Origin of the sequence: Mesorhizobium sp. M7A.F.Ce.TU.012.03.2.1 (assembly GCF_004006095.1) — a bacterium.
GTDB lineage: Bacteria > Pseudomonadota > Alphaproteobacteria > Rhizobiales > Rhizobiaceae > Mesorhizobium.
Window position 1 is genome coordinate 376,597 of sequence record NZ_CP034779.1, and the last position, 57,671, is coordinate 434,267.

Annotated in this window: 48 protein-coding genes, 1 tRNA gene and 1 pseudogene (2 of these 50 only partly in view); 26 read left to right on the top strand and 24 right to left on the bottom strand. The window is 63.3% G+C overall.

Annotated features, from left to right (window positions below):
* On the bottom strand, positions 1–900 hold the beginning of the coding sequence (locus tag EJ079_RS01840) for an ABC transporter substrate-binding protein (RefSeq protein WP_127807905.1). 1,185 nt of this gene lie to the left of the window's left edge; the window shows 900 of its 2,085 coding nt (coding positions 1–900); the start codon lies at positions 898–900; its stop codon lies off the left edge, out of view.
* 159 nt (positions 901–1,059) lie between these two features.
* The gene (locus tag EJ079_RS01845) at positions 1,060–2,526 is read right to left on the bottom strand and encodes an alpha-glucosidase/alpha-galactosidase (protein WP_127807906.1); all 1,467 of its coding nucleotides are present in this window, start codon (positions 2,524–2,526) and stop codon (positions 1,060–1,062) included.
* Between the two features lie 247 nt (positions 2,527–2,773).
* Here EJ079_RS01845 and EJ079_RS01850 point away from each other — a divergent pair, with 247 nt between their 5' ends.
* Entirely contained in the window at positions 2,774–3,649 is an 876-nt protein-coding gene (locus tag EJ079_RS01850) for an AraC family transcriptional regulator (RefSeq protein ID WP_127397671.1), read from the top strand.
* A gap of 27 nt (positions 3,650–3,676) precedes the next feature.
* Here EJ079_RS01850 and EJ079_RS01855 read toward each other — a convergent pair whose 3' ends face one another.
* From EJ079_RS01855 to EJ079_RS01875, 5 genes are all read right to left on the bottom strand, one after another.
* Positions 3,677–5,704 (bottom strand): aldo/keto reductase, encoded by a 2,028-nt coding sequence (locus tag EJ079_RS01855; RefSeq protein ID WP_127397670.1) that lies wholly within the window; start codon positions 5,702–5,704, stop codon positions 3,677–3,679.
* Positions 5,705–5,739: 35 nt separating this feature from the next.
* The gene (gene ugpC, locus EJ079_RS01860) at positions 5,740–6,834 is read right to left on the bottom strand and encodes a sn-glycerol-3-phosphate ABC transporter ATP-binding protein UgpC (protein WP_127807907.1); all 1,095 of its coding nucleotides are present in this window, start codon (positions 6,832–6,834) and stop codon (positions 5,740–5,742) included.
* 8 nt (positions 6,835–6,842) lie between these two features.
* Entirely contained in the window at positions 6,843–7,679 is an 837-nt protein-coding gene (locus EJ079_RS01865) for a carbohydrate ABC transporter permease (RefSeq protein WP_127256867.1), read from the bottom strand.
* Positions 7,676–8,536 carry a sugar ABC transporter permease gene (locus EJ079_RS01870; protein WP_013530184.1) on the bottom strand — a complete coding sequence of 287 codons (861 nt, stop codon included), beginning with the start codon at positions 8,534–8,536 and terminating at the stop codon, positions 7,676–7,678. The genes EJ079_RS01865 and EJ079_RS01870 overlap by 4 nt, the downstream gene beginning before the upstream one ends.
* A gap of 205 nt (positions 8,537–8,741) precedes the next feature.
* Complete coding sequence (locus tag EJ079_RS01875; protein ID WP_127396935.1) at positions 8,742–10,013, bottom strand: extracellular solute-binding protein; 1,272 nt, start codon at positions 10,011–10,013, stop codon at positions 8,742–8,744.
* An 85-nt stretch (positions 10,014–10,098) separates the two neighbouring features.
* Here EJ079_RS01875 and EJ079_RS01880 point away from each other — a divergent pair, with 85 nt between their 5' ends.
* The 4 genes from EJ079_RS01880 (at position 10,099) to EJ079_RS01895 (ending at position 13,265) form a co-directional block, all read left to right on the top strand.
* Entirely contained in the window at positions 10,099–10,992 is an 894-nt protein-coding gene (locus EJ079_RS01880) for a helix-turn-helix domain-containing protein (protein WP_024504770.1), read from the top strand.
* A 319-nt stretch (positions 10,993–11,311) separates the two neighbouring features.
* Positions 11,312–11,387: transfer RNA gene (locus EJ079_RS01885), tRNA-Phe, on the top strand.
* Positions 11,388–11,542: 155 nt separating this feature from the next.
* Positions 11,543–11,980, top strand: coding sequence for a hypothetical protein (locus EJ079_RS01890; RefSeq protein WP_127396933.1), 438 nt, complete (start codon positions 11,543–11,545; stop codon positions 11,978–11,980).
* Between the two features lie 175 nt (positions 11,981–12,155).
* Positions 12,156–13,265: a DUF4432 family protein gene (locus EJ079_RS01895; protein ID WP_127807908.1), complete on the top strand. Its 1,110-nt coding sequence runs from the start codon at positions 12,156–12,158 to the stop codon at positions 13,263–13,265.
* Here EJ079_RS01895 and EJ079_RS01900 read toward each other — a convergent pair.
* From EJ079_RS01900 to EJ079_RS01910, 3 genes and pseudogenes are all read right to left on the bottom strand, one after another.
* Positions 13,262–14,137: an alpha/beta hydrolase-fold protein gene (locus EJ079_RS01900; RefSeq protein WP_127807909.1), complete on the bottom strand. Its 876-nt coding sequence runs from the start codon at positions 14,135–14,137 to the stop codon at positions 13,262–13,264. The genes EJ079_RS01895 and EJ079_RS01900 overlap by 4 nt on opposite strands.
* Before the next feature lie 25 nt (positions 14,138–14,162).
* Positions 14,163–16,213: pseudogene (gene fhuB / locus EJ079_RS01905) on the bottom strand (Fe(3+)-hydroxamate ABC transporter permease FhuB).
* Positions 16,206–17,003: an ABC transporter substrate-binding protein gene (locus tag EJ079_RS01910; RefSeq protein ID WP_245481803.1), complete on the bottom strand. Its 798-nt coding sequence runs from the start codon at positions 17,001–17,003 to the stop codon at positions 16,206–16,208. Before EJ079_RS01910 ends, fhuB begins: the two are co-directional and overlap by 8 nt.
* A gap of 434 nt (positions 17,004–17,437) precedes the next feature.
* Between EJ079_RS01910 and EJ079_RS33705 the strand changes: the two genes are divergently transcribed.
* From EJ079_RS33705 to EJ079_RS01925, 3 genes are all read left to right on the top strand, one after another.
* A complete protein-coding gene (locus EJ079_RS33705; protein WP_164873708.1) occupies positions 17,438–18,115 on the top strand; it encodes a TonB-dependent receptor plug domain-containing protein in 678 nt (225 codons plus the stop codon).
* 5 nt (positions 18,116–18,120) lie between these two features.
* A complete protein-coding gene (locus tag EJ079_RS01920; RefSeq protein WP_245481880.1) occupies positions 18,121–19,500 on the top strand; it encodes a TonB-dependent siderophore receptor in 1,380 nt (459 codons plus the stop codon).
* Positions 19,501–19,936: 436 nt separating this feature from the next.
* Complete coding sequence (locus tag EJ079_RS01925) at positions 19,937–20,284, top strand: hypothetical protein (protein WP_032808338.1); 348 nt, start codon at positions 19,937–19,939, stop codon at positions 20,282–20,284.
* An 86-nt stretch (positions 20,285–20,370) separates the two neighbouring features.
* Here the strand turns inward: EJ079_RS01925 and ggt are convergent, their stop codons facing one another.
* The 3 genes from ggt to EJ079_RS01940 all read right to left on the bottom strand — a co-directional run bounded on the left by ggt (position 20,371) and on the right by EJ079_RS01940 (position 25,910).
* On the bottom strand, positions 20,371–22,110 hold the full coding sequence (gene ggt / locus EJ079_RS01930; RefSeq protein WP_127807912.1) for a gamma-glutamyltransferase: 1,740 nt from the start codon (positions 22,108–22,110) through the stop codon (positions 20,371–20,373).
* 308 nt (positions 22,111–22,418) lie between these two features.
* Positions 22,419–23,711 carry an L-rhamnose catabolism isomerase gene (gene rhaI, locus EJ079_RS01935; protein WP_127807913.1) on the bottom strand — a complete coding sequence of 431 codons (1,293 nt, stop codon included), beginning with the start codon at positions 23,709–23,711 and terminating at the stop codon, positions 22,419–22,421.
* Between the two features lie 96 nt (positions 23,712–23,807).
* Positions 23,808–25,910 (bottom strand): bifunctional rhamnulose-1-phosphate aldolase/short-chain dehydrogenase, encoded by a 2,103-nt coding sequence (locus EJ079_RS01940; protein WP_127807914.1) that lies wholly within the window; start codon positions 25,908–25,910, stop codon positions 23,808–23,810.
* A gap of 184 nt (positions 25,911–26,094) precedes the next feature.
* On the opposite strand from EJ079_RS01940, the gene EJ079_RS01945 reads away from it, so the two are divergent.
* The 7 genes from EJ079_RS01945 (at position 26,095) to EJ079_RS01975 (ending at position 33,234) form a co-directional block, all read left to right on the top strand.
* Complete coding sequence (locus EJ079_RS01945; RefSeq protein ID WP_127397397.1) at positions 26,095–26,904, top strand: DeoR/GlpR family DNA-binding transcription regulator; 810 nt, start codon at positions 26,095–26,097, stop codon at positions 26,902–26,904.
* 55 nt (positions 26,905–26,959) lie between these two features.
* The gene (gene rhaS, locus EJ079_RS01950) at positions 26,960–27,955 is read left to right on the top strand and encodes a rhamnose ABC transporter substrate-binding protein (protein WP_013533599.1); all 996 of its coding nucleotides are present in this window, start codon (positions 26,960–26,962) and stop codon (positions 27,953–27,955) included.
* An 84-nt stretch (positions 27,956–28,039) separates the two neighbouring features.
* A complete protein-coding gene (locus EJ079_RS01955; RefSeq protein WP_127807915.1) occupies positions 28,040–29,581 on the top strand; it encodes a sugar ABC transporter ATP-binding protein in 1,542 nt (513 codons plus the stop codon).
* Positions 29,578–30,552: an ABC transporter permease gene (locus EJ079_RS01960; protein WP_127807916.1), complete on the top strand. Its 975-nt coding sequence runs from the start codon at positions 29,578–29,580 to the stop codon at positions 30,550–30,552. The genes EJ079_RS01955 and EJ079_RS01960 overlap by 4 nt, the downstream gene beginning before the upstream one ends.
* The gene (locus EJ079_RS01965) at positions 30,549–31,544 is read left to right on the top strand and encodes an ABC transporter permease (protein ID WP_127396711.1); all 996 of its coding nucleotides are present in this window, start codon (positions 30,549–30,551) and stop codon (positions 31,542–31,544) included. Before EJ079_RS01960 ends, EJ079_RS01965 begins: the two co-directional genes overlap by 4 nt.
* Entirely contained in the window at positions 31,544–31,861 is a 318-nt protein-coding gene (rhaM, locus tag EJ079_RS01970) for an L-rhamnose mutarotase (protein ID WP_127330852.1), read from the top strand. The genes EJ079_RS01965 and rhaM overlap by 1 nt, the downstream gene beginning before the upstream one ends.
* Entirely contained in the window at positions 31,858–33,234 is a 1,377-nt protein-coding gene (locus EJ079_RS01975) for an FGGY-family carbohydrate kinase (RefSeq protein ID WP_127807917.1), read from the top strand. Before rhaM ends, EJ079_RS01975 begins: the two co-directional genes overlap by 4 nt.
* Here the strand turns inward: EJ079_RS01975 and EJ079_RS01980 are convergent, their stop codons facing one another.
* The 3 genes from EJ079_RS01980 to galE all read right to left on the bottom strand — a co-directional run bounded on the left by EJ079_RS01980 (position 33,235) and on the right by galE (position 37,415).
* Positions 33,235–35,061 carry an alanine racemase gene (locus EJ079_RS01980; RefSeq protein WP_127271726.1) on the bottom strand — a complete coding sequence of 609 codons (1,827 nt, stop codon included), beginning with the start codon at positions 35,059–35,061 and terminating at the stop codon, positions 33,235–33,237. It abuts the gene before it with no gap.
* A gap of 2 nt (positions 35,062–35,063) precedes the next feature.
* Complete coding sequence (locus tag EJ079_RS01985) at positions 35,064–36,314, bottom strand: D-amino acid dehydrogenase (protein ID WP_127807918.1); 1,251 nt, start codon at positions 36,312–36,314, stop codon at positions 35,064–35,066.
* Positions 36,315–36,419: 105 nt separating this feature from the next.
* Positions 36,420–37,415 (bottom strand): UDP-glucose 4-epimerase GalE, encoded by a 996-nt coding sequence (gene galE / locus EJ079_RS01990; protein ID WP_127320762.1) that lies wholly within the window; start codon positions 37,413–37,415, stop codon positions 36,420–36,422.
* A gap of 267 nt (positions 37,416–37,682) precedes the next feature.
* On the opposite strand from galE, the gene hemA reads away from it, so the two are divergent.
* Positions 37,683–38,960 (top strand): 5-aminolevulinate synthase, encoded by a 1,278-nt coding sequence (gene hemA / locus EJ079_RS01995; protein WP_127270796.1) that lies wholly within the window; start codon positions 37,683–37,685, stop codon positions 38,958–38,960.
* 73 nt (positions 38,961–39,033) lie between these two features.
* Here the strand turns inward: hemA and EJ079_RS02000 are convergent, their stop codons facing one another.
* On the bottom strand, positions 39,034–40,200 hold the full coding sequence (locus EJ079_RS02000; RefSeq protein ID WP_127399275.1) for a pyridoxal phosphate-dependent aminotransferase: 1,167 nt from the start codon (positions 40,198–40,200) through the stop codon (positions 39,034–39,036).
* A 112-nt stretch (positions 40,201–40,312) separates the two neighbouring features.
* The gene (gene mscL, locus EJ079_RS02005) at positions 40,313–40,735 is read right to left on the bottom strand and encodes a large conductance mechanosensitive channel protein MscL (protein ID WP_027038576.1); all 423 of its coding nucleotides are present in this window, start codon (positions 40,733–40,735) and stop codon (positions 40,313–40,315) included.
* A 250-nt stretch (positions 40,736–40,985) separates the two neighbouring features.
* Between mscL and EJ079_RS02010 the strand changes: the two genes are divergently transcribed.
* Positions 40,986–44,495, top strand: coding sequence for a PAS domain-containing hybrid sensor histidine kinase/response regulator (locus EJ079_RS02010; RefSeq protein ID WP_127807919.1), 3,510 nt, complete (start codon positions 40,986–40,988; stop codon positions 44,493–44,495).
* 147 nt (positions 44,496–44,642) lie between these two features.
* Here EJ079_RS02010 and EJ079_RS02015 read toward each other — a convergent pair whose 3' ends face one another.
* A complete protein-coding gene (locus EJ079_RS02015; RefSeq protein ID WP_164873709.1) occupies positions 44,643–45,551 on the bottom strand; it encodes a LysR substrate-binding domain-containing protein in 909 nt (302 codons plus the stop codon).
* Between the two features lie 139 nt (positions 45,552–45,690).
* On the opposite strand from EJ079_RS02015, the gene EJ079_RS02020 reads away from it, so the two are divergent.
* Entirely contained in the window at positions 45,691–47,202 is a 1,512-nt protein-coding gene (locus tag EJ079_RS02020) for an MFS transporter (RefSeq protein WP_127807920.1), read from the top strand.
* A gap of 32 nt (positions 47,203–47,234) precedes the next feature.
* On the opposite strand, the gene EJ079_RS02025 is transcribed toward EJ079_RS02020, so the two are convergent.
* A complete protein-coding gene (locus EJ079_RS02025) occupies positions 47,235–47,894 on the bottom strand; it encodes a response regulator transcription factor (protein WP_023813893.1) in 660 nt (219 codons plus the stop codon).
* Positions 47,895–48,014: 120 nt separating this feature from the next.
* On the bottom strand, positions 48,015–48,431 hold the full coding sequence (locus EJ079_RS02030; protein ID WP_127266720.1) for a hypothetical protein: 417 nt from the start codon (positions 48,429–48,431) through the stop codon (positions 48,015–48,017).
* 107 nt (positions 48,432–48,538) lie between these two features.
* Here EJ079_RS02030 and EJ079_RS02035 point away from each other — a divergent pair, with 107 nt between their 5' ends.
* Positions 48,539–48,889: a DUF952 domain-containing protein gene (locus EJ079_RS02035; RefSeq protein WP_164873710.1), complete on the top strand. Its 351-nt coding sequence runs from the start codon at positions 48,539–48,541 to the stop codon at positions 48,887–48,889.
* On the top strand, positions 48,886–49,962 hold the full coding sequence (locus EJ079_RS02040) for a quinone-dependent dihydroorotate dehydrogenase (RefSeq protein ID WP_127807922.1): 1,077 nt from the start codon (positions 48,886–48,888) through the stop codon (positions 49,960–49,962). Before EJ079_RS02035 ends, EJ079_RS02040 begins: the two co-directional genes overlap by 4 nt.
* 8 nt (positions 49,963–49,970) lie before the next feature.
* Here the strand turns inward: EJ079_RS02040 and EJ079_RS33165 are convergent, their stop codons facing one another.
* Together EJ079_RS33165 and EJ079_RS02045 are read right to left on the bottom strand one after the other, a co-directional pair.
* Positions 49,971–50,144: a hypothetical protein gene (locus EJ079_RS33165; protein WP_164748943.1), complete on the bottom strand. Its 174-nt coding sequence runs from the start codon at positions 50,142–50,144 to the stop codon at positions 49,971–49,973.
* Positions 50,145–50,442: 298 nt separating this feature from the next.
* Positions 50,443–51,798: an MATE family efflux transporter gene (locus EJ079_RS02045; RefSeq protein ID WP_127807923.1), complete on the bottom strand. Its 1,356-nt coding sequence runs from the start codon at positions 51,796–51,798 to the stop codon at positions 50,443–50,445.
* A gap of 131 nt (positions 51,799–51,929) precedes the next feature.
* Here EJ079_RS02045 and EJ079_RS02050 point away from each other — a divergent pair, with 131 nt between their 5' ends.
* Positions 51,930–52,835 carry a histone deacetylase gene (locus EJ079_RS02050; protein WP_127807924.1) on the top strand — a complete coding sequence of 302 codons (906 nt, stop codon included), beginning with the start codon at positions 51,930–51,932 and terminating at the stop codon, positions 52,833–52,835.
* A gap of 66 nt (positions 52,836–52,901) precedes the next feature.
* On the opposite strand, the gene EJ079_RS02055 is transcribed toward EJ079_RS02050, so the two are convergent.
* Complete coding sequence (locus EJ079_RS02055) at positions 52,902–53,165, bottom strand: DUF6460 domain-containing protein (RefSeq protein ID WP_013533620.1); 264 nt, start codon at positions 53,163–53,165, stop codon at positions 52,902–52,904.
* 273 nt (positions 53,166–53,438) lie between these two features.
* Between EJ079_RS02055 and EJ079_RS02060 the strand changes: the two genes are divergently transcribed.
* The 5 genes from EJ079_RS02060 to EJ079_RS02080 all read left to right on the top strand — a co-directional run.
* Positions 53,439–54,428 (top strand): glycosyltransferase family 2 protein, encoded by a 990-nt coding sequence (locus tag EJ079_RS02060; protein ID WP_174800334.1) that lies wholly within the window; start codon positions 53,439–53,441, stop codon positions 54,426–54,428.
* The gene (locus EJ079_RS02065) at positions 54,421–55,122 is read left to right on the top strand and encodes a class I SAM-dependent methyltransferase (RefSeq protein ID WP_127807925.1); all 702 of its coding nucleotides are present in this window, start codon (positions 54,421–54,423) and stop codon (positions 55,120–55,122) included. The genes EJ079_RS02060 and EJ079_RS02065 overlap by 8 nt, the downstream gene beginning before the upstream one ends.
* Before the next feature lie 10 nt (positions 55,123–55,132).
* Positions 55,133–55,567 (top strand): GtrA family protein, encoded by a 435-nt coding sequence (locus tag EJ079_RS02070; protein ID WP_281035562.1) that lies wholly within the window; start codon positions 55,133–55,135, stop codon positions 55,565–55,567.
* Between the two features lie 38 nt (positions 55,568–55,605).
* On the top strand, positions 55,606–57,087 hold the full coding sequence (locus tag EJ079_RS02075) for a hypothetical protein (protein WP_127807926.1): 1,482 nt from the start codon (positions 55,606–55,608) through the stop codon (positions 57,085–57,087).
* Positions 57,088–57,283: 196 nt separating this feature from the next.
* Positions 57,284–57,671: the 5' portion of an acyltransferase family protein gene (locus EJ079_RS02080; RefSeq protein ID WP_127807927.1), read on the top strand. The gene runs 1,526 nt beyond the window's last position; only the first 388 of its 1,914 coding nucleotides appear in the window; its start codon is at positions 57,284–57,286; its stop codon lies beyond the right edge, outside the window.

Here is a 57,671-nt window from a genome sequence, read left to right on the forward strand (position 1 = left end):
GTCCGGCCGGTATTCGACCGGGACCCAGCCACCCATCACCGGCATGTTCATGAATTCCGGCGGGAAGGCATTCTTGAACTGATCGTAGGTGTTCTTCGAGTATTTCGGATGCTGCGGCTTCAGGATGTGCGCGGGGCCAGGACAGAAAGTGCCGTAGGCCATGGCGTACAGGTACTGCTTCGGGAAGGCATCCTTGAAGGTCCATTCGACGGTGTAGTCGTCGATCTTCTTCAGCGTCGTGCCGACGCCGAAGCTTTCCGGCGTGGCGCCGTTCAGCGGCGAGACGTTGGGATCGACCACCTCGTCGTCCCAGTAGAACATGACGTCGTCGGCATTGAACGGCACGCCGTCCGACCACTTCGCTCCTTCGATGAGGTGCATGGTCAGCTTGTGGCCATCGCTCGACCAATCCCAGCTCCTGGCCAGGTTCGGCAGCGGCTCGGTGTCCTTGGCCTCGACCTGGAACAGCGGGGCGGTGCGCGTCAGGCATTCGGAGAGGCCGATGTCGATGCCGCCCCAGCCTTGCGTCTGACCGGCGCCGTAGTTCCAGCCTTCCGGCCGCCCGCCGATGACGTGGCGCATCGTATCGCCATAGACGCCGATGCCGTCCTGCATGTTGCCCTTCTTGAAGACCAGCGGCTCCTTCGGCAGCCTGTCCTTCACCGGCGGCAGCTTGCCGGTCTTGACGTATTTCTCGGTGACCCAGTCGGGCTCGTGATATTCGGGGAGCGCCTTGAACTCCAGGATCGAGTCTCGCGCGACATAGTTGATCTTGCCTTCGGCGGGAAACGGTGTCGGCGCCGGCGGAACCGTCGGTTCGGAAGCGTAAGCACCGAGTGCCGAGACCGAGACGCTCAGCGTCAGTCCGGCAGCAAGGCCGATATTGCGGAAATTCCTCACGGTCTCTCTCCCTCTTGTTTGTCCGGAGCGTTTGCACCCGCTCCGCCTCTCCTCGAATTCAAACGGCTTCGTGGCAGTGGATCCGCCTCCCATGGATCCACCATCACCGCATGAATTCCAGCCGGCCCGTCTCAGCCGGCCCGTCTCAGCCGGCTCGTCTCAGCCGGCTTGCTTCAGCGCGGCTTTTTCGGCGCGTAATTCCTCGATCGAGCGAACGCTGCGCCGTGCGGCGCCCGCCCACTCGCGGGTCTTCACCTGGGATGTCGACAGCCGCTCCCTGGCCGCCGGAACCGCATGGGCATATTGCGGCAGCCAGGCCGCCTGGGCGACGACCATTTCGTCGACCATTTGCCAGACCTCTTCCGGCGTCGAAACCGCGCCGACCAGCGGGTCATGCAGCACGGCGAGCTTCAGAAGATCGATGTCGCCTGATATCGCGGTATGCACCGACATGCGCTGGACATTGATCGAGGCGATGCAGGTGGCGGCGCAGGCCTCCGGCAACGTGATGCCGGCGGCCATGTTGATGCCAAAACGGTCGACGAAGCCGGGCGACTCGATGATGGCATCCTGCGGCAGGTTGGTGATCACGCCATTGTTCTTGACGTTGAAGTGGCCGCGATAGACCCGGTTGGTCTCCAGCGCCTCCAATATGTGGCTGGCATGCTCGTTGGAGCGCTTCGCCCGGTCGATCGGCTTTGACGCCGCTTCGAGGAACTGCGGATATTCCGTCTCGAACCAGTTGCGGGTTTCGGTGGAGTAGCGGAGATAGCCGCCTGTCTCGCCGTGAATCCAGTCGGACATATCGATCCAGCGCGTGATCTCGTCGGGACGTTTGCGGTACCAGGGCAGATATTCGGAAAGATGGCCGTTGCTCTCGGTCGAATAGATGCCGAAGCGCTTCAGAACGTCGATGCGCAGCTTCTCCTGCCTGGAATAGACCGGATGCGCCTCGAAAGCGGCCACCAGTTCGTCCTTGCCGATGGGACGGCCGTTCAGGCGCAGGTCGATAAACCAGGTCTGGTGGTTGATGCCGGAACAGACATAGTCGAGTTCCTGCGTGGACTTGGCGCCCAGCACCTCGGCGATCTGTTCGGCGCCGTGCTGGACGCCGTGGCAGAGCCCGACAGTGTCGACCTTGCCGTATTCGATCGCCGCCCAGGTGTTCATCGCCATCGGGTTGGCGTAGTTCAGGAATTTGACGTTCGTCTCGGCGACCTCGCGCATGTCCTTGCAGAAATCCAGGATCACCGGGATGTTGCGCTGTCCATAGAGAATGCCGCCGGCGCAGATCGTATCGCCGACGCATTGGTCGATGCCGTATTTCAGGGGAATGCGGATATCGTCGGCATAGGCTTCGAGACCGCCGACCCTCACGCAACTGATGACGTAGCGTGCGCCTTCGAGCGCCTTGCGGCGGTCGGTCGTCGCCGTCACCCTGGTCGGCAACCTGTTTGCCTCGACGATCCTGTCGAGGATCGCCTTGATCATCTGAAGGTTGTGCTCGCTTACATCGGTGAGCGCAAATTCGATGTCCTTGAATTCGGGCACGCACAGGATGTCGGTGAACAATTTCTTGGTGAAGCCGACGCTGCCGGCACCGATGATAGCGATTTTGAAACTCACCAGCCGCACCTCATTCCATTTCGAATTGCAGGCAAGGAATGACAATGGGAAGCTGTTGCCACATGCCGTGGCATGTGTGCAGGACAAGCCGGAAACCGGCTCGCCAACCTCCCTGTCCGCTCCTCGACTGCGGATCTCTCTCGCTTTTCGACGGCGATTATGCGCTTATTCGCGAGCGCGACCAGAGAAGGATTATGCTTTCAAGGGTAATTTTGTGCTGCAGGATTTGATAAACAACGGACAGTCCATGCGCACGATCTCGCTGCCGCGCGGCCGCCAGCGCCTGCACGCCATGCCGACGAGCACGGGCTATGAAGTGCGCGAGGACGAGATCTACGACTGGGATGGGCGCAGGCGCGGCCAGACGCCGTTCACCGTGCTCCAGCACACGATCAGCGGAACCGGCCGGCTGCGCTACGAGAACCGCAATTACCGCCTGCAGAAGAACGACACATTGCTGGTGCTGGTGCCGCACAACCACCGCTACTGGCTGGCCGGGGATGAGCGCTGGGAATATTTCTGGATTTCGATGAACGGCGAGGAGGCGCTGCGCATCCACAAGTCGATCCTCAGCGTCTCGGGTCCGGTATTTCGGCTGCAGCAGGCGACGATCGATCATCTTGCCGATTGCAGCTTGCGCCTGATCAAAGGCGCCGCTTCGCCGGGTGCTGCTTCGGCGGTCGCCTATGAGGCTGCGATGGCGCTCTATGACGATGTCTTCGGCTCCCATGCCTTTGCCGAAAAACAGAGCGCCATGCAGCCGGTCATCGATCACATCAATGCCAATCTCGACAGGCCGCTGCCGGTGGCGGACCTGGTCCAGATCAGCGGCCTCAGCCGGGCCCATTTCTCACGCTGTTTCGCCGAGAGCGAAGGCTTGCCGCCGGCCGAGTTCGTGCTGCAGCAGCGTCTGCAACGCGCGGCGAAGCTGCTGACCAAGGCGGATTTTCTGCCGGTGAAGGAGGTCGCCATCCTGTGCGGCTTCGAGGACGCGAACTATTTTTCAAAAGTCTTCCGCCGCTGCTACGGCATCACGCCGAGCCAATTCCGCACCACCGGCATGTATGCCAATTTGCGGACACCGGCCAGGCGTGGCGTCAGGGCGCCTGATGACGAGACCTGACGCCGCGACGGTTAAAAAGGCAGCCAGCTAGGCAGCGCGCCGACTGCCGCCATCCAGCCATTCGAGATCGGCTTGCGACAGCGTGATGTCGAGAGCGCGCAGGCTGTCGTCCAACTCGTCCAGCGTGCGTGGCCCGATCAGCGGGATGGATGGGAATGGCTGAGCGAGCACATAGGCCAGCGCAATATGAATCGGGCTCTTGCCCAGTCTCGCGGCAAGTTCGACCGCCCGGTCGCGGCGGCCGAAATTCCGCTCGGAGTACCAGACCCGCACCAGTTCCTCATTGTCTTGCTTGTCCCGACCTGCGCGATCGGTGAAGAAGCCGCGCCCCTGACTCGACCAGGCGAAATTCGGCATCTGCCTGGATGTCAGCCAGGCCTTCCATGGATCCGTGGAGGACGTGACGCAGCCTGCCCAGATCGGCTCCAGCATTTCAGCCAGCGAGAAATTGTTGGACAGCGCGCCAGGCTTTTGCTTGCCGGTACGTTCGGCATAGGCGATCGCCTCATCCATGCGTTCCATTGTCCAGTTCGAGCCGCCGAACGGGCCGCGGATGCGGCCGGCCTTGACCTCACGATCCATCGCATCGACGAATTCGCCGACCGGCACATCGGGATTGTCGCGGTGCATGAAGTAGACATCGACGTGATCGGTCTGCAGGCGTTCGAGCGACTGGTCGAGCTGCTTGCCGATCACATCGGGATAGCACAGCGGCGAGTGCGCGCCCTTGGCGATGACCACCGATTGCGCGCGCACGTCACGGTTTTTCAACCACTCGCCAAGCAGCTTCTCGGTATAGCCGCCGCCATAGACATAGCCGGTATCGAAGAGATTGCCGCCGGCCTCGAAATAGGCATCGAGCAGGATCGAGCCTGAGGAAAAGGTACGGAAATCCTCGAAGCCGAGCGCCACCACCGATGCCGGCTTCGACAGGCCGGGAATGGTGCGCTTGGCGATCGCCGTGCCGCCGGACCGCAAAGGCCGGCCGGAGATGGTGTTGGTGCGCTGCGCGGCTTTCTCGATCGCGTATTCCAGGCCGGCTGCCGCCCGCCATTTATCCAGCACGCGCAAGGTGCCGAGGCTTTCCGCCCATGCCATGCCCGGCCAGGCGAATTCTTGGCCGCCGGCTCGGATCGCCTCACCGGCTGCGTCGACCTCGAAGGAATAGACATGGCGCTTCTCGTCGACGCTGATGGTCTGGCGCGCGCCGGTGAATGCGATGATGTCGATCCGGCCGAGGCCGACGTCGCGGTTGCCGCCGGCGAACCAGAAGTCCGGCACTTCGATACGGCCCTTTGTGCCCAGGACGCGCAGCACATTGTCCTGGTTGAGCGAAATGCTGCAGGAGACTTCGGCGACAATGCCGCCTGGGAAATGCAGCAGCGCGGACGCCCATTCGTCGACGCCGGACTGGCCCAGATGGGCGGTGCCGACCACCTTGTCCGGCTCAGCGAAAGGTTGTCCTAGCGCCGCGCCGGCAATCAGCCGAACCATCGAGACGGGATAGCCGCCAACGTCGAGAATGCCGCCGCCGGCGAGATCGTTGGCATAGAGCCGGTGCTGCGGCATGAAGCCCGGCATGGCGAAGCCGAAGCTCGATTTGATCATCCTGATGTCGCCGATGACACCGGACCTGATCAGTTCGACCAGCTTCTTGGTCTGCGGGTGCAGCCGGTACATGAAGGCTTCGCCGAGGAATGTGCCGGCCTTGCGTGCGGCGTGCATCATGGCGTCGGCTTCGAAGGCGGTCAGCGCAAGCGGCTTTTCGCACAGCACATGCTTTCCGGCCTCGGCCGCCTTGATCGCCCATTGCGCATGACCGGGATGCGGTATCGAAATGTAGATGGCATCGATGTCGGGATCGGCGAGCAGCGCGTCGTAGCCGTCGAGAATGCGGGCGCCAGGAAAACTCTCGGCGAGGCCGGGCTTGGCGGGATTTCGCGCGCCGATGGCGACCAGCTTTCCGGTGCGCGAAGCGGCCACGCCACCGGCAAAGGACTGGGCGATGCTGCCCGGGCCGAGGATGCCCCAGCGAATGGGCGTGGTTGCAGTCATTGTCATTCTCCTTGAAGGCTGGAAAGGGCCGGCGGTCAGCGCAGCCGCAGTCCTTTTTCGTCGAACAGGTAGGATTTGCGGATGGAAACGGTGATCTCTGATGTGTCGGGAACCTTCGTCGCGTCGCGCTGGATCACCACGTCGTCACCGTTGGCCGTTCTGGCGTAGAGGAAACTTGTGCCGCCCAGGTGCTCGACCACGTCGATGGCAACCACGAGGTCGGCGTCGCCCTCTCCGGCATTGCCGAAATGTTCGGGCCGAACGCCGACAATGACCTTGCTGCCGATTTTTGGGCTGCCCATTTCAGGTGCAGCGCCGGTCAGCGGTTGCGTGATGCAGGTCTTCTCCTGACCCGCCAGCTCGACCACGACACCACGCGCATCGTGCCCGACGACCCGGCCTTTGATGAAGTTCATCTTCGGCGAGCCGACAAAGCCCGCGACGAACTGATTGTCGGGGTTGTCGTAGAGATCGAGCGGCCGGCCGATCTGCTCGATATGGCCGGCGCGCATCACGACGATCCTGTCGGCGAGCGTCATCGCCTCGGTCTGGTCGTGCGTGACATAGATCATTGTCGTGCCGAGCTCCTTGTGCAGCCGGGAGATCTCGACGCGCATCTGGACGCGCAATTCGGCGTCGAGGTTGGAGAGCGGCTCGTCGAACAGGAACACCTGCGGTTCGCGCACGATGGCGCGGCCGATGGCGACGCGCTGGCGCTGTCCGCCGGAGAGTTTTTTCGGGCGCCTGTCCATCAATTCGCTGATGCGCAGGATCTCGGCCGCCCGCTTCACCCGCCGTTCGGTGTCGGCCTTTGGATTGCCGGTCATGCGCAAGCCGAAAGAGAGGTTCTGTTCGACGCTCATGTGCGGATAGAGCGCGTAGGACTGGAACACCATGGCGATGCCGCGGTCGGCCGGCTCGACATCGTTGACCACCTTGCCGCCGATGGCGATCTCGCCGCCGCTGATGTCCTCGAGCCCGGCAATCATCCTGAGCAGCGTCGATTTTCCGCAGCCGGAGGGCCCGACGAAGACGACGAACTCGCCGTCCTTGATGTCGATGCTGGCGCCATGGACGACCTCGAAGACACCGAAGCGCTTGACGACATTGTTGAGCGTGACCGTTGCCATGCTGCCCCTTACTTGACGGCGCCGGCGGCGATGCCCGCGATGAAATGGCGCTGCAGCAGCACGAAGACGACGAGCATCGGCACCGTCAGCATCACCGCGCCCGCCATGATGCCGCCCCATGACACCTTGGTGAGGCCGATCAGCGTGCCGAGCGCCACCGGCGCCGTCATCGAACCCGGCTGGCTGTTGATCAAAAGCGGCCACAGATAATTGTTCCAGGAGGCGAGGAACAGGATGATGGCGAGTGCGGCCAGCATCGGCCGCGCCAAAGGCAGCGCGACGAAGAGGAAGATGCGCCATTCCTTGACGCCCTCGACGCGCGCCGCATCGAAGAGGTCGTCCGGCATCATCGAAAAACTCTGCCGCATGAACAGCACGCCGAGCGAATTGAACAGCGGCGGCACGATCAGCGCCACCCAGGTGTTGGCGAGCTTGAAGTCGCGCGCCACCATGATGAATTGCGGGATCAGCACGACCGCATAGGGCAGCGTGATGGTGCCGAGGATGATGGCGACAACCACGCCCTTGCCGAAGAACTGGTAGCGGGCCAGCGCCCAGCCGGCCATCGACGTCAGCAGCACCGACAGGATGGTGTAGGTCACCGCCACCGAGACCGAAATGCCGATGGCGCCGACGAAGTTCGTGTCACGCTGCAGATTGTTGAAATTGTCGATGAAATTGCCGTGCGGCAAAAGCTCGATGCCGGGGCTGAAGATGCCGTTGTCCGGCATGGTCGAGAACACCACCATCATCCACAGCGGAAACAGCCAGATCAGCGCCAGCGGCGTCAGGAACAGATGCAGAGCGATGCTGCGTCCCAGTCTGGCGGAGGAGCGCGAACTCATTTCGGTTCCCTCGTCAGCCACAGCTGCGCCAGCGTGATGGCGATCGCCAGCCCGGCCATGGTGTAGGCGACGGCCGACGCATAGCCGAAATTGAGCGACCGAAAACCCTGGCGATAGAGCAGCAGGCCAAGCGTCTCCGTACCGCCGCCAGGTCCGCCGCGTTCGGTGATCAGGAACGGCTCGGTGAACAGCTGCATGGTGCCGATGATCGACAGCACGAGGCAGAATACGATGACCGGCTTCAAGAGCGGCAGGGTGATGTAGAAGAACTGCTTGAGCTTGCTGACGCGGTCGAGCGTCGCCGCCTCGTAGACATCTTCGGGAATGGACTGCATGCCGGCGAGCAGAATGATGGCGTTGTAGCCGGCCCAGCGCCAGGTCACCGCGATCATGATCAGCGCCATCGCCGGCGTGACGTTGGAAAACCAGTCGATCTTGGGCAGGCCGACGCTGTTCAAAAGCTTGTTGATGATGCCGAAATCGAGGTTGAACATCAGCCGGAACACCGCCGAATAGGCGACCTCGCCGACCACCACCGGGGCGAAGAAGGCAAAGCGGTAGAGGCCGCGCGCCTTCAAGAGCGGCGAGTTCAACAGCACCGCCATGACAAGCGCCAGCGAGATCATCACCGGCACCTGGATGACAAGGATGAGCAGCGTGTTCTTCAGGGCGTTGAAGAAGGCCGGATCGCCGATCAACCGGCCCCAGTTGAAGCTCGGCGCGAACCGCCACGGCACGGTACGCGTCGCCTGGAAGGAGATCATGAAGGAGCTGATGATCGGCCACACCCAGAAGATCGCGAAGATCAGCAGATAGGGCGTGAGGAAGCGATAGGCCGTGGCGTTGCGGTTGCGCATCCTCATCCTCCTTCTATCGATTGTTGTTTCACGCCATCGCCTGGGTCTTCCCTTCTCCCTTGTGGGAGAAGGTGTCGCCGAAGGCGACGGATGAGGCGTGTTCCAGGGAATGCCAACGTCTCACTCCGCTGGAGCACCCCTCATCCGTCTCGGCGCTATCGTGCCGATCCACCTTCTCCCACAAGGGGAGAAGGAGAAGCGGTGGTTATGATTTGACGGGCAGTCCGGTCGCCGCCGCGATCTGGCTTGCGGCATCGTCGAGTGCCGTCTTGGCGTCGGGATAGCCGCCGGCCAGATACTTGGTCTGCACGGCGCGGACGATGATTTCGGCGTCGCTCTGGAACTGCGTGCCGCGGCTCGGAACAACCTTCGGCAAGGTGCCGAGAATATCCTTCCACACCGCCTGGCCGCCCCAATAGGGCAGACCTTCCGAGACGTAGGGGTCATTGAGCGCCGAGATCAGGGACGGCACCAGGCCGAACTCCTTCAGCATCGTGATCTGGCCTTCATTGGTTCCGAGCGTGTATTTCAGATAGGCGTAGGCTGCCTCCTTGTTCTTCGACGCCGAGGTGATAGCCAGCGAGGAACCGCCGAGATTGGCGGCGCGCGGCCCGTCGGCGGTGAGGCTCGGCATCAGATAGACGCCCCATTTGCCGTTTTCACCGGCAGATTCGGTGCGAATGGTGCCCTCATACCAGCCGCCATAGATCTGGGTGGCGACGGTGCCGGCGGTGTTGTTGGTGATCTTGGTGCCCCAGTCGGCCGACGAGATGATGCCGGCGTCCTTCATCTCCTTGACCTTGGTCATGGCATCGACGCATTTGGGCTGGTTGACCGTGATCGATTGTCCGTCCTCGGAGAAATAGGCGCAGCCCTGTTCGTTGGAGATCATGCGGAAGAATTCCGAGTCACCGTTGAAATCGGCATTGGTCATCGAGACGCCAGGATTGGCGGACTGGATCTTCTTGCCCGCGGCGATGAAATCGTCCCAGGTCTTGATCGAAGCCGGATCGACGCCGGCCTTTTCGTAGAAATCGCGGCGATAGAACGCGGCAACCGGGCCGGAATCCCACGGCATCGCGTAGGCCTTGTCGCCCACTTCCAGCTCGGTGCGCTTGAAATCGGGGAACTTTTTCTGGTCGTCGGCTGTGTAGCCGAGCGTATGCAGGTCGACGAAGCAGTCGGGGAACTGGCTCCAGTAATTCTCGGCCTCACCGTTCTCGACGGTGACGATGTCGGGCAGCCCGACGCCGCCGGCGGCGCAGCCGGCGATCGACTTGTCATAGGTCGGCTGGTTGCCGAGATCCTGGACGGTGACCTTGACCTCGGGAAATTGCTTGTTGAAGCCGGCAATGGTCGCCTTCAGCGATGAAGCCGCGACATTCCAGCTCCAGATGGTGATTTCGCCGGATTGCGCGAAGGCCGGGGCTGAGCCCAGGGCAAGCGCGAGCGCGGCGCAGGTCATTGTGATGCGCATTGAAATCCTCCCATTTCATTTGCTCTCTCACTGTGAGCGTGGCTAGACTATGCAGTGGGCAAGGCCTGTCGCCGTCAAAAGGAATATGAAATTGGCGGAAAGTAAGATGCCTGAACGGCCGTTCTACCAGCCTGGGGCCAGCAGCGTGGAAGGCCTGCCGCTGCTCCTGCAGATGTTTCACACCAATCCGTTGGTGATGCTCAAGCCGCACTGGCACGCCCAGGTCGAGGTTAATTTCATCGTGCGCGGCAGCGTGCATTACCGCATGAACGACCACGAGATTTCGCTTTCGGCCGGCGAGATGTGCCTGTTCTGGGGTGGCCTGCCGCACCAGATGGACGATTTGTCCGACGACGCCATCTATGCCGGGGCGCATCTGCCGCTGGTGCATTTCTTCCGGCTGCACCTGCCCACGGATATAAGGCACCGGCTGATGACCGGCGCGACACTGGTGACATCAGCCACCGACCAGTCCGACAACCATAATTTCGAGCGCTGGAACCGCTACGCCCGGTCCGGCGACCAGGCCAAGGCCGAACATGCCGTCAACGAATTGCTGCTGCGGCTGGAGCGGGTGCGGTTCGAGCCCTACCGGCTGGTATCCGCAACTCCGACCGACCAGGAAACAGGCAGCCCCTTCGACCAGCAATCGTCGCGCAATGTCGGTCGCATGTGCGATTTCATCGCCGAAAACTTCCTCTACGACATCGATTGCGTGAACATCGCGGCGGCCGCCGACATCCATCCCAAATATGCCATGAGCCTGTTCAAGAAATCCACCGGCATGACGCTCAACGAGTATGTGAACCTGTTGCGGCTGAGCTATGCGCAGGCGCTTTTGATGCATCAGGACGCCAATGTGCTGCGCGTCGCCATGGATTCGGGCTTCGGCTCGCTCAGCGCCTTCAACAAGTCGTTCCGCAAGCTCGCCGGCATGTCGCCCTCCGATTTTCGTAGAGGCGTGACCGGCGCCAGATAGGTAGCGGCGACCAATGCGGGTCTGAGCCGCGAAGCATTGTGCGCCTCGATCGCCGGCTAAAGGCAGTGCCACGGCATGTCAGCCGGCAACAGCGGCACGGACAGGGATGGCGAAGGCCGGATCGTGCCATGCCGTGCCCGATTCCGGCCCGCAAGCGGCATGGAAACCGGGGCACCGCACGGCGTCGCTTTTCCTGCCTGAAATCGCCCACTAGGCGCTGGACAGGCCGAATTCCCGTGCTATAACCCACGCGCTTTCAAGGGGCGCCCCACGGCGCCTCGATGAATTCCGGTCTGCGAGTTTTCGTTTGCCGGAACAGGCCCAGATAGCTCAGTTGGTAGAGCAGCGGACTGAAAATCCGCGTGTCGGTGGTTCGAATCCGCCTCTGGGCACCATTTTCCCAAGGTCCGTTCTGGACACACCCCATCGCGTCGCCGCCTGCATCGCCAAGTGGAATCACTTTGCGCACATTAGCCCGCAGACGGATTTAATTTGCTTGGCCACCCCTCAACCCTAGGGCAAACTGCCTGCCGGGGCTGCAGGAGGTGAAATGAGAGCACGCGCAGCAACGCTTGGGGATCTGGAGGATGTCTTTCGCGGTCTGTCCAAGCGGATGTCGGACGAATACGCGGCGGCCGGCAAGGACAGCAAGATCGCCTACGACAATCTGATGATGAATTTGAAGGAGGGCCGCGCGCACGCGCTTGTCGAGGGCGACAAGGCCGTGGCAATTATCGCCTGGCATGAGAACAGCGACGCCGCCGACACGCTGTTCGCCGCACGGGAAGACTTCTTCCGTGCCGCGACCGTTCGCTTCTGCAAGCGGCATATCAAGCACATCCAGGCGCTCGCCGGCAACCTCGCCATCCACTCGCGCAGCTGGCTCCAGGGGCCGGATGTCGCAAGATGGTTCGGCGTTATCGGCTATGTCGAGCGCGGCCGGGAGAACGGCGCCACTTTGTTCGAGCTGCCGCCGGCTCGCGGATAGGCAATCGCGGGATATTGCCTGGCAAGCTTGCAGTTTCGAGCGCTCTCCCAGGAGGGCGCGAAGAGACTCTGCCACCAGCCGTCCTGGCAGAAGCTGTGAAACGTGCTGCCGTTGATTTCCAGATGTTTCCTGCGACTATCGGCACGCACGCTTGCGGTGGATAGAGGTCGAAACAATGCATCTGGACTACTCCGATCACGTCTTCGTCGATCTCGTGCCCGAGCAGTTCGGCCCGTCGGAAACCATCGTCGCGCGTTATCGCGGGCTTGTCGCCACCGCCTTTCGCTACCGATCCGGCGTTGCCGGGCTTCGGATCAGCAACGCGAAGGGCGAAATCGTCATGCTGCCGTTCCAAGGACAGCAGATCTGGGACGCGACCTTCCTCGGCCGCTCCCTGACCATGCGCTCGATGTTCGATGAGCCGGTCGCGACCCGCGACTATCTTTCCAACTACGGCGCGTTCTTCATCCACTGCGGCGCCACCGCAATGGGAAATCCGGGGCCGGATGACCGCCACCCGCTTCACGGCGACCTGCCAAATGCGCCTTATCAGGATGTGCAACTGATCGCCGGCGGCAATTCCGAAGGGCCTTTCATGGCGCTGACGGGGCGCTGCCGACAGACCCTCGCTTTCAGCCATGACTATGTGATGGAGCCCACCGTACGGCTGCAACTCGACGCCAGCAGCCTCGCCGTCGACATCGTGATCGAGAACCTGAAACGCTCGGCCATTGAGTTGATGTACCTGGCGCACATCAATTTCAAGCCGGCCGATGGCGGGCGCCTGGTCGACACCGTAGCGGATGATTCCGCGGACATTGTCGTGCGCCAGACGCTGCCGCCCTTTTTCACACCGAGCGAAAGCTATCTTGCCTACCGCGATGCCGTTGTCGCCGATCCTTCGCGGCATCGCCTGCTGACCAAGGGCGAGCCGATCGACCCAGAACTCGTGCTGACGATGAGGGCTAAGGCGGACCCCCAGGGCTGGGCGCACGCCTTGCAGGTCCATCCGGACCGTACGGCGGATTTCGTCAGCTTTCGCCCCGACGAGCTCAATTATGCCGTCCGCTGGATCACGCGCGGCGCCGACCAGGACGCGCTTGGCCTCGTGCTGCCGGCCACCGCCGAACCAGACGGCTATCTTGCGGCCAAGGAAAGAGGCCGCCTGGTTCGCGTCGCACCCGGGGAAAAATTCCGCTGTGCCCTGCGTTTTGGCGCTATGGACGCGGACGCAGCCACACAACGAGAACAAGCCATTGCAGCGTTGAGAGGTGAAGGCCGTTAGTCGCAAGCCCTCACCGCAAACGCTGCCTGAACCGCGCGATTGACCGTGACCGGCAGGATCGACATGTGGTTTTCGCCAGCGTGCAGCTCGAAGCGCGCACGCACGCCCGGGAGAGCATCAAGCCGCTGCGCCATTGCCCGCGCGAATTCGTCGGTGCGTGTTATCTTCTTCTGCTGCAGGCGCTTTTCCTCGTCCTCGGCGCCAATCTGGAACGGCGCCAGCTTCTCGGTCTCGTACTCGCCGGCCGACAGGATCACGGTCGCCGCCAAACCAGCGGGGATGGCGGCCTCGAAGGTTTCGAGAAAGCGGTCGATGGCACGCTCTTCCCAATAGATGGCGGGGCTCGCCGCGATCCAGGTCTGGAAGGCAGACGGCCGCGTGAACAGGGCATAGAGCGCAAACAGACCACCGAAAGAATGGCCGTAAAGCGCCTGGCGGCTAGCGTCGACCGTGATCCGACTGGCGACCCACGGCTTCAACTCGTCCTCGATGAAGGCAAGGAACTCCCCTGCCCCACCGGTCCGGACTTCGGGCGTGCCCTCATAGAAGGGCGGATAGGTCTTGCCCGGCGGCGGGCCGCGATCCCATGAGCGGCGCAGCGGGTCATAGGCGCCCTCGACGGGATAGCCGATGGCGACGATGACGCCCCAGCCGACATTGCTGCCCGTTGGATAGAAGGCCTGCGCGCGCATGGCGTCGACCGCCGTGCCGATGACGGCGTTGCCGTCGGTCATGTAGAGCACAGGCCAGCCGGCTTCTGGCACCGGCCCGGACGGCATATGCAGGAATATCCGCCAGGGGGCGCCGCCCTGCGCCGGGACAAGATCGTGGACCGTGGTGTCGGCGATCAGAGCTGGCGTCGACTTGGACATCGATATCTCCACAAGGGCAAAACGGTCAGCGGCGGCGCAGCAGCCACATCAGCACCGGGCCGCCGATGAGCGTCGCGACGAGACCGGCCGGGACCTGGCGCGGGAAGATGGCGGTGCGGCCCAGCCAGTCGGCGGCGACCATGATCAGCGCGCCGGCGAGCACCGCGCCCACGGCCTGCGGCAGCGCACGGGAGAGGCCAAGGCGACGGGCAAGGTGCGGCGCCATCAGGCCGATGAAGGTCAGCGGACCGACGATCAGGGTCGAGGCTGCGGTGAGTGCCGCGACCACCAGCAGCACGAGAAGCCGCGTCCTCTTCAGGTCAATGCCAAGGCCCTGCACAGCGGCGGGGCCAAGCGGCAGGATGTCGAGCCAACGCATGAAGAAAGGCGCGAGCGCGAAGAGGCAGACGGCGATGCCACCGGTGAGCATAGCATCACCGACATCGACGCCATAGGTCGAACCGGTCAGCCAGTTGAGCAGCAGCATGGCACGCGGATCGCCGGTGGCGGTGAGCACCAGGATCAGCGCGTCGAACAAGGCCGTCAGAGCAACGCCGGCGAGCAGCAGCCGCTCCGGCGCATAGGCGGCACGACGGCCGATCGCCAGCGTCACCAGCAAAGCGGCGAAGGCGCCGATGGTTGCCGCCGCCGTCTGAACCGGGCGCCCGGCATCGGAGAGCGCAAACAGCGCCACCATCATGCCGAGCGCAGCACCGGCGCTGATGCCAAGCACTTCCGGGCTGGCCATCGGATTGCCGGTCAGCCGCTGCATCATCAGCCCGGCAAGCGCCAGCATCGCTCCGGCACTCAGCGCGGCAAGCACGCGAGGCCACCGCCACGCCAGCAAAGGCTGCAATTCGTCACCGAAAGCGAAGGTCCAGCCATGCGGACCCGGTCCATAGAGCAGGGCCAGCCCGAGCAGCAGAAGCAGAGCCAGGCCGATCGCCGCCAGCATAAGGCCGGGCCGGCTTGCGCGCGGCAGACGCGCGGCCATCAAGGTCGGGGCTTCCGAGCCAAGAGCAAGGCGCGGCAGCAGCCAGAGAAGCAGCGGCGCGCCGAGAAGTGCTGTAATCGCTCCGGTCGGCAGCAGGTCGCCTTGCGGCCCGGTGGCGATCTGCACGACCTGGTCGGCAGCCCACAACAGCGCCCCGCCGATCAGCGGCGCCATCACCAGTTGCTGGCCCAGCCGCCGGGCACCGCCGATGCGCGCGAGCGTCGCCGCGGCCAGGCCGACGAAACCGATGACGCCGACAGCGGCAACGACAAAGGCAATCAGCGCCACTGCGGCGGCCAGTCCGGCGAAGCGATAGGCGCCGAGCGGCACGCCAAGGCTGCGCGCGCCTTCATCGTCGAGGCCAAGCAGGGTCAGTGGCCGCACCATGAAGAAGATCGCAAGCGCAGCAGTGCCGATGCGTGGCAAAAGCCACAGCGTCGTCGACCAGTCCTGCTGGCCGAGCGAACCGGCGCCCCAGATGAACAGGCTGGCCAGCCATTCATGCCGCAGCACAATGAGAGCGGCACCGATGGCGCCGGCATAGAGGCTGACCACAAGCCCCGCCAGCACGACCGAAAGCGGCGACAGGCCCTTGTGCCAGGACAGAGCGAAGACGGCGGCAAGGGCCATGAATGCGCCAGCCAGCGCCACCCATTCGCGGCCGAAGGCAAGCAGGGAAGGCGACAGAAGCGTCGCCAGCGCCAGCGCCAGATAGGCGCCGGCCGAGACACCGACCGTTTCGGGCGAGGCGAGCGGGTTGCGCAGAACCTGCTGCAGGACGGTTCCGGCAAGCCCGAGCGCCGCGCCGCACAGAAGGCTGACGGCAAGCCTGGGCAGGAAGGCGTAGTGGACGAGCACCTGCCGCATGTCATCGATGTCGGGGGCGGCGAGCGATTGGAGCCAGAGCGTCGATGGCAGCTGCACGGTGAGGTTCGAGACGGTTGCCGCTGACGCTGCCGCGAGCAGCACCGCGCAAAGCAGGATCGCGCCTACCGGCTGATTCCTGAAAAGCTCCACGCGGAGGCCCGGCCGGCCGACGCATGCTCCCCCCCTTGGGCAATGGCCGCAGCATCCTCAGCCACGGGCGGCCTCCCCGGTTATCGCCGACGCCAGGACCCGAGCAAAACGGGTGGCGGACGGAAGGGCGCCGAACATATGGACGGCGGGAAGACGCATGATCGAGCGGTTGCGCACGAAAGGCATGGCGTTCCAGACCGGACTTTCGGTCAGCGTGCCGCCCGCGCCCTCGGGCAAGGGTTCGAGATAGGCGAGGCGAGCGTCGCTGGATGTCGCCAGCCCGTCGATACCAATGGTCGAAAACCCCCTGTAATTGGTCTCGGCCGTCCAGGAGTTGGCGAGCCCGATGCGATCGAACACCTCCTGAAACAGACTCTTCTTGCCGTAGACGCGCACATTGCGCGGGTCCATGAAGCTGACGACATAGATCGGCCGCGCCGAAAGCGGCGCCAGCTGCCGGCGAACTTCCGAAAAATACGCATCTGTCGCCGCGATCAGCGCCTCGCCTTCGCTTTCCTTGCCGACAAGCCTGGCAAGCTGGCGCGTCGCCTCGAGCGCGCGCTGATAGGGCTGCCCGGCCTCGGTATAGAGCCCGATCGTCGTCACCGGCGCCACGCGTTCGAGCAGCGGCTTGATGCCGTCGAGATACGGCATGGACAGGATGATGTCGGGCCTGAGTTGCTGCAGCAATTCGAGATTGGGTTCGAGCAGCGTTCCGACATCGGCGATCTCAGGCGGCAGCGGCGGTTCGACCACCCAGGTCTCCCAGATGTCGCGACCGGCAATGGCAACCGGGCTGACACCGAGCATGAGCAAGGTCTCCGCCAGGCCGTCATCCAGGCAGACGATGCGCAACGGTTTCGCCGTGGCAGATGGCGATGCAATTGCGGCAAAGGGCAAAACGAAAAGTCCCAGCGCGCCGCGCCGGGTGATCCGACCTCGGAGACGGTCAGCCCTGTGGGATTCAAGGGCTGCCATCATCGCGCAGCGCCTGTGCGGAAAGCCGGCTGGGCGTGGATTTCAGGCACGGGTTTTCTCCAAAACGACGCATTCAAAAATCTGGCTGCCGGCAGCCGATGGTCGGTTGACTATGAAACATGTAGTCAACATTGAAGATGACTAACCGAGTCAACAAATTTAAATTGGCGCAAGGCGAAACGGTCCTGCGCGCATTGCGGGCAGTGAGGGTATCAAGATGCGGTTGAGTGCATATCGTGCGGCGCGGCGGCGAAGCCGGACCCGGGGCCTCGTGGTCGCATCGCTTTCGACCCTGCTTTGCACCCAGGCCCTTGCGCAGGAAGCCGCGACCGAGCTCAACCGATCAATGTCGAGGGACAGAGCGACAGCCCGGTCGACCGGATGACGGCTGCATCGCCAAAAACACCACCACCGGCTCGAAAACCGACACGCCGCTGAAGGAAATTCCGCGCTCGATTTCGGTGGTGATCCGCAAGCAGCTCGACGATCGCCAGCCGGGGCAGCTTGAGGACGCCTTGTCCTATCTCGCCGGCGTCACCATCTCGCCATGGGGCGTCGACGATCGCTTCGACCAATGCCTGATTCGTGGGTTCGACCTCTGCACGTCGGCGATCTATCGCGACGGGCTGCCGCAGAAAGTGATCGATTTCTCAGGCTTCAAGATCGAGCCCTACGGGCTGGAGCGAATCGAAGTCTTGAAGGGGCCATCCTCGGTGCTCTACGGCGAGAACGAGGCTGGCGGCATGGTCAATGCCGTCACCAAGCGGCCGACTGACAAGCCGATCTATGACGGCTTCCTCAGCTATGGCAGCTTCAACACCGTCGAGGCCGGGCTGGATATAGGCGGCCCGATCGACGATGCCGGCGTGTGGTCCTACCGGCTGACCGGCCTGGTTCGCAACGGCGCGCTCGAAACCGACTATTCCCGCAACGACCGCATCTTCGTCGCGCCGGCGCCAAGTGGCAGCCGGATGCGCAGACCTCGCTGACCGTCCTGGCCAACTACCAGTGGGACAGGCTGACGACGAATCAGTTTCTGCCGGCGCAGTATGGCAATCTGCCGCGCAATTTCTTCACCGGCTCGCCTGACTTCGACCGCTTCGATGCCAACCATGGTTCGATCGGCTACCAGTTCAGCCATGAGTTCGACGACCATTGGACGGTGCGGCAAAACCTGCGCTACTCGCAGCAGGAAACCGACTACCGGCAGCTCTATTTTGGCAAGTGGCTTGGCGGCCCATACATCGGCGCAGACGAACATACGGTGCAGCGCACGCTGTTCACCGTGGATGAGACGGCAAGGCTGTTCAACGTCGACAACCAGGCCGAGTACAAGGCAGACTTCGGCGTGGTCGAAAACAAGCTGCTGTTCGGTCTGGATTACAGCAGACAATCGGTCGACGGGCGCAACGGCTACGGGGCGGGTCCGCCGCTGGACACCCAGAACCCGGACTACTCGATCCCTGTCACGCCGCCGAGCCTCATCATTACGGATCGCGTGGAGACGATCGGCCAGGTCGGCCTCTATGCACAAAACCAGTCCAAGATCGCCGACCACTGGGTCCTGACAATCGGCGGCCGGCAGGCCTGGATCGACCACACCAATTTCAACCGACTCGACGGTGCAGGCAGCTACGATCAGAAGGACCATGCCTTCACCGGCAATATCGGCATCGGCTATCTCTTCGACAACGGCCTGACGCCCTACGCCAGCTATGCCGAATCCTTCACCACCAATATCGGCCCGACCCAGTCCGGAGACGCGCTGCTGCCCTCGTTGGGCAAGCAGTATGAAGTCGGCTTGAAATACGAGCCGACCTTCTTCCCCGGCTTCATCACCGCTTCGCTGTTCGACCTGCGCAAGACCAATGTGCCGACGGCAGCAGCCAATCCCGTCTACCAGGTCCAGACCGGAGAAGTCCGCCATCGCGGCCTGGAGATCGAGGCCAACGCAGATCTGGCTTCCGGCCTCAGCATGACGGCGGCCTACACCTATCTCGACGCGGAGATAACCAGCGATGCCGCCGCCGTCATCGGTAACCGCCCGGCCAGGGTGCCGGAACACCAGGCATCGCTGTGGGCCAATTATGAGGTTGGCAGCGGCGTGCTCGAGGGCCTGAGCGTCGGCGCCGGCGTGCGCTATATCGGCGCCAGCTTCGGTGACAATACGAACACGGTTAACGTGCCCGGCCACACGCTGGTCGACGCGGCGCTGCGCTACAAGAAGAATGGCTGGCAGGCAGCGCTCAATGTCTCCAACCTGTTCGACAAGACCTACTATTCGACCTGCTATGAGGCCGGCAGCAATGCCGACCTCAGCTGCATCTATGGCGAAGGCCGCGTCATCAAGGGCAGCCTCAGCATGAAGTTCTGATGCATGCCGCTCGGCTGCCCCGACTGGCAGTGATCTGGCATGCAGGATCTGAAGCGCGCCGCATGAACCTGTGACGACGCGACGCGTCCAGAGCCGCGATTCGACGCGGTCCTGTCCTCCGTCCGGGTGGCGGCAAGCCGATTCGCACCGCCACGGCCGCGTGCGACGTCCCGCTCGCCGAAAATCGCTGCCCGCGAAGCGCAATCCACGTCCCGCATCATTTTTCCTCCACGAATGCATTCCAGGATGATGGTGCCACGACCGCCTTCGGGGCGGCGCGCTCTGGATTGGATTGCCTGAAAAAGGCAACGAATCAAAAAACCGGCGGCGGTCGTCGCCAGAAGGTGTAGAAGACCGTACCAAACGCATTGAAGGGAGTGCGATCGGGTTGCGCTCGGCAAGGCTTGATGGTTTGTTGCCGCTATACGGAGAATGAATGATGCGAGAGCCTGCCGGTCAAGACGAATACGGGTCGACGAACCCTTTCGATCCGGACGATCTGCCAACCTTGAACGCAATCGGCCCGAGCATGGGAAGCGGCAATGATTTCGAGAGATATGCCGTTGCCGTGATCATCGTGTTCGGTGCGCTGATCATTGGAGGGCTGATGGCCGCATCGATGGTCTTCGGGCACCGCAACGGCTTCCTCTTCGCGCTTGGCGGCGCCACGTCCGCCTGGATATCCGGAAACGCGCTGCTGCTCGACCGGCCGCGTATCTATGCGCTGTTCGTCGGCATTGCCGCCTTGATGCTGGTTGCGTCCACTCTCACGCTGGTCTTGTGACGGCCAAATCGGTGTGAGCCGATCCACTTGAGCAGCGGGCGATCAACCCGAATCGCCACGCTGCACCAAGTTTTTCCTCCGAGCTATCAGTATCCGAGCGCCTCGCCAGAGGCCGCGCGGCTGTCGATGGCGCCGTTGTAGCGCGCGCCGCCGCCCTTCTCGATTTCCGCCAGGCTCTTGCCGCCGACCAGGATGCCGGCCGCCTGCCCCCAGGTCTGGTCAGCGAGATCGAGGTGATATCCCATGCCGGCCAGCAGCTTTTCTGTGTCCGGCGACAGGCCGAACGGCTCGACATAAACCTTGTCGGGCAGCCATTGATGGTGGATGCGAGGCGCGTCGATCGCCTCCTGGATGTTCATGCCGTGGTCGATGACATTGACGATCGCTTCCAGCGTGATCGTGATGATGCGCGAGCCACCCGGGCTGCCGATGACCATGAACGGTTTGCCGTCCTTGGCGACCACGGTCGGGCTCATCGACGACAGCGGCGTCTTCTTCGGCTGGATGGCGTTGGCCTCGCCCTGGACAAGGCCGTAGAGATTGGGCACGCCGGGTTTCTGGGTGAAATCGTCCATTTCGTTGTTGAGCAGGATGCCGGTGCCGTCGGCGACGACGCCGGCTCCGAAGGAGCCATTCAGCGTGTAGGTGACCGCGACCGCATTGCCTTCATCGTCGATGATCGAATAATGCGTCGTCTCCTTGCTCTCGCCAAAGCCCTTCGGCATCAGATCCTGCGACACGCCGGCCCGGAACGGGTCGATCTTGTCGCGGATATCCTTGGCATAGGCCTTATCAAGCAATTTCGAGACCGGATTGTCGACGAAATCGGGATCGCCGAGCGCGGAATTGCGGTCGACATAGGCGTAGCGCATCGCCTCGACCATGACGTGGACCGTCTCAGCCGAACCGGCACCGAGGTAGGACAAGGGATAGCCCTCCAGAACGTTGAGGATTTCGCAGATGATGACGCCGCCGGAGCTGGGCGGCGGCGAGGAGGTGATCTCATAGCCGCGATAGGTGCAGGTCACGGGCTTGAGTTCGCGCACCGCATATTGCTCGAAATCCGGTTTGGCGAGAATGCCGCCCTTGGCGCCGCTCGCCTTGACGATGGCATCGGCGATGGCGCCTTTGTAAAAGGCATCCGTACCCTCTTCGGAAATGGCGGCGAGCGACGCCGCGAGGTCGGGCTGGACCAGCCGCTCGCCGATGCCATAGGGCTTGCCGTCGGGTTTCAGGAATATGGCGGCGGCCGCGGGGTCCTTCGCCAGCCTGTCGGCGCTGCCGGCAAACGAGGCGGCGTCGCCCTGGTTGAGGATGAAGCCGTCCCTGGCATAGCCGATTGCCGGCGCCATCAAATCCTGGCGGGACAATTTGCCGTATTTTTCGCGGGCCATCTCCAGACCGGCCACCGAACCCGGCACGCCGACCGCAAGATAGCCGTCGAGACTGGCCCCCTTCACCGGGTTGCCGTCCTTGTCGAGATACATGGTTTTTGTCGCCGCCAGCGGCGCCCGCTCGCGAAAATCGAGAAAGGTCGATTTGCCGTCCTTGAAGCGGATGGTCATAAAGCCGCCGCCGCCGATATTGCCGGCATTGGGGTAGACGACCGCGAGCGCATAGCCGACGGCGACTGCGGCATCGACAGCATTGCCGCCCTTTTTCAGCACCTCGATACCGACTTCGGACGCCAGATGCTGGGCCGTCACCACCATGCCGTGCTCGCCCTTGGCTGGCGCAGGCGATGCGGCGAAGACCCCCGTCAATGGCGCGAGGGCGAAGGTGATGGAAAGACTGGCGGCGATCAATGTCCGACGGTTGAGAGGCATGGCAGTTCTCCGGGCGGGGACGCCTAGAAGACCGTGTTGGACTGATCGAGTCCACTAACAATTAAGGGAGCGTGAGAAAGAGCCCCCTCACCCGGATTGCCAACTGAATTGCGAAGCGCAATTCGAGGCAATCCGACCTCTCCCCGAGGGGAGAGGAGGTTGTCAGCGCTGACGTCAGTCTCTTCTCCCCAGCGGGGGTGAGGCGTGGTCCGCGCAGCGGGCCAAAAGCCAACTGCTTGGCTTTTCGAACAACGAACGCCCGGAGGGCGGTGGCCGCAAAGCGGCCGGATGAGGGGCCCGGCTCGGCCTCAGACAATGCCGCCCGAGCCACCGGCGACCGCGGGACGTTCCGCCGCGACCTTGGCGCGGTAACCCGCCGCACGATACGCCGCGACCGGATCAATGGCGCCGCCAGTCTTCAGCCGCGCCATGGCGAGGATCGGCTCGACATCGGTGCGGTAGGCGGCTTTCAGCGTCTGCGTCGCCATCAGCGCGTCGTTCAAGTCCTGAAAACCTTCCAGCGCCTTGCGGTCGACCAGCAGCGCCTGCGCATAGGCGCGCTGCACCTCGACCGCCGACAGCATCAGGCTTTCGATCGGGTCGGTGACGTTATGGCTCTGGTCGAGCATGTGCGCCGGATCGAAACCTTCGGCGCCGGACAGTTCGGCATCGACCAGTTCGTTGAAGACGAGGAACAGCCGGTAGGGGTCGATCGAACCGGCATCGAGATCGTCGTCGCCATATTTCGAATCGTTGAAATGGAAGCCGCCGAGCTTCTTGAACTGGATCAGCCGCGAGACGATCATCTCGATGTTGACGTTGGGGGCATGATGGCCGAGGTCGACGAGACAGAACGCCTTGTCGCCTAACTCCTGCGCGATCATGTAGTTGGTGCCCCAGTCCTGCACGACGGTGGAATAGAAGGCCGGCTCGTACATCTTGTGCTCGCTGAACAGCTTCCAGCCGGCGGGCAGTCCGGCGTAAACCTCTTTCATGGCGTCGAGATAGCGCTCGAACGCCTTGGCGAAATTGACCTGGCCCGGGAAGTTCGAACCGTCGCCGATCCACACCGTCAGCGCCTTGGAGCCCAGCGTCTTGCCGATCTCGATACATTTGAGATTGTGCTCGACCGCTTGCCGCCGCGTGCCGGCATCGGCATGCGACAGCGAGCCGAATTTGTAGGAAAGCGCCTGGTCCTTCGCGTCGGAAAAAGTGTTGGAGTTCATGGCGTCGAAGCCGAGGCCAAAGCGCGAAGCCGCCTGCTTCAGCCGGTTCGGGTCGGCCTTGTCCCACGGAATGTGCAGGGAGACGGTGGGCGTCGCCTGCGTCAATTGCTGGATGACGGCACAGTCCTCGATCTTGTCGAAGATGTCGCGCGGCTCGCCGGCGCCGGGAAAGCGGGCAAAGCGGGTGCCGCCGGTGCCGACGCCCCAGGACGGGATCGCCACCGCGAATTTCTCGACCTTGTCACGGATGGCGTCGATGGCGATGCCGCGACGGTCGAGGCGCTCGCCGAGCGAGGCGTAGTCGCGCTCGAGGTCGGCCTTGCGCGCGCCGTTGTCCTTGTCGACGAGGTCGGCGGAGATGATGGATTCGGACAAGTGCTGGTTCCTCCCAAAATATATGCGGGCAGCGCTGCCCTCATCCGCCTGCCGGCACCTTCTCCCCGTATAGTGACGGGGAGAAGGGCGAAGCGGCTAGCGCGTAAAGCTCTGGGCGTTGCCCGCGTCGACATTGATGATGTTGCCGGTCGACTTGGCCGACATGTCGGACGCCAGGAAATAGATCGCTTCGGCGATGTCTTCCGGGAAGACCGAGCGCTTCAGCATCGAACGCGAGCGATAGTGCTCCTCCAGATCGTCGGTCGACATCTTGTAGGCGGCGGCGCGCTGTTCCTTCCACTCGCCAGTCCAGATCTTCGAGCCGCGAAGCACCGCGTCCGGGTTGACGACATTGACCCTGATCTGCGCCTCCGCGCCCTCCAGCGCCAGGCAGCGGGCGAGATGGATCTCGGCGGCCTTGGCGGTGCAATAGGCGGCGGCGTTGGGCGATGCGGCAAGGCCGTTCTTGGAGGCGACGAAGACGACGTTGCCGCCGATCTTCTGCGCGCGGAACAGCCGGAACGCTTCCCGCGAGACCAGGAAGTAACCGGTCGACAGGATGTCCATGTTCTTGTTCCACAGCGCCAGCGTCGTCTCCTCGATCGGCGCCGAGGAGGCCAGCCCTGCATTCGACACCAGAATGTCGATGCCGCCGAACTCGACCGCTGTCTCGGCAAAGCCGGAGATAACCTGGTCCTCCGACGTGACGTTGATCAGCACCGGGCGGACGAAATCCTTGCCATAGACCTTGGCCAGTTCGTCATTGGCGCTGGCCAGCGCTGCCTCGTCTATGTCGGCCAGCACCACGCAGGCGCCTTCGCGCAGCAGCCGGTTGGCCGTGGCGCGGCCGATGCCGCCGGCGCCACCCGTGACCAGCGCGATCTGGCCGGCAAGCGACTTCGGCTTCGGCATACGCTGCAGCTTCAGGTCCTCGAGCAGCCAGTATTCGATGTCGAAGGCTTCCTGTGCAGGCAGGCCGACATAGGACGAGACGGTCGAGGCGCCGCGCATGACGTTGATGGCGTTGACATAGAATTCGCCCGAAATGCGCGCCGTCGCCTTGTCGCCGGCGAAGGTGAACATGCCGACGCCGGGCATCAGGTAGACGACGGCATTGGGATCGCGGATGGCGGGCGAGTCCGGATGCTTGCAGCTGTCGTAGTAGGCCTGGTAGCCGACGCGATAGGCTGCGATGTCGTCGGCAAGCCGCGCAATCACCGCATCGACATCGGGCTTGGCCGGATCGAATTCGATGACCAGCGGGCGGATCTTGGTGCGCAGGAAATGGTCGGGGCACGAGGTGCCGAGTGCCGCCAGCGGGCGCAGATCCCTGGAATTGACGAATTCGAGCACGGCGGCGGAATCGTCGAAATGGCCTGTTTTGTGGCTCTTCTCCGAGATCAGGCCCCGAATCCTCGGCATCAGTTTGGCCGCGATGGCACGGCGCTCGGTGGCGTCGAGTGCCTTGACCACTTCACCGCCGAAGATAGCGACACCTTCGGAGCGGCGCTCGAACCATTCGATCGCCTGGTTGATCACCGAGATCGTCGTCTCGTAGCATTCCCTGGGGGTGTCGCCCCAGGTGAACAGGCCGTGGCTTTCCAGGATGACACCCTTGGCATCGGGGTGTTCGAGGCAGAATTTCTCCAGCCACAGGCCGAGTTCGAAGCCCGGGCGCTTCCACGGCAACCAGCCGATGGCGTCGCCGAAGATTTCTTTCGTCAGCGCCTTCGAATCCTTCGCGGCGGCAATGGCGATGATGGCATCGGGATGCATGTGGTCGACAAAAGGCTTCGGCACGTAGGCGTGCAACGGCGTGTCGATAGAGGCCGCGCGTGGATTGAGGTTGAAGGTGCAGTGCGGCAGGAAGCCGACCATTTCATCTTCGTGCTCGACGCCGCGATAGAGACCTTTTAGCGCGCGCAGCTTGTCCATGTAGAGCGTGGCAAAGCCGTCCAGCTTGATCGAGGCGCTGTCGCCGCCTGATCCCTTGACCCACAGCACTTCGACATCCTCGCCGGTGAGCGGATCCTTCTGCCAGATCTTCGACGACGTGTTGCCGCCGCCATAGTTGGTGACGCGCTTGTCGGAACCAAGTGTGTTCGAACGGTAGACCAGAAGTTCCGGCCCGCTCATAGCGTGAGCCTTGGCCTCATCCCACAGATTGGCGAGGCGCGCGCCGGTGCGCTTGTCGAGCATATGCAATCCTCCCAAAGGCACGCAAAAGGCGCGGCCATTTGGTCCGAATTTCCACGGAAGCAGCCGGCTTGTCAATCACAAACGATCAATATCGATCATATTGCACTGCACAATGAAATTATATGATCGGAAATGATTGACACTGCGCGTTTTGGGTGCCTAGATGCTCAGGCAGGGAGGAACCATGCACGAAAAAGAGCGCCACAGGATCATTCTGTCCGCCGTCCAGGAAAAGCCTGTGGTGACGGTGCAGGAGATGGTCGACCTGACGGAGTCCTCCGAGGCGACGATCCGGCGCGATATCGCGGCTCTCCACGTCCAGAAGCGGCTGCGGCGCGTGCGCGGCGGCGCCGAGGCAATCTCGCCGCCGCAGTTCATCGGGCTGGCCGGCCGGCCCTTTTCCGTCAACGAAACGATCAACGCCTCGCAGAAGCGGTCGATCGCGCGTGAAGCGGTAGAGCTGTGCAAGGACGGCGAACCAATCATCATCAATGGCGGCACCACCACGTTCCAGATGGTGCATTTCCTGACCGGCCGCCGCATGCCGATCTTCACCAATTCGTTCCCGATCGCCGAGCACCTGCTCAAGCACTCCAAGAACACGGTGATGCTGTCGGGCGGCACCATTTATCGCGAGCAGAACATCATCCTGTCGCCCTTCGACAATGACGTGACGCGCAATTTCTATGCGCGCCGCATGTTCATGGGCGCGCAGGGTCTGGGGCCGCTCGGCCTGATGGAGGGCGATCCGCTTTTGATCCAGGCGGAGCAGAAACTGATCGACCAAGCCGACGAGTTGGTGGTGCTGGTCGATTCCTCGAAATTCCGCAAACGCTCCAGCCTGATCCTGTGCGGCCTGTCGCGCATCGCCACCGTCATCACCGATGACGGCATCGAGGATCGCGAAGCCAAGATGCTGGAGACCGCGGGGGTGACGCTGATCGTCGCCCGCACATCCGCGACCAACAAGGAAGAATCTTCACTGCAGGCCTGAGGCCAACTCGCGCTCGCAGCGACGATGGAATGCAACGCTCAAGGGAGGAAATTCGATGAGCTTCTTGAAGAAATTGATGGTGACGGCTGCATTCTCAGCCGCCATGTTCGTGAATGCCGCCTATGCCGAAAACGTCAAGATCGCACTGGTGGTGAAATCGCTCGGCAACGGCTTCTTCGATGCCGCCAACAAGGGCGCCGAAGAGGCGGCCAAGGAACTCGGCGATGTCGACATCATCTACACCGGCCCGACCAAGGCGACCGCCGAAGCGCAGATCGAAGTGGTCAATTCGCTGATCGCGCAGAAGGTCAACGCCATCGCCATTTCGGCCAATGACGCCGACGCCTTGGTGCCGGTGCTGAAGAAGGCCATGGAACGCGGCATCACCGTCATCTCGTGGGATTCGGGCGTCGCTAAGGAAGGCCGCCAGCTTCACCTCAACCCGTCCGATACCGGCCTGATCGGTGAGACCATCATCAAGCTTGCCGCCGACCACCTGCCGGAAGGCGGCGAGGTCGCCATCCTGTCGGCCTCCTCGACCGCCACCAACCAGAACGCCTGGATCGACGCGGCCAAGAAAATCCTGCCGGAGAAGTTCCCCAAGATCAAACTCGTCGCCACCGTCTATGGCGATGACGATTCGGCCAAGAGCACCGACGAAGCCAAGGGCCTGTTGAAGTCCTATCCGAACCTCAAGGCGATCATCGCGCCGACCACCGTCGGCGTCGTCGCCGCCGCCCAGGTCGTCACCGACGAGAACCTGATCGGCAAGGTCAATGTCACCGGCCTCGCGCTGCCGTCCGAGTTCAAGAAGTTCATCGACAACGGTTCCAGTCAGGCGGTTGCCCTGTGGAACCCGATCGACCTCGGCTACTCGGCCGTCTACCTCGCCCATGATCTGGCGGTGAAGAAGGAAGAGGCGAAGCCCGGCGCCACGCTGTCGATCGGCCGCGTCGGCAAGGTCACGCTCGACGACACCAACTCGGCTGCGATGGCTCCGCCCTTCCAGTTCGACAAGTCGAACATCGAAAAGTTCTCCAAGATCTATTGATCTGGAGTTCTCTAGAGCTGACGCGGCGGGGCTCACGTCCCGCCGCGACTTTAAACGAACCTTGTTTCAGGGCTTGATACGATTATGGACACGACAGCCCAACACGGCGCGGTGAAGGAGCGGCCTCCGGCCCCGGCTCCACGCCTGACGCTGTCCGGCATCTCAAAAAGCTTTCCCGGCGTGCGCGCGCTGCACAATGTCAGCCTGTCGCTCTACCCCGGCCAGGTGACGGCGCTGATCGGCGAAAACGGCGCCGGCAAGTCGACGCTGGTCAAGATCATGACCGGCATCTACCAGCCCGACGGAGGTACCATCAGCATCGACGGCCAGGCCGTCACCCTGCCCAGCGCGCATGCCGCCTTTGGCCATGGCGTCACCGCCATCCACCAGGAAACCGTGCTGTTCGACGATCTGAGCGTCGCCGAAAACATCTTTCTCGGCCATGCGCCGCGCACGCGTTTGCGCACCATCGACTGGCGCACGATGCGCAAAAATGCGCGCGAAGTGCTCGACACCATGCATGCCGGCCATATCGACGCCGACGCGCGGTTGAAGGACCTCGGCATCGCCAACAAACATCTGGTCGCCGTCGCGCGCGCCATGTCGATCGACGCGCAGATCGTCATCATGGACGAGCCGACCGCCGCGCTCTCGATGAAGGAGATCGAGGAGCTCTTTTTGCTGATCGAGTTCCTCAAGAGCGACGGAAAGGCGATCCTGTTCATCAGCCACAAGTTCGACGAGATCTACCGTATCGCCGACCGCTACACGGTGTTCCGCGATGGCGAGATGGTCGGCGAAGGCCTGATCAAGGATGCCGGCCAGAGCCAGATCGTGCGCCTGATGGTCGGCCGCGCGGTCGATCACATCTTCCCGCAGCGCAAGGCCGAGATAGGCGCGCCGGTGCTCTCCGTTTCCGGCCTGTCGCATCCGACCGAATTCAACGACATCGGCTTCGAACTGCACAAGGGCGAGATCCTCGGCTTCTACGGCCTGGTCGGCGCCGGCCGCAGCGAGGTGATGCAGGCGATATCGGGCATCACCCGCACATCAGCCGGCACGATCACGCTGGAAGGCAAGACGCTCGCGCCGAAATCGGCGGCGGATTCGATCGATGCCGGGATCGTCTACGTGCCCGAAGAACGCGGCAAGCAAGGCGTGGTGATCGGCCTGCCGATCTTCCAGAACGTCTCGCTGCCTTCACTCAAGCGCACATCGAAGTCCGGCCTGCTGCGGCTGTCGGAGGAGTTCGATCTGGCCCGCTCCTACACCGAGCGGCTCGACCTCAGGGCCTCCTCGCTCAGCCAGGACGTCGGCACGCTGTCGGGCGGCAACCAGCAGAAGATCGTCATCGCCAAATGGCTGGCGACGTCGCCCAAGGTGATCATCCTGGACGAGCCGACCAAGGGCATCGACATCGGCTCGAAGGCCGCCGTGCACGGCTTCATGGCCGAGTTGGTGGCGCAAGGCCTGTCGGTGATCATGGTGTCCTCCGAGCTGCCCGAAATCCTCGGCATGTCCGACCGCGTCGTGGTCATGCGCGAGGGGCTCGTCGCGGCGGTCTACGACAACAAGGGGTTGGACGCCGAGACGCTGGTTCGGACGGCAGCGGGGATCGCGGCATGAAGGCTTTCCTGAAATACCGTGAAATCTGGCTGTTGGCGGCCATCGTCGTGCTGATCGGCCTGATTTCGACGCGTTTCCCGGCCTTTGCCGACCCCGGCAATCTGCGTCAGGTGTTCAACGACACCTCGATCCTGATGATCCTGGCGCTCGGCCAGATGGTGGTCATCCTGACCCGGTCGATCGATCTGTCGATGGCGTCCAATCTCTGCTTCACCGGCATGGTGGTGGCGATGCTGAACGCCGCGCATCCGGCGATCCCGATCCCGCTGCTGATCGTCATTGCGCTGGCCGTCGGTCTGGCGCTCGGCGCCATCAACGGCCTTTTGGTCTGGCGGCTGAACATCCCTTCGATCGTGGTGACATTGGGCACGCTGACCATCTATCGCGGCGCGACCTTCGTGCTGTCCGGTGGCGCCTGGGTCAATGCCGACAAGATGAGCCCGGACTTCATCGGCTTTCAGCGCGCCGCCTTCCTCGGCATTCCGGTGCTGTCGTGGATCGCCATCCTGGTCATTGCGCTGTTCTTCGTCCTGATGACGCGCACCGCGCTCGGCCGCTCGATCTATGCCATCGGCGTAAACCCGACGGCTTCCGTCTATGCCGGCATCGATGTCGGCCGCACCAAGTTCATCGTCTTCTGCATCTCCGGCATGATCGGCGGCCTGTCAGGCTATCTCTGGATCTCGCGCTATGTGATCGCGTCGGTCGAGGTCGCCAATGGCTATGAGCTCAACATCATCGCCGCCTGCGTCATCGGCGGCATCTCGATCGCCGGCGGCATCGGCTCGGTCGGCGGCGCGGTGCTCGGCGCATTGTTCCTCGGCATCATCTCCAACGCGCTGCCGGTCATCAACATCTCGCCCTTCTGGCAGATGGCGATTTCTGGCAGCGCCATCATCCTGGCCGTCGTGCTCAATGCGCGCGGCGAACGCCAGCAAGGCCGCATCATCCTCAGAAAGGTGGAGGCGTGACCGACATCCCTGCCCCGCGCCACATTCCCGACCGGCTCGACAAGCCGTTCCGTTCGGCGATCTTTTCCTGGGAAGCGCTGCTGGTCGTTGTGGCCGTCGCCATCTTCGCCATCAACAGCTTCGCCTCGCCCTATTTCCTCGACCCGTATTCGCTGTCCGATCTCACCTTCAATTTCACAGAGAAAGGCCTGATCGCCTTCGCCATGGCGCTGCTGATCATCTCGGGCGAGATCGATCTGTCGGTGGCCGCCATCATTGCGCTGGCGTCGACGATGATGGGCATGGCGGTGCAGGCCGGCGCCGGCACGCCGGTGCTGGTAGCGATCGGCATCGTCGTCGGGCTCGGCTGCGGCGCCTTCAACGGTCTGCTGGTGACAAGGCTCGGTCTGCCGTCGATCGTCGTCACCATCGGCACGATGAGCCTGTTTCGCGGCATCGCCTTCATCATCCTCGGAGACCAGGCCTACAAGGGCTATCCCTCAAGCTTCGCCTTCTTCGGCCAGGGCTATGTCTGGTGGGTGGTGTCGTTCGAGCTGGTGCTCTTCCTCATTGCGGCCGTCGTCTACTGGTTCCTGCTGCACCGTACGAGTTTCGGCCGACGCGTCTTCGCCATCGGCAACAATCCGATAGCTGCGCAGTTTTCCGGCGTGCGCGTCGGCCGCACCAAGTTCATCCTGTTCTGCCTGACCGGGCTGATGTCGGGCATCGCCTCGGTGCTGATCACCTCGCGGCTCGGCTCGACGCGGCCATCGATCGCGCAGGGCTACGAGCTGGAAGTCATCACCATGGTGGTGCTCGGCGGCGTCAGTATCCTCGGCGGCGCCGGCAGCATTGTTGGGGTCGTGCTCGCAGCCTTCATCATGGGACTGGTGACCTTCGGGCTCGGCCTGCTCAATGTGCCCGGCATCGTCATGTCGATCTTTATAGGTCTGCTGCTGATCATCGTCATCGCCTTGCCGATCGTCTGGCGGCGATTGCGCGGAGGGCGCTGATGCCGCAGAAATACGCGTTCAAAATGAAGCTGAAGCCCGGCATGAAGGCCGAGTACAAGAAGCGCCACGACGAGATCTGGCCGTCACTGGTCGCGCTGCTGAAGCAGGCCGGCGTCTCCGATTATTCCATCCATCTCGACGAGGAGACCAATATCCTGTTCGGTGTTCTGTGGCGGCGTGACGACCACGGCATGGACGAATTGCCCGGATATCCGGTGATGCAGCGCTGGTGGGCTGAAATGGCCGACATCATGGAAACCAGGCCGGACAACGAGCCGGTGGCCGTGCCGTTGGAAACCGTGTTCCACATGGCATGAGTGCGATGCGCCACATCGCCGTCATCGACATCGGCAAGACCAACGCCAAGGTGGCGCTGGTCGACCTCGCGACGTTGAGCGAGGTGGCGCTGCGCCGCATGTCCAATGCGCCGGTGCGACAGGCGCCCTACCCGCATCACGATGTCGAGGCCTTGTGGGCATTCATCCTCGAAAGCCTTGCCGGTCTCAACTGCGAACAGCGCATCGACGCCATTTCGATCACCACCCATGGCGCGACCGGCGTGCTGGTCGACGCGGCGGGTGAACTGGTGCTGCCTGTGCTCGACTATGAGTTCGATGGCCCTGATAGACTGGCACCGGATTATGACGCGATCCGCCCCCCTTTCGCCGAGACCGGCACGCCGCGCCTGCCGCTCGGCCTCAATCTCGGAGCACAATTCTTCTGGCAGCAGAAAAGCTTCCCGGCGGAATTCGCCAGGGCCGCCGCGATGCTGATGTATCCGCAATACTGGGCGTTGCGCCTGACCGGTGTCGCCGCCAACGAGGTGACTTCGCTCGGCTGCCACACCGATCTGTGGAACCCTTGGACGGCGGATTTTTCATCATTGGTCGACAGGCTGGAATGGCGCGGGCTGATGGCGCCGGTGCGGCCGGCCAGCGACCGCCTCGGCCCGATCCTGCCCAGTGTTGCGATGCGAACCGGACTGGATCCGCAAACGCCGGTGTTCTGCGGCCTGCATGATTCCAACGCCTCGCTGCTGCCGCATCTTCTCTCCGACAAACCGCCTTTCTCCGTCGTCTCGACCGGCACCTGGGTGGTGTCGATGGGGGTCGGCGGCAAACAGATTGCGCTGTATGCAGCGCGCGACACGCTGGTCAATGTCAACGCACTCGGCGATCCCGTTCCCTCGGCGCGCTTCATGGGCGGCCGCGAGTTTTCCGTGCTGACAAAGGACCAGCCGGAGCAGTGGACCGAGGATGATGTCGGCGCCGTGCTGGCGCGAAAGATGCTGCTGCTGCCGTCGACCCAGCAAGGCTCGGGGCCGTTCCCGCACCATGCCGCGGCATGGGTCAATGCCGACGGCCTGAACAGCGGCCAGCGCTTTGCCGCCATCTCGTTCTATCTGGCATTGATGACGGCAACCTGCCTCGAGTTGATCGGCGCGGACGGCCCGACCACGGTCGAAGGCCCCTTTGCCCGCAACCGGCTCTTTGTCGGCATGCTGGCGGCAGCCACGGCGCGCGCCGTTGTTGGGTCCGAGGCCGCCACCGGCACCAGCATCGGCGCCGCGCTGCTGGCATCCGATCGGCCGGCGACGCACGGCAAGGGCGAAAGAATAGAACCGCCTGTAGACCCGGCCTGGGCCGACTATGTCAGCGCATGGCGGGGGGCAGTCGAAGCGCAGGGCTGATCAGAGAATCCGTTTGCCGAAAGCCGACATGACGAAGTTGACCGCGTCGGTGCCGATCCGCGGCTCCAGATCCGCCGTCAGGCCCGAAACATCCATCGACAGCAAGCCACCGGAGAGCGCGATCGCCTCCATCGCCTGGTGCGTTTCGCGCACGGTCAGCCCGCCGGAGCCCGCAGCCCAGCCGGCGAATTCGGTTGCGGTCGGCGAATAGCTGACATGAAAGCCTTGCGTGCCTGAGGTGGCGATGCGGATCGCTTCATGCATCAGGTCGCGCATGCCCATGGCGTCGATGTCGGTCATGGTGAAGGCCGACACGCGCGAATCCTTCAGCACCCGCGCCTCGGCCGGATCGGCGTGGCGCAGGCCGACGATGACGACATTTTCCGGCGACAGCTGCGGCTGCAGCGCGCCGGCCTTGTGATCGAGCCCGAGCGATCGCGCCAGGACCGAACATTCCGGCAGGTCGATGCCCTCCTCGTCCTCTGGCATCAGGGCGGCGATGGAATCGATCCAGATCAGGCCGAAAGAATGCGTCGCGCGCGCCGTCGCGGTCAGCGCCTTGTGGGCGATGCGACGATCGACGCCGGCAATCAGCCGGACCAGCCCCGATGGCGGCCGCTCGACATCGGCGAGTTCCACCACGTCGAAGTTCATCGCTTCCAGCCGGGCGCCGGTGCTTTCCCGGGCCAGGATGCCGGCGGCCCCCTGCCCGGCCGTGATCTGCACCATCTTACGGCCGGAAAAATCCTCGACGTCGTGCATCGGGGCCTTCTCGACATATTCCGAGGTCATCGCCAAAAGCATGGCGCCATAGCTCATGCGGAAGGCGACGCGGTCGCCGACGGAGGGCCTCGGGTCGGCATCGGCGACATCCAAAAGCAGATGATCGCTGGAGGCGCCGAGCACCCTTATCCCCCTGGCGATCGGCGTCAGTCCCTCGACCAGCACATCCTCACGGCCGATATTGGCGATGGCGCGCAGCCTGTCGCCTTCGTCGGGGAAGACCGGCTGGTTGCCGAAGGCGTCGTAACCCGATTGGCCGATCGGCCGTGACGGCTTGAGCTTGACCTCGATGATGTCGCTTGTCAGCCGGCAGGCATCGGGTTCGAGCTCCGCCCACGGCGTGTCGCGGAAGGTCTCGACACCACCCTGCAGGATCGCCTCGCCGACCCGCAGGTTGTTGATGCCGGCCGGCAACCTGCCTTCGAGCAGCAGCGGCAGCGACGACGAGGCGCCGCCGGAGATCACGTCGAGGCTTCTGCCGGACAGGCGCTCGGTCTTGTAGGCGTGGGCAACGAGCTGGCCGAGATTTTCCGGCGTCGGCATGATGGCGCCGAAGCAGCCGAGATTGGTGCCGATGCCAGCAATGCGAACGCCCTTGAACTGCAGTATCTGCTCGACGGTCGGGATCAGGTCGTTCGGCCAGATGCCTTCGCGCAGATCTCCGAGATCGATCATCAGCATGATGTCGTGGATGCGGCCCATGCGCTCGGCGATGCGCGATATCTCGCGGATGGTGGCGAGTTCCGACTGCAGACTGATGTCGACGGTGCGCACCACCTCCTCGACACGCGCCATCGGCGGGCTGCGCAACAGCATGATCGGCGCGTTGATGCCGCTGTCGCGCAGCCGGCGGATGTTCTCGAAACGCGATTCGGCGATGCCGGCGACACCGCCGCGCAACATGGCGCGCGCCACTTGCGGCATGCCGCAAGTGCCCTTGGTGACGCCGAACACTTTTATGCCCGACAGCGCGCAGCGCTCGACGATTGTGCGCGCATTGCGCTCGATGCGGCCAAGGTCGATAGCGACTTGCGGTCCCGACATCACTACCCCCCGTAGACCAGCCCCTGCGGGTCGATCTCCGGCTTGCGGCCGGAAACGAGGTCGGCAAGGATTTTCCCCGAGCCGCAGGCCATGGTCCAGCCGACATGGCCGTGGCCGGTGTCGAGATAAAGATTCTTGTAGCGAGCCTGGCCGATGACCGGCACCGAGTTGGGCATCATCGGCCGCAGACCCGCCCAGAACACAGCCTTCTTCTCGTCGAAGGCACCCGGAAAAAGATCCCTGCCGGTGCTGATGATCGTCTTGAAATCGGCGGGCTTGAAAGTTCGGTCGAAGCCGGTGAATTCAGCCGTCGAGGACATCCGCAAGCGGTTGCCCAGCCTGGAATAGCCGATCAGCCGGTCCTCGTCGGCGCCGCCCATGGTCGGTCCCTTGCTTTCGTCCTCCAGGGGAATCGTCGCGGTATAGCCTTTTACCGGATAGACAGGCAGGTCGATGCCGTAGCGGCGCCCGAGCAGGCCGCTCTCCGGTCCCATCGAGATGACCACGGCATCGCCGGCGACCGGGCCGGCCGACGTCATCACCGCGCGCACATGATCGCCCTCGATGTCGAGGCCTTCGACTGTCGTGCCGAACAGGAATTTGACGCCGAGCTTCTCGGCAGCATAGGCGGCCAGCCTGTCGACAAACTGCTTGGAATCTCCGGTCTGGTCGGTTGGCGAATAGACGCCCCCGGCAATCTTGTCCTTGACGCCGGCAAGGCCTGGTTCCAGTTCGACCAGCCGGTCGCGGCCGACGATTTCGATCGGCAGGCCGTGCTTGGCAAGATAACGGTAATTGTCGGTACCGGTGTCGAGGCTCTTTTGCGAGCGGAAGAAATAGAGGATGCCCTTCTTGCGCTCGTCGTAGTGGATGCCGGTCGCTTCCGAAAGCGCATTGATGCAGTCACGCGAATAGAGCGCGAGCCTGAGCTTGATGTCGGTGTTGGCGCGCAGGCGCGCCACCGTGCACTGGCGCAGGAAACGCAGGCTCCAGGCGAGGAAATAGGGATCGAGGCGCAGCCTGACCTTGATGCCGAGATCATGGTTGTAGAGCCCGCGCAGGAAAGTCTTCAAAGCCGCCGGCGAGGCCCAGGCGGTGGCGTCACCCGGTGACACCAGGCCGGCATTGGACTGGCTGGTGCCTTGTGCCGCCGCCGGATGGCGCTCGATCACTGTCACCTCATGGCCGTCGCTGGCCAGATAATAGGCGGCCGCCGTACCGACGACACCGGCCCCGAGCACCGTTATTTTCATGCCATCCCCCAAGAGCTCCTCGCGGCGCGGCGCCTCCGCACCTTGCCGCGAACGCCTTCAATAGCGCTTCGCTGCCCGCCTTGCGAGCCCTTGGGAGAACCCGGCTCAGCCGCGCGCGGAGTTCTTGCCGGTCAAGATGCGCTCCCAGGCGAGCGCGTCGGCGACGATCTGGTCGAGATCGTCGCGTTGCGGGGTCCAGCCGAGTTCAGCGCGGGCGAGATCCGAATTGGCGACCACCGCCGCGGCGTCGCCGGGACGGCGATCGCCCATCTTCACCTCGAAATCATGGCCGAAGGCGCGGCGCACGCTGTCGATGACCTCGAGCACCGAGTAGCCATGGCTGTAGCCGCAATTGGCGACGAGGCTTTGTCCCCCGGCACGCAGCCGCTGCAAGGCCAGGCGATGCGCCGCCGCCAGGTCGCTGACATGGATGTAGTCGCGCATGCAGGTGCCGTCCGGCGTCGGATAATCGGTGCCGAACACCTGCATGAACGGCCGCTTGCCAAGTGCCGTCTCGCAGGCGACCTTGATCAGATGGGTGGCGCCCGGCGTCGACTGGCCGGTGCGGCCCTTCGGGTCGGCGCCGGCGACGTTGAAGTAGCGCAGCGCGGTATAGCGCAGGCCATGCGCGATCGACGCGTCGCGCAGCATCCACTCACTCATCAGCTTGGACAGGCCATAGGGCGATTCCGGCGACAGGCGGGCGTCCTCGCGCACCGGCTCCAGCCCGGCCCCGCCATAGACGGCGGCGGTCGATGAAAAAATGAAATTGGGCACGCCTTCGCGCACCGCGGTTTCGATCAGCGTGCGCGTCTTCGAGGTGTTGTTCTCGTAGTAGCTGAGCGGGTCGGCGACCGATTCCGGAACCACGATCGAGCCGGCGAAATGAATGATCGCGTCGACCTTGTTCTCCCTGATGACCGAGCCGACCAATTCCCTGTCGGCGACGTCGCCGACGACCAGCTTCGCCTCCGGCGCCACCGCCCATTCAAAACCGGTGGAAAGGCGATCGAGGACGACCACGCTCTCGCCGGCATCAAGCAACTCCCAGACCATGTGGCTGCCGATATAACCGGCACCGCCTGTAACCAAAACCGTCATCCGCGTCCTCGCTTATCCAAGATTTATCGGAAACTGTCTCAACCCCCGCTCTACTGGAAAGCCCGCCGCATAACCATTGAAACCGTGGTAACCGGCATCGCCGGCTAGGGGCATCGTCCTGAAACAAAGTTGATCCACATCAAGGGAATAGGCCACGATCCGTGATCGTTAGGAACAGGTCCGGGGCGTGGCATTTTGACCAAAAAGGCCAGGTGGACGACCAACAGGCCAATGATTATGATCCCGCGCAAAAATTGGGAAGCCTATATGAACTATCAGCGGTTCTTCGAGGAAGCGATCGACCAGCTCCATGCCGAGCGTCGCTACCGCGTTTTCGCCGACCTGGAGCGGATCGCGGGCAAGTTCCCGCGCGCCATCTGGCGTTCCAATGGCCGCGCCGAGGAAATCACCGTCTGGTGCTCCAACGACTATCTCGGCATGGGCCAGCATCCCGACGTCATCGCCGCGTTCCAGAATACCGCTGGCAAGATGGGTTCGGGCGCCGGCGGCACCCGCAACATTTCCGGCACGTCGAACCCGCTGGTCGAGCTCGAGGTGGAGCTTGCCGACCTGCACGACAAGGAAGCGGCACTGGTCTTCACCTCCGGTTTCGTCTCCAACGAAGCCTCGATCTCGACCATCGCGAAGCTTTTGCCCAACTGCCTGATCATCTCGGACGAACTGAACCACGCCTCGATGATCGAAGGCGTGCGGCGTTCCGGCGCCGAGAAGAAGATCTTCCGCCACAACGACGTCGCGCATCTGGAAAGCCTTTTGCAGGCGGCTGGACGCGAACGCGCCAAGCTGATCGTCTTCGAAAGCGTCTACTCGATGGATGGCGACATCGCGCCGATCAAAGAGATCGTCGAGCTCGCCGAGCGCTACAACGCCATGACCTATATCGACGAGGTCCATGCCGTCGGCATGTACGGGCCGCGCGGCGGCGGCATCACCGAGCGCGAAGGCCTGGCCGACCGCATCGACATCATCGAAGGCACGCTGGCCAAGGCGTTCGGCACGCTGGGCGGCTACATCACCGGCACCAGCGCCGTGATCGACGCCGTGCGTTCCTATGCGCCGGGCTTCATCTTCACCACGGCACTGCCGCCGGCGATCGCGGCTGCCGCGACCGCGTCGATCCGCCATCTCAAGCGCTCGCAGGCCGAGCGCGACGCCCAGCAGCAGCAGGCGAGCCGAACCAAGCAGATCCTGTCGGCCGCCGGCCTGCCGGTGATGGACTCGCCGACCCACATCGTGCCGCTGCTGGTCGGCGATCCCGAGGCCTGCAAGATGGCCAGCGACCGCCTGCTCGGCGTGCACGGCATCTACATCCAGCCGATCAACTACCCGACCGTGCCGCGCGGCACCGAGCGGCTGCGCATCACGCCGACGCCGTTCCATTCCGATGCACTGATCGCCGAATTGCAGGATGCGCTGGTCGAGACCTGGGATGCGCTCGGCATCCCCTATGGCTCCGCCGGGCGGCCTTCGGTGGCCAAAAGCGACCGCATCATTCCCCTGCTGGTCCCCAAGTCAGGTGGCTGAAGCCGTTTGAAACTCTACTCCGGCGGCTATCTGGCTCGCCGGAGCGATTTTCAATCCGCGCTTCGTCGACGGCTCAAACTACCTTCATCCACTTCGCCAGCCGGTGTGCCGCTTCCTCGACCTGATCGAGGCGGCGGTGGAAACACAACCGCAAAAACGCCTCGCCGCCGGGGCCGAAAGCGGTGCCTGGCGCCAGGCCGACATTGGCCTTGTCGACAATGTCGAAGGCAGCGGTGCGTGAATCGGTGATGCCGTCGACAGTGAAAAACAGATAGAACGCGCCCTGCGGCACCGTGAACCGGGCGCGGCCGGTGGCGCCGAGAATGCCGCAGACAAGGTCGCGCGCCTTGCGCGCCCGCTCCACCTGTTCGGCAACGAAGGCATCGCCCTCGTCAAGGGCGGCGGCCGCGCCGCGCTGCATGAACTGGGCGACGCCGGAGTTCGAATACTGGATCAGGTTCTCGAACACCTGCTGCAAGCTCGGATGCGTCTTGATCCAGCCGACGCGCCAGCCGGTCATCGCCCAGTTCTTGGAGAAGGAGTTGACGTACAGGATGCGGTCTTCCGCCGACGCGATGTCGAGGAAGGACGGCGCGCGGCCGTGGCCATAGTGGAAAAGCGAATAGATCTCGTCGGCGATGATCCAGAGGTTTTTCGCGCGTGCCAGATTGAGGATGGCCTGCAAGGTCTCATGATCGGCGGTCCAGCCGGTTGGGTTCGACGGCGTGTTGATGAACAGCGCCTTTGTGCGCGGCGTGATCGAAGCCGCGATCTTCTCGACGTCGCAGGACCAGCCATTGCCGGAATGATCGAGCGTGACCGCGACTGGAATGGCTCCCGCTATCGCTGCCGCGGCATCGAAATTCGGCCAGGCCGGCGACAGATAAACCACCTCGTCGCCCACGCCGGCGAGCGCGTCGAGCGCCAGCTGGATGGCATGCATGCCGGAGCCGGTGACGATGAATTCTTCCTCCGGGAAGGTCTTGCCGAAATGCCTGGCATAGTATCGGGAGAGCGCCTGCCTGAGATCGGGGATGCCCCTTTGCCAGGTGTAGAATGTCTCGCCGCCGGCCAGCGCCTTCGACGCGGCATCGGTGATGAAGGCTGGCGTCGGCAGGTCGCCCTCGCCGGCCCAGAGCGGAATCATGCCTTCGCGCAGGCGGCCGTAATTGACGACGGCGACAATGCCGCTTTCGGGTGCCGCACGGGCCTCGGTACGCAAGCTGTCGATCAGGGTCATTGGCGGGTCCGTTTTGATCTGCGGTTTTCGTCAGCGGTCCTTACCAGATGCGAAAACAGAAAACCCCGGCCGCGAACGACCGGGGTTTTGGTCCAGCAAATGCCGCCCGTGGTCAGCGCCTGGCGAGCAGATCGCGAATTTCAGTGAGCAGCGCGACGTCGGCGGGCGGCGGAGCGGCCGGTGCAGCGGGCTTCTCGCGCTCAAGCCGCTTGCGCATGTTGTTCACCGCCTTGACCATCAGGAAGATGATGAAAGCGAGGATGAGGAAGTTCAGCGCCACGGTGATGAAGCTGCCATAGGCAAAGACCGCGCCCTGCTTCTTGGCGTCCGCCAGCGAGGTCGCGTTGACGGCTGAGGACAGTCCGAAGAAATAGTTGTTGAAGTCCAATCCGCCGAAAATTGCACCGACGATCGGCATGATGATGTCGTTGACAAGGGAATCGACGATCTTGCCGAAGGCCGCGCCGATGATGACACCGACGGCCAAGTCCATCACATTGCCCTTGGAAATGAATTCTTGGAATTCTTTCAGCATTCGACCCTCCTTGTCGTGACCGGCCGAACTGCCGTTTCCGTCCTTGCGGCATCGACCTGAGGCAACATAACAAAAACCTGCGGTTGCAACATCGGCAAAAAAGAGAAAGCAACCGGTTTCTCCTTACCCGGCGGCAGTCCCGGAAACCGCGGCCTTCATGCACCCAAAGCCGTGATGGACTCGGAAGCCAAGCTGTGATTGCGTCTGGGCAAGCCGGGTTGAAATTCGGCACAGGGAGGATCTTGCCGGCGTGCAGGGCTTGTTCATCGTCATCATCGCGATCGCCTATGTGACGCTGCTGTTCGCCATCGCCAGCCTGGGCGACCGCCGCTCGGCCATTTCAGGGCCGAGTCGAGCCCGGCCCTTCATCTACGCGCTCAGCCTGGCGATCTATTGCACGTCCTGGACCTTCTTCGGTTCGGTCGGCCTCTCCTCCGAGCGCGGCCTCGAATTCCTCGGCATCTATACCGGCCCGGTGCTGGTGTTCGTGTTCGGCTTTCCGCTGCTCAACCGCATCGTGCGGCTGGCCAAGGCCGAAAAAATCACCTCGATCGCCGACTTCCTCGGCGCCCGCTACGGCAAGAGTTTTACCGTCGCGGCGATCGCGACGCTGATCGCCACCATCGGTGCGGTGCCCTATATCGCGCTGCAGTTGAAGGCGATCTCCGGTTCGGTCAGCCTGATGGTCGAGCACTATACGGGATCGCCGCCCTCCTTCGATCCCTTCGTCAGCGACATCTCGCTGGTCGTCGCCATGTTGCTGGCGCTGTTTGCGGTGCTGTTCGGCACACGCCACGCCGACGCCACCGAACACCAGGACGGGCTGGTGCTGGCGGTGGCCGTCGAAACCGTCGTCAAGCTCGCCGCCTTCCTGGCGATCGGCCTGATGGTCACCTTCCTGATCTTCGGCGGCCCGGGCGACATGGTCGACAAGCTCGCCCAGAATGCACAGGTTCGGCAGGCGATGAGCTACAACACCTCGCTCGCCACCTGGCTGGTGCTGACGTGCCTCAGCGGCTTTGCCATCATCATGCTGCCGCGGCAGTTCTACGTCACCATCGTCGAGAACCGTGGCGAGGCCGAGTTGCGCACCGCGACATGGGTGTTTCCGCTCTACCTCGTGGCGATCAACCTGTTCGTGCTGCCCATCGCCTTCGCCGGCCTGTCGCTGGTCGGCACCGCGACCAGCAGCGATCTCTACGTGCTGTCGCTGCCCTTGTTCAGCGGCCATGACGTGCTGGCGATGGCGGCTTTCATCGGCGGGCTGTCGGCGGCGACAGCGATGGTGATCGTCGAGAGTGTGGCGCTGTCGATCATGATCTCCAACGACCTCGTCATTCCGCTGTTCGTACGCCGCCTGCTCAAGACTTCGACGTCCGAGACCGAAGACTGGTCGACGCTCATCCTCAATGTGCGGCGCGGGGCGATCTTCATCCTGCTGTTCATCGCCTTCCTCTACTATCGCGAGAGCACCGACAGCGCGCGGCTGTCGTCGATCGGCCTGATGTCGTTCGCGGCAGTCGCACAGTTTGCGCCGGCGCTGATCGGCGGGCTGATCTGGCGCGGCGCCAATGGCCGGGGTGCAGCACTTGGCATGGTCGCCGGCATCCTCGTCTGGGGCTACACGCTGTTGTTTCCATCGCTTGCCGCACCCGATACCGGCATCATCGTGCACGGGCTGTTCGGCTTCGAGGCGTTGCGGCCGCAGGCTCTATTCGGCACAGCCGCCGAACCGCTGAACCACGGCGTGTTGTGGAGCCTGTCGATCAACGCGGTGTTCTTTGTGCTAGGTTCCCTCTCGCGCGCATCGGTGCCTCTGGAACGCATCCAGGCGTCGATCTTCGTGCCGCGCGATGCCGGCCCGATGCCCAGCCTGCGCCGCTTCCGCACCGCCATCACCGTCAACGACCTCAAGGACACGATCGGGCGCTATCTCGGCGTCGAGCGCACCGAGCGCTCCTTCCAGTCGTTCGAAAAGACCAACGGAACCTCGCTGCACGGCAACGAGCAGGCGAGTATGGACGTCATCCGCTTTTCCGAGCAGTTGCTGGCCAGCGCCGTCGGCTCCTCCTCGGCGCGGCTGATCCTGTCGCTGCTGTTTCGGCGCCACGACCGCGAATCCAGGGACGCCTTCCGCTTGCTCGACGACGCCACCGAGGCGCTGCAGCACAACCGCGACCTGCTGCAGATCGCGCTCGACCAGATGGAGCAAGGCATCACCGTCTTCGACCGCGATTTCCGCCTGATCTGCTGGAACCGCCAGTACCGGGCGCTGTTCGACCTGCCCGACGAGATGGGCCAGGTCGGCGTCTCGCTCGACAGCATCCTGCGCCATCTCTCGGAGCGCGGCGACATTCCGGCGGAGCAGCGCGTGGCCATGCTCAACCGGCTGACCAGCTTCGTCAGCCCGTGGCAGATGGAGCTGAAGACCAGCGGCCGCATCCTGGAGCTGCGGTCCAACCCGATGCCGGACGGCGGCATCGTCGCCACCTATGCCGACATTTCCGGACGCGTCGAGCAGGATCTGGCGCTGAAACGCGCCAATGAATCGCTGGAGCAGCGTGTCAAGACCCGCACCGTCGAACTGACCCGGGTCAACGAGGAGTTGACCCGGGTCAATGAGGAGCTGGCGCAGGCGCAGATGCTGGCCGAGGAGGCCAATCTCGGCAAGACGCGCTTCCTTGCCGCTGCCGGCCACGACATCCTGCAACCGCTGAACGCCGCCCGGCTCTATTGCTCGTCGCTGATCGAGAAGGCCGGCAAGGGGCCTGCCGGCAAGGCAGCGGTCAACATCGAATCCTCGCTGGAATCGGTCGAGACCATTCTCGGCGCCGTGCTCGACATTTCCCGCCTAGACGCCGGTGCGATGAAGCCGGACGATACCGCCTTCAACCTCGACGGATTGCTGCGCCAGATCGGCAACGACTTCCGACCGCTGGCCGCCGAGAAGAAGCTCGAGCTGACGATCATGCCGTCGTCGCTAACCGTGACGACGGATCGCAATTTGTTGCGGCGCCTGATCCAGAACCTCGTCTCCAACGCCATCAAATACACGCGCCACGGCCGTGTGCTGGTTGGCGTCAGGCGGCGCGGCGAACTGGCCGAGATCCAGGTGATCGACACCGGCATCGGCATCGCCGGCGACAAGCTGAACACCGTCTTTCACGAATTCACCCGGCTCGACGAAGGCGTGCGCGAGGCCGAGGGCCTCGGCCTCGGCCTCTCCATCGTCGACCGCATCGCCCGGGTGTTGCGCCTGGAAATCCGGATCTTTTCCAATCCGGGCAAGGGCACGCGCTTCTCCGTCATCCTGCCCGTGGCGGCTGTGCAGGAACCGCGACGCGAGATCGACGCCAGGGTTCCTGCCCGCGCGACGGCTTCGCTGGCCGGGCTGCACGTGCTGTGCATCGACAACGACGCCCGCATCCTAGAGGGCATGCGACTCCTGCTCGAAGGCTGGGGTTGCAACGTCGACACCGTGTCCGGTTCAAAGGATCTGGAAAGCGTGGTGACACACCGCCCGGACATCGTCCTTGCCGACTACCATCTCGACGGCGAAACCGGTCTCGATATCATCGTCAGGCTGCGCGCGCTCCATGGTGACACCCTGCCGGCCGTGCTGGTCACCGCAGACCGCTCCAATGAGGTGCGCACGGCCGCCGGCGGGCTCGAGATTGCGGTGATCAACAAACCGCTCAAACCAGCGGTATTGCGCTCGATGATGGCCAGGGTCAGGCCACTGGCACCGGCGGCCGAATAGCATCAAAGGCGCCCGGTCTCAGCCCTGGTGTCCGAGGTTGGAGTCCTAGAGCATTTCACCGTTTCACGGAAACGGCGATCTGCTCTAACTCTTTGTTTTAACGCAATTCTAGACGGAAAACCGCTTCACACTTTTCCAAGAATTGCTCTAGGCCGGGCCGTCGACCATCTGGGAACTGCGGAACCGGGGCCGTCCGGCATTGCCCGCCACAGGCGGACGATGCTCGCGAAAGGCCATTGCAAGCGTCCTCAGCGCCTCGCGGGACTTGGCGTCCGTCAGCGTCGAAAGCAGCACGATCTCGGAAGGCGGCAGCGCCGGCAGCCCGAATTTCCGGCTGACCTCGATGGTGCCGGACGGGGCAAGCCGGCAGGAAAATACCGAGGCTGCGAGGCCGGCCGAGACGGCCTCGGCAACGGCGAAGGAGCCGCAGCCGAGGAACACCTCCGTCCACGGTATTCCGACAGCGTCGAGCGCGCGGGTGGTGATGTTACGAATACCGCAGGATGGCGAGGATGCCGCCAGGCGCAGCGGCTCGTCGGCCCGGTGGACGAAGCCGGGCGCGGCGTACCAGCCGAAATGTTCGGGCGCCAGCACCTCACCATCGCGCCGGTCATCCTCCCGGCGGATGATCGCCGCGTCGATCTCACCGCGATCGAAAGCGTCCAGCAGGTCGCGCGAATCATCGAGCCGCACTTCGATGGTGAGCGCCGGGTCATGCGCATTGAGCCGCGCCAGCAATGTCGGGACTTCCGCGCCTCCGACATGGGTGGCGATGCCCAGCGTGAAGCGACGGCGCACCGAAGACAGGCTGGCAATGGCGCGGTCGTGCGCGGCAAGGAAATCGCGCGCGGGCTGGAGAAACACCGCGCCCTGCGCCGACAAGCGCACCAGCCGAGGCGTGCGCTCGATCAATTTCTTGCCGACGCGCTCTTCCAGCCGCTTCAGCTTCACGCTGATTGCCCCTTGCGTGCTGCCAAGAGCCTCTGCCGCACGCGTAAAGCTCTGAAGATCGGCGATGGCGACGAATGTTTTCACAGCGTCTACGTCCAGCGTCATGTCAGCTATCCGCACTTGTTGTCTCTGAAATAGCCAACCATGCAATTCTAATATGATCAAGCCTCGCCTACCCTGGGGCATACGCGCACCGGGCGAGCTGCAATGGATTCGCCGACTGCCGACAATACGAGGTTGAACCATGCCCACTGTAGTGACCCGCCGAGGCATCATTGTTCTGTTTGCCGCCTGCCTGGCGTGCCTGATGTTCGGCCTGGAGATTTCAAGCGTTCCCGCGATCCTGCCGACACTGGAGCAGGTGCTGCACGCCGACTTCAAGCAACTGCAATGGGTGATGAACGCCTATACGATCGCGGTCACGACGGTGCTGATGGCGGTCGGCACGATCGCCGATCGTTACGGGCGCAAGCGTGTCTTTCTGGTCGCCATCGCCGCCTTCGGCCTGACATCCCTGATCTGCGGCGTCGCCGAAAGCGTCTCCACGCTCATCGTCGCCCGGTTTCTGCAGGGCCTGAGCGGCGGTGCGATGCTGATCTGCCAGCTTGCCGTGCTGTCGCATGAATTCCGGGAAGGGCGCGAACGCGCCGTCGCATGGGGCTGGTGGGGCGTCATCTTCGGCACCGGCCTCGGCTTCGGCCCCATCATCGGCGGCGGCATCGTCGCGGTCTCGAGCTGGCAATGGGTGTTTCTTGTCCACGTGCCGGTTGCGGCGCTGGCGTTCGCCCTCGCTCTGATGGGCGTCCACGAATCGAAGGATCCACAGGCGGGCAAGCTCGACGTAGCAGGCATCCTGACGCTGTCGCCGTCGGTTTTCTGCCTCGTTTTCTACATCATCCAGGGGCCGGATCTGGGTTTCTCCAGCCCTGCCGCGCTGGCGATCCTCGGTATCTCGATAGTGAGCTTCATCGCCTTCCTCATTGCCGAGAAGGTCAGCCAGCGGCCGATGTTCGATTTCTCGGTCTTCCGGATCCGGCCCTTTTCGGGCGCCATCGTCGGCTCTGCCGCGATGAACCTCAGCTATTGGCCTTTCATGATCTACCTGCCGATCTGGTTCCACGCCGGGCTCGGCTATGACACCGTCTCCACCGGCCTTGCCCTGCTTGCCTACACGCTGCCGACGCTTGTGCTGCCGCCGTTGGCAGAGCGCTTTTCGCTGCGTTATCGGCCCGGCATCATCATTCCGGCGGGCCTCGTCATCATCGGCGTCGGGTTCATCCTGATGAAATTCGGCAGCGCCGCCGCGCAACCGGACTGGCTGACGATGCTGCCCGGCTGCCTGATCGCGGGGATGGGTCTGGGAATAACCAACACACCTGTCACCAACACGACGACGGGTTCCGTTTCGAGCGATCGCGCCGGCATGGCCTCCGGCATCGACATGAGCGCGCGCATGGTTTCATTGGCGTTGAACATCGCGGTGATGGGCTTCATCCTGGCCAGCGGTGTGCTGGCGCATCTGGGGCATGCGCTGCCCGACCTCGACACTGCCCAATTGCGTCTTCTCGCCGAAGCTATCGCTGCTGGAAACCCCATCTCCGGGCTCGCCGGGACCGTCGCCCAGGATGCGCTACGCAACGGCTTTGGCTGGGTCATGCTCTATGGCGGGATCGGCGTCTGGATCATGGCCGCCATCAGTTTCGCAAGCTTCAACGGCCGGCCGGTGCGGCGGACGGAGGTTCAGTGCTCTGATTGAACACTATTCTGATTGAACAGGCGCCCTGGCGATCAACCCGCCGGCTGCAGCGGATCGCTGCCGATCTTGGACAGCAGGATCACCGCCTGCGTGCGGCTGTCGACGCCGAGCTTCTGCAGAATGGCGGAGACATGCGCCTTGATGGTAGCCTCCGATACACCGAGTTCATAGGCGATCTGCTTGTTGAGCAGGCCCTCGGCCAGCATGCCCAGCACCCGTGTCTGCTGCGGCGTCAGAGCCTGCAGCCGCTTGATGAGGTCCGATATTTCGGGATCGCGCTCGATGCCGAGATCGACGCCGGCTGGTGCTGCGATGTCGCCGGCAAGCACCGATTGCACCGCGCTGCGGATCTCCTCCATGCTGGCCGACTTGGAGATAAAGCCGGAAGCGCCGAGATCGAGCGCCCGCCTGATGGTCGCCGGATCGTCATGCGCCGACACCACGACCAGCGGCACCGCCGGATGGATGCCGCGCAGCGAGACCAGGCCGGACAGGCCGCTGGCGCCCGGCATCGACAGGTCGAGCAGCACCAGATCGACGTCCTCGTTGGCCACGACCAGCGCCTTGGCGCTCTCGAAATCGCCGGCTTCATGGATGGCGGCGACGTTGCCGATGCCGGCGAGCGCTTCGCGCAGCGCACCGCGAAACAGCGGGTGATCGTCGGCGATGACGAAAGAATAGCCTGCCGGCAAATGTCCCTCCCCAAATCCCCGATGATTTTTGGCTTTTCGGGTTCAATTGGACGATTATGAGGGGCTGCGCGCTGTTTTCAAGCGGCAAAGCCAGCGCGCCGCCTCCCCTGGTTGAAGCGCTCAGGTCTTCTGGGCGCCGTCGTCCTTGTCCATATCCTTGACGATGCCCATGAAGCCGCGCAGGAAGCGCTCCATGTAGCTCATGGTCTTGTTGAAATCCTCCTCGCTCGGCAGTTTCGATTCGAGGCGGGCGGAGAGCGAATTCTCGAGCTTGGTGACGCGCTCGTCCATCGCCTTCATCGAGGTTTGCAGGCGGTCGACCTCGTCCTGGAAAGCAGCGCGTTCGTCGGCCGCCATCTTGCAGACGAGCTGGCCCGAACGTTCCTCGCAAATCGACATGGCGCCGGTCTGCGTATCGATACGGACAAAGCCGCTATCGGACTTTTCCAGGCGGTAGCGGTCGGTCTCTTCCGAATAAGCTGAAGCCGCGACCAGCGAAACGAGCGCGGCGGGGATCAAGATGTGCTGCAGACGCATGTTGTCCTCCATGGCCAAGGCCTCAGATATCGCATGTTTGCGCCGGAAATGGGGAAGACCCTTGGCATGGCCTTTCCCGAATGGCTGGTTCGGACTATAGCGCAACCATGTCTCAGATTATCTACAAGATAACCCCGCAAGCGCCTTGGCGCGAGGCCGAAACGCATGGTCGCTTCACCGGCGCGCCGATCGATGTCGCCGATGGCTTCATCCATTTCTCAACGGCAGCACAGGTCAGGGAAACGGCGGCAAAGCACTTTGCCGGCCAGACGGACCTTCTGCTGGTCGCCATCGACGGCGCCAGCCTGGGCGCTGCGCTGAGATACGAGGTCTCGCGCGGCGGCGCGCTGTTTCCGCATCTGTATGGCGTGCTGGACCTGAAAGCAGTGCTGTGGGTCCGGCCACTGCCGCTTGGCGCCGATGGTGTGCACCAGTTCCCGGCACTGGAGGGGCAATGAGCGTGCTCGACCGGCTCGGCCAGAAGCTGCTGTTCGCCTTCGATCCGGAAACGGCGCATGGCCTGTCAATCGCCGCCTTGCGATGCGGCGTTCCGGTTGGTGCACCGGCGGTCCGCGACGACAGGCTGAAGGTCAGCGTCTGCGGCCTCGATTTCCCCAATCCGCTCGGCATGGCGGCCGGCTATGACAAGAACGCCGAGGTTCCGGACGCGTTGCTTGGCCTGGGCTTTGGCTTCGCCGAGGTCGGTACCATCACGCCGTTGCCGCAGGCCGGCAATCCGAAGCCGCGTATCTTCCGGCTGACTGCCGACGATGCGGTGATCAACCGATTGGGCTTCAACAATGAAGGCCATGCAGCGGCCGAAAAGCGCCTTGCCGCACGTAAGGGCCGCTCCGGCATCGTCGGCGTCAACATCGGCGCCAACAAGGACAGCAGCGACCGCATCGGCGACTATGAGCGCGGTGTCGCCCGGTTTGCGCAATACGCCAGCTATCTCACCGTCAACATCTCCTCGCCCAACACGCCGGGCCTGCGCAACATGCAGGCGCGCGAGCAGCTTGGCGAGCTCTTGTCGCGGGTCATGGCCGCGCGCGCCACGGCAACGGCGCAGCCGCCAGTGTTCCTGAAGATCGCGCCGGATCTGGTCGAGGCAGAGCTGGAGGACATCGCCGCCGAGGTCACCGAAAAGCAGGTGGACGGCGTCATCGTCTCCAACACCACCATCTCCCGACCGCCGTTGCGCAGTAGCGACACCGCGCGCGAGACCGGGGGACTCTCCGGCAAGCCGCTGTTCGAGCGTTCGACCATCGTGCTGGCGAAGATGCGCAAGCTGCTCGGACCGGACCGCGCCATCATCGGCGTCGGCGGCGTCGATTCCGCCGATACGGCGCTGGACAAGGTCCGTGCGGGTGCTGATCTGGTCCAGCTCTACACCGGCATGATTTATGCCGGGCCTTCACTGCCAGGCCGTATTCTTTCCGGAATGGTCCGTTTCGTCGAAAAGGAACGGCTGAAGTCGATTTGCGAGTTGCGCGACAGCCGCCTCGACTTCTGGGCGTCCAGGCAACTCTGAGCCTGCTCTCAGGAGCGTAGATTGCGACTGACGGCCCGCTCGCAAATGGCGCCGCCGATGGCAGGCAACACGCCGAAGAGAAGCAACTGCGCGGTGCCGCCGATGCCAGAAACCGCGGAGAGAATGAACGCAGCGAGCAATCCCAGCGCCGCGCCCAAGACATATGGCAGGTAGCTTCGCATAAGCTCGCCCTGGAACAATTGGTGCATCAAGTCTGTTGGAAATCGACTGAAAGTGCAAGTGCATCCGACCGCACAGCAGGGCAACGAACTCGGTTTAACGGGTTGCTTCGGAGCCTCGCCGGCGCATTGGCTGACGGAGCATCAAACGAAAAACCCGCCTGTGCGGCGGGCCACTGGCGCAAATCAGCACCATGGCCAAAAATGTACCATAGCTGAGGTCACCGAGTCAAGAAAAAGTTCCTATCGCGAACAGGTGCCGTTCGGTGCCTGGACGGCGCAGGGCCTTCCGGGGCACCGTCTAAAACGCCGTCCGCACCCTGAGCCGCAGGATCGTCAGCAGGCTGAAGCCTCGCACCAGCAGGAAGACGTGCAGCGCCGCCCACAGTCCATTGTTGCCGAAGGCGGGCGCAAGGGTCAGCAGCGCGGCCGCGAAAACCAGGAACGACAGCAGCATCATGTTGCGCATGTCGCGGGACCAGGTCGCGCCGATGAAGACGCCATCCATCTGGAACGCCAGCACACCGCTCAGCGCCGTGAATGCCGCCCATGGCAGGTAGATGTCGGCCACCGAACGGACTTCCTCCGATATCGTCACGAGAGCGACCAGATTGGCGCCACCAGACAGCATTACCAGCGTCGCGGCTCCCGCCAGTCCGAAACCCCAAAACAGCGTCAGCCGCACGGCCTGGCGGAACGGTGCGGCGGCACGTGCGCCGACGGCACGGCCCGCCAGCTGTTCGGCGGCGGTGGCAAAGCCGTCGAGGAAATAGCCGGCGACGAGGAAGAAGTTCATCAGCACGGCGTTGGCGGCCAGCGTCACCGTGCCGAACTGCGCGCCCTGGCGGGTGAACAATGCGAAGGCGGCGAGCAGCGAGAACGAGCGGATCATGATGTCGCGGTTGAGCGACATCATGCGCAGGAAGGCGGCCATGTCGAGCAGGCGGTGGCGCGGCAAGGATGGGGCGGCCCGGAACCGGCGGATCACGATCGCCAGGCCGAGCAGCATGGCCAGGAACTCACCGGTGACGGTCGCCCAGGCCACGCCGGCGACACCCCAGCCAAGTTCCAACCCAAGCAGGAAGCAGAGCGCGATGTTGATGCCGTTCAGCACCAATTGCAGCATCAGCCCAAGCCCGCCCTCGCCGCGCCCCAGCACATAGCCGAGGATGGCGTAGTTGATCAGCGAGAACGGCGCCGCGAGCAGCCTGATCCTGATGTAGACGCCCATCGCCTCGCTGACGCGCGGTTCGGCGCCCATGAACTTTTGCCCGGCGATGGCGACCAGCGGCGCAAGGGCAGCGAGCACGATGCCGGCGACGACCGCGATCAGCACGGCGCGCCAGAACACCGCCTGTTCCTCCAGGGCATCGCCGCGCCCAAACGCCTGTGCGACGAGCCCGGTGGTGCCCGAGCGCAGGAAATTGAAAGAGGTGAAGACGACGTCGAAGATCAATGCGCCGGCCGCCAAGCCGCCAAGCAAGGCGGCATCGCCGAACTGGCCGATGACAGCCGTGTCGACCAGGCCGAGCATCGGCGTCGTCAGATAGGCAAGCGTCATCGGCACGGCGATGGCGAGCACGGAACGATTGGTGACGACAAATGATCCGGGGTTGATTGGGGATCTGGCGTCGGCTGGGGTTGCACCCTGGTCCAAGGATTGCTGCCTTGCTGATTGCGGCTTGATCGAACTGCCGATGTGCCCCATTTTCCAGCCACCGCGCAATCACTCTTCCCGTGACGGCCAACCGAAATCCCCGGCCTGGCGCGAGCCGCCGGATCCAGTTCATGCCCCTGCAGATCGTCCATCATCCCGACTACGACGCCGGCTTCGCCGTCAACCATCGCTTTCCGATGAGCAAATATCCCTTGCTGATGGGGGCGCTGCGTACACGCGGCCTCGCAGGCCCCAACGCGCTCAGCACCGCCGAACCGGCACCGGCGTCATGGCTGGAGCTTGCCCATACGGCGGACTATGTCGACCAAGTCGTCAACTGCCGCGTGCCCGAGAAGATCGAGCGCGAGATCGGTTTTCCGATCGGACCCCGCGTCTCGCTGCGCGCGCAGCTTGCCACCGGCGGCACCGTGCTGGCGGCGCGGCTGGCCTTGCGCCACGGCATTGCCTGCAACACCGCCGGCGGCAGCCATCATGCGCGGCGCGCGCAAGGAGCGGGCTTCTGCACCTTCAACGATGTCGCCGTCGCCGCGCTGGTCCTGCTCGCCGAAGGCGCGGCACAAAACATCCTGATCGTCGACCTTGACGTGCATCAGGGTGACGGCACGGCGGATATTCTCGCTGATGATCCGCGCGTGTTCACCTTTTCCATGCATGGCGACCGCAACTACCCCGTGCGCAAGATCGCCTCCGACCTCGATGTCGCGCTGCCCGACGGCACGGGTGACGCCGCTTACATGAAGAGGCTCGCCGCCATCCTGCCGGAGCTCTCCGCCCAAGCCCATTGGGACATCGTGTTCTACAATGCCGGCGTCGACGTCCATGCCGAGGACCGGCTTGGCAGGCTGTCGCTATCGGATGACGGCCTGCGCGCCCGCGACGACATGGTGATCAGCCACTTTCGCACGTGGGGCGTTCCGGTCTGCGGCGTCATCGGGGGTGGCTATTCGACTGACGTGCCCACGCTTGCCGCGCGCCACGCCATCCTGTTCGAGGTGGCCTCGGGCCACGCCCGATAGCACGATCTTGTCCAAAAAACCGGGTGCCAGGGTTCGCTGACGCGGACCTTCGGTTCGGATCATGCTCTACTTCCGGTAGTTGGCGAGCCTCAACAGGATGAACGCCGGCACGACGATAGCCGCGCCCAGCAGGATATAGCCGAGGAAACGGTCGATGGCGTGGAAGCCGAGATTCCACAGGTCCATGAAGAATTTGCGGATGCCGTAGAGCACATCCATCGGCGACCAGCCGAAGGCGTTCATGACCAGGCCGACGAGGAAAGACACCACCAGCAGTTTCAGGATCACCTTAAGCGGCGAGTCGCCAAGAAAGCGCGTCAATGCGGACAAGGCCCGTCTCCAGATTGAGGTACCCTGGCTAGAGGGCGTCAGCCAGACATACGCACTTGGCTTGTCCGCTTCAAGCCGGGAGTTCTGCGGGGTAGCGAGACACCGAGCATAGTGTGGCCGCAAGCCGAGCCCAGGCGCATGGCAGACTGCCGGCTACTGCCGCAGCGATCCCGCTGGCTTATCTGTTTTCTAACCAATTGCCGCTATTCCCAATCGGATAGCGGGAGCAAGGCTTTGGTGGAGACGGAGAGAAACACCGCGCGACGCGGCGTCATGCTGTCGGTGGTCATCCCATGCTACAACGAGCTGGATGGCGTGGCCGAACTGCATCGGCGGGTAACGGCCGCATGCCTTGAACAAGGCCCTTCCTACGAGATCGTCCTTGTCATCGATGGCGCGACCGACGGTACGCGCGAAGCCATTCTCCAGCTGGCTGAAAAGGACGACCATGTCGTCGCCATCGACCTTGCCCGCAATTACGGCCACCAGATCGCGTTGAGCGCCGGGCTCGAATTCTGTCGCGGCCAGCGCATTCTCATTCTCGATGCCGACCTGCAGGATCCGCCTGAACTGCTCGGCGCGATGATGACGAAGATGAACGAAGGCTTCGATGTGGTCTACGGCCAGAGGCTGACGCGCGATGGCGAAAGCTGGTTCAAGCTCGCCTCCGCGTCCATGTTCTATCGCTTGCTGCGCCGGATGGTCGACGTCGACATAGCCCCCAATACCGGAGATTTCCGGCTGATGAACCGTCGCGCGCTCGACCATCTGAACGCGATGCCAGAGCGTTACAGGTTCATTCGCGGCATGGTGAGCTGGATCGGGCTGAAACAGGTGGCTTTCCCCTATGAGCGGCACCGCCGCTTTGCCGGCACCACCCACTATCCGCTGAAGAAAATGGTTCTTCTGGCGGTCGACGCGATGACCAGCTTCTCCATCGTGCCGTTGCGGTTCGCCTCGCTGCTCGGAATGATGTTCGGGCTTCTGGGGCTGGTCGTGCTCGGCTACACGCTTCTCGAATGGTCGGTCGGAAACGTGTTGCCCGGCTGGACCAGCCTTGCCGCGATCGTGCTGATCCTCGGCAGCGTCCAGCTTATGGTGCTCGGAATCTTCGGCGAGTATCTCGGGCGCATGTACATGGAGACAAAGCGGCGGCCGCTCTACTTCGTCAACGAGATCGTTTCGCGCAGCCAGGCAGTGGAGGACGGCGAATTGCCGGTCCATCGCCTGCAGGAGATGGCAAAGAGGGCCGCACGTGCTTGAGGCGGAGTTCGACCGGTTTGCGCGGGAATATCAGGAGCAGCATGCCGCAAGCATAAGGCTGAGCGGCGAAAACCCGGATTTCTTCGCCAGGTACAAGATCGACGACGTCGCCGCGACGCTGCGGCGGGCCGGTGTCAAACCGCGACGAATACTGGATTTCGGCGCCGGCGTCGGCAATTCGCTAGGCCATATGCGCAACGCGTTTCCCGACGCGGAGATCACCTTGCTCGATCCTTCGCGGGAATCGCTCGACATCGCCAGCAAGCGCTTTCCCGGCCAGGCCGCCTTCACGCATTTCGACGGCAAGACAATTCCTTTTGCCGACGGCAGCTTCGACCTGGCCTTCGCGGCCTGCGTCTTCCACCATATTCCCGAGGACCTGCAGATCGGACTGTTCGCCGAGATCGGCAGGGTGCTGGCCGATGGCGGCAGCTTCTTCGTCTTCGAACACAATCCCTGGAACCCGCTGACCACGCACGCGGTGAGAAACTGTGCCTTCGACGAAAACGCGGTTTTGTTAAATTCGCACGAGATGCGCAGGCGCATGGCCGAGGCGGGCCTTGCCAATACGAGGATCGTCTACCGGATTTTCTTTCCTCGGATGCTTGCGAGACTGAGGCCGTTCGAGCGCTTCCTCACCAAGGTACCTGTCGGAGCCCAATATTTTGCGCATGTGGTCAAGCCTGCCGTTTGACTTCCCGAGGATGCTGCGATTTGGCGCCGTCGGTCTGTTGAACACGGCGCTGGGATACGCGGTCATCCTGGCCGGGCTTGCGCTTGGTCTGGGCGACATCCTTGCCAACGCCACGGGTTATGCCGCCGGCCTTGTCCTCGGCTTCTTCCTCAACCGCCAATGGACCTTCAGCAGAGCCGATGGCTTCCAGCCCGGAACCGCGCTGCGCTACGGGGGTGTCTTTCTGGTCGCCTACAGCATCAATCTGGCCGTCGTGATCGCCGCCCGTTCGGCAGGCATCGTCGAAAACCCGCTGGTCCACCTCGCGGGAATCTGCGTCTATTCGGTGGTTTTCTACCTTGGCTCGGCCCGCTTCGTGTTTGTGGGACGTGGGGACGATAGCACCGACCGCACAGTTCGGGTGGCCGACAAGCCTCGGCGGCAGCCCGCCAGTCCAACACCTTGAACCCAACTGTCACCGGAACCGATCAGAGGCGGCGCATCATGAACGACGCTCAGGCCAGTGTGGCGGCCGCGACATACAACGAGCGGAACAGGCTGATCTTCTGCCTGCTCGCGGCCTTGGCGATGGCGGGTGCGTTGGCTGCCCAGGCAGGCGCCACCCTGCAGGATCCCGACAGCTGGTGGCAAGTGAAAGTCGGTCTCGATTTCCTGACAAACCGGACATTTCCGACGGTCGATCCTTACTCCTACACGTTTGCCGGCCAGCCCTGGATTGCCAAGGAATGGCTGGGGCAGGTCCTGCTGGCTCTTGCCTACCGGGCGGGCGGCTGGAACGGGGTCGTCACCGCGATCATCGCCTCGATCTCCCTGACGGTTTTCCTCATGGGGTGGTTTCTCAGCGCATGGCTGAAACCGATCCTGGCGATTACACTGGCCTTCGCGGCGGTGTTCCTGATCAACCCGATCTTCACGGCGCGTCCGCATGTCTTCACCTTCCCGATCATCGTCATCTGGACGGCGGTGCTCTTCGATGCGGCAAGGGAAGAACGGGCGCCGCCCTGGTGGCTGCTTGTGCTGGTCGTATTATGGGCGAACCTGCACGCCACCTTCACCTTGAGCTTCGTCATCGCGGCTTTCGCCGGTCTCGATCTGCTGGCGCGCACGGGCCTGTCAAAACCGGCCCTGCTGGCGAAGTGGATCGCGTTCGGCCTGCTTTGCCCGCTGGTCAGCCTGTTCCACCCGTACGGCGTCCAGGCCATCCTGGCGACGCTCGCCGTGGCTTACGGCAATGAGGCAGTGTCGCTGATCATGGAATGGAAACCGTTCAATCCGCCGGACAGTCCCGTCCAGGAAGCGGTGATGCTGCTGGCGCTTTTCGGGCTATTGGTGTCCCGATTGCGAATTGGCTGGGCCAAGGCGTTGTTCGTCGTCTTCACCTTGCATGTCTATCTCGCCCATGTGCGCTTCATGTATCTGTTCTTCCTGCTGATTCCGCTGGTGATGGCGGCCGAGGTCGCACAGCAATATCCCTCGCTTTCAGCTACCGCATGGCTGGCCGAAAAGCGCGACGGGCTGGAGAGATTCTTAGCCAGACGGTTCTACGCCATCTGCGGCACGGCAGCCGTTCTGCTGATTGGCGGGGTCGCTGTGCTCGGCAGCGTCTATCAGGTAGCGCCAAGTCCGAAGACATCGGCCAGCGGGGCGCTGGCATTCGCGCAAAGCCATCATCTATCCGGCAACGTGCTGAATTCCTACAATTTCGGCGGCACGCTGATTTTCCACGGGTTCAAGACCTATATCGACGGACGGACGGACCAGCTGTTCCTCGGCGGTTTCACAAAGAGCGATAACGACACCGGACGCGGCGACGGCAAGCCGCTCCTCGAAGCCCGCCTGAAGAAATACGCAATAGATTGGGCGCTGCTATCGGCCGACGACAGCCGCATTCCCTTCTTCGACCAGTTGGGCTGGAAACGGGCCTATTCGGACGACTACGCGGTAATCTATCTGCCCGGCGCCTGATCCCGGTGCGTTCCTGGCGAATTTCGCGACAGCAATATATGCCTTGACACCCATGTTGCAGCGCAGCAAAATTGCTGCCTGAGGGTAAGCCTGTGAGATCGACGAGCCGGGATTTTCAGCACGATCGACGACATCGCCGCATGAGCGTGTCGGGTGCGGCCGCACGGATCCTTGTGGTCGCGCGCGGGCCGGCCGGATGAACTACCGGCGCGACATCGACGGTCTGCGGGCCGTTGCGGTGCTGCCTGTCGTGCTCTTCCATTTCGGCGTGTCTGCCATTCCCGGCGGCTTCACCGGTGTCGACATCTTCTTCGTCATATCGGGCTATCTGATCAGCGGCAGCCTGCTCGATGATCTTGAGCGGGGCCAATTCTCGATCGGCCGCTTCTACTGGCGCCGCGCACGGCGCATCCTGCCGGCGCTGACCTTCGTCATCCTGCTCGCGAGCATTGCCGCCTGGTTCATCCTTCTGCCTTCGGATCTCCACGAATTCAGCCTCAGCGTGATCGCCGCCTCGACCTTCTGGTCGAACATCTATTTCTGGAAAACGACGAACTATTTCTCCATCGACGCCGAACTGCGGC

What these genes read in the sequence shown, in the direction of transcription:
- EJ079_RS01850 (WP_127397671.1), top strand. Translation starts at nt 2,774, where the DNA reads ATGCGCACGATCTCGCTGCCGCGCGGCCGCCAGCGCCTGCACGCCATG.
- EJ079_RS01855 (WP_127397670.1), bottom strand. Translation starts at nt 5,704, where the DNA reads ATGACTGCAACCACGCCCATTCGCTGGGGCATCCTCGGCCCGGGCAGC.
- ugpC (WP_127807907.1), bottom strand. Translation starts at nt 6,834, where the DNA reads ATGGCAACGGTCACGCTCAACAATGTCGTCAAGCGCTTCGGTGTCTTC.
- EJ079_RS01865 (WP_127256867.1), bottom strand. Translation starts at nt 7,679, where the DNA reads ATGAGTTCGCGCTCCTCCGCCAGACTGGGACGCAGCATCGCTCTGCAT.
- EJ079_RS01870 (WP_013530184.1), bottom strand. Translation starts at nt 8,536, where the DNA reads ATGCGCAACCGCAACGCCACGGCCTATCGCTTCCTCACGCCCTATCTG.
- EJ079_RS01875 (WP_127396935.1), bottom strand. Translation starts at nt 10,013, where the DNA reads ATGCGCATCACAATGACCTGCGCCGCGCTCGCGCTTGCCCTGGGCTCA.
- EJ079_RS01880 (WP_024504770.1), top strand. Translation starts at nt 10,099, where the DNA reads ATGAAATTGGCGGAAAGTAAGATGCCTGAACGGCCGTTCTACCAGCCT.
- EJ079_RS01890 (WP_127396933.1), top strand. Translation starts at nt 11,543, where the DNA reads ATGAGAGCACGCGCAGCAACGCTTGGGGATCTGGAGGATGTCTTTCGC.
- EJ079_RS01895 (WP_127807908.1), top strand. Translation starts at nt 12,156, where the DNA reads ATGCATCTGGACTACTCCGATCACGTCTTCGTCGATCTCGTGCCCGAG.
- EJ079_RS01900 (WP_127807909.1), bottom strand. Translation starts at nt 14,137, where the DNA reads ATGTCCAAGTCGACGCCAGCTCTGATCGCCGACACCACGGTCCACGAT.
- EJ079_RS01925 (WP_032808338.1), top strand. Translation starts at nt 19,937, where the DNA reads ATGATGCGAGAGCCTGCCGGTCAAGACGAATACGGGTCGACGAACCCT.
- ggt (WP_127807912.1), bottom strand. Translation starts at nt 22,110, where the DNA reads ATGCCTCTCAACCGTCGGACATTGATCGCCGCCAGTCTTTCCATCACC.
- EJ079_RS01940 (WP_127807914.1), bottom strand. Translation starts at nt 25,910, where the DNA reads ATGCTCGACAAGCGCACCGGCGCGCGCCTCGCCAATCTGTGGGATGAG.
- EJ079_RS01945 (WP_127397397.1), top strand. Translation starts at nt 26,095, where the DNA reads ATGCACGAAAAAGAGCGCCACAGGATCATTCTGTCCGCCGTCCAGGAA.
- rhaS (WP_013533599.1), top strand. Translation starts at nt 26,960, where the DNA reads ATGAGCTTCTTGAAGAAATTGATGGTGACGGCTGCATTCTCAGCCGCC.
- EJ079_RS01955 (WP_127807915.1), top strand. Translation starts at nt 28,040, where the DNA reads ATGGACACGACAGCCCAACACGGCGCGGTGAAGGAGCGGCCTCCGGCC.
- EJ079_RS01960 (WP_127807916.1), top strand. Translation starts at nt 29,578, where the DNA reads ATGAAGGCTTTCCTGAAATACCGTGAAATCTGGCTGTTGGCGGCCATC.
- rhaM (WP_127330852.1), top strand. Translation starts at nt 31,544, where the DNA reads ATGCCGCAGAAATACGCGTTCAAAATGAAGCTGAAGCCCGGCATGAAG.
- EJ079_RS01975 (WP_127807917.1), top strand. Translation starts at nt 31,858, where the DNA reads ATGAGTGCGATGCGCCACATCGCCGTCATCGACATCGGCAAGACCAAC.
- EJ079_RS01980 (WP_127271726.1), bottom strand. Translation starts at nt 35,061, where the DNA reads ATGTCGGGACCGCAAGTCGCTATCGACCTTGGCCGCATCGAGCGCAAT.
- EJ079_RS01985 (WP_127807918.1), bottom strand. Translation starts at nt 36,314, where the DNA reads ATGAAAATAACGGTGCTCGGGGCCGGTGTCGTCGGTACGGCGGCCGCC.
- galE (WP_127320762.1), bottom strand. Translation starts at nt 37,415, where the DNA reads ATGACGGTTTTGGTTACAGGCGGTGCCGGTTATATCGGCAGCCACATG.
- hemA (WP_127270796.1), top strand. Translation starts at nt 37,683, where the DNA reads ATGAACTATCAGCGGTTCTTCGAGGAAGCGATCGACCAGCTCCATGCC.
- EJ079_RS02000 (WP_127399275.1), bottom strand. Translation starts at nt 40,200, where the DNA reads ATGACCCTGATCGACAGCTTGCGTACCGAGGCCCGTGCGGCACCCGAA.
- mscL (WP_027038576.1), bottom strand. Translation starts at nt 40,735, where the DNA reads ATGCTGAAAGAATTCCAAGAATTCATTTCCAAGGGCAATGTGATGGAC.
- EJ079_RS02015 (WP_164873709.1), bottom strand. Translation starts at nt 45,551, where the DNA reads ATGACGCTGGACGTAGACGCTGTGAAAACATTCGTCGCCATCGCCGAT.
- EJ079_RS02020 (WP_127807920.1), top strand. Translation starts at nt 45,691, where the DNA reads ATGCCCACTGTAGTGACCCGCCGAGGCATCATTGTTCTGTTTGCCGCC.
- EJ079_RS02030 (WP_127266720.1), bottom strand. Translation starts at nt 48,431, where the DNA reads ATGCGTCTGCAGCACATCTTGATCCCCGCCGCGCTCGTTTCGCTGGTC.
- EJ079_RS02035 (WP_164873710.1), top strand. Translation starts at nt 48,539, where the DNA reads ATGTCTCAGATTATCTACAAGATAACCCCGCAAGCGCCTTGGCGCGAG.
- EJ079_RS02040 (WP_127807922.1), top strand. Translation starts at nt 48,886, where the DNA reads ATGAGCGTGCTCGACCGGCTCGGCCAGAAGCTGCTGTTCGCCTTCGAT.
- EJ079_RS33165 (WP_164748943.1), bottom strand. Translation starts at nt 50,144, where the DNA reads ATGCGAAGCTACCTGCCATATGTCTTGGGCGCGGCGCTGGGATTGCTC.
- EJ079_RS02050 (WP_127807924.1), top strand. Translation starts at nt 51,930, where the DNA reads ATGCCCCTGCAGATCGTCCATCATCCCGACTACGACGCCGGCTTCGCC.
- EJ079_RS02060 (WP_174800334.1), top strand. Translation starts at nt 53,439, where the DNA reads ATGCTGTCGGTGGTCATCCCATGCTACAACGAGCTGGATGGCGTGGCC.
- EJ079_RS02070 (WP_281035562.1), top strand. Translation starts at nt 55,133, where the DNA reads ATGCTGCGATTTGGCGCCGTCGGTCTGTTGAACACGGCGCTGGGATAC.
- EJ079_RS02075 (WP_127807926.1), top strand. Translation starts at nt 55,606, where the DNA reads ATGAACGACGCTCAGGCCAGTGTGGCGGCCGCGACATACAACGAGCGG.